We start from the raw sequence: 55,063 nt of genomic DNA, 5'->3' as shown, positions 1-55,063 counted from the left end.
GTCCCTGGCCCGGGCGCGACGGGACCTGCGTGAAGGAATGCGCGGGGCGTCGATTGCGTACTCCGCTGGATTTCTTGCCCGATCCAATGGCGGCAGCGCGCCTTGGCAGATGGAGACGGGCCGGCGGGTTAGAGTCTTTTGCAAAGGCTCCAAGCAGCATGGCCCCCAGACACCACGACACGGCCGCCGAGGGCAGGCCGCCACAGCACGCGATGGCGCAGGTCATCGGCGCGCGCACGCCGGGCGCGGGCGACTTCGAAACACCGATCGCGGGCCTGGCCTTCTTCAGGCGCGAATGCCCCGCGCCGCCCGCCGTCTGCATGATCGAGCCGAGCATCGTGCTCGTTGCCCAGGGCGCCAAGCAGATGTGGGTGGGCGGCGAGGCTTATGCCTACGACACCTCGCGGTTCCTCGTCACCTCGCTGAACGTGCCCGCCAATTCGGAGGTGATAGTGGCAAGCCCCGGGCAGCCCTGCCTGGGCCTGGTCCTGAAGCTCGACGTGCGCATACTGGCCGAGCTGATTGCGCAGGGCGGCCTGCCGCCGCCGCGCGATCGCCCGGTCGGCGTGGGGGTGGGCATCGGCGCGGCCACGCCTGCGATCCTGGGGCCGTTCGCGCGCCTGCTCGAACTGCTGGACGAGCCGCATGCCATTCCCGTTCTTGCCCCGCTGATCCAGCGCGAGATCCACTACCGGCTGCTGATGAGCGACCAGGCCGCCCGGCTGCGGCAGATCGCCTCGGTGGACGGACAGGGCTACCGGATCGCGCGGGCCATCGACTGGCTGAAGCTGAACTACGCCTTGCCGCTTCGCATCGACGAACTCGCGGCGCGCGTGCAGATGAGTGCGCCCACCTTCCACCACCACTTTCGCCAGCTCACCGCGATGAGCCCGCTGCAGTACCAGAAATGGCTGCGGCTGAACGAAGCGAAACGCTTGATGCTGAGCGAACACTTCGATGCAGCGGGCGCGGCGTTCAGGGTCGGCTATGAAAGTCCCTCGCAGTTCAGCCGCGAGTACAGCCGGCTGTTCGGTGCGCCGCCCAAGCGGGACATCGAGGTGCTGCGCGGGGCGGCCAGGGGCACCGATATGCCCAGGCACGCGCTGGCGAACCCGGCATAGGAACTTCCGTTCTCAGGAGCTTTCGAGCTCAGCGGATCGGGCAAGAAAACAAGCGGAATGCCCTACCAATCCCCGCGCGGCGCCAGAAAAATAAGGAGCCGAAGACACGATGAAACTGTTCGCAGGTGCATGGCATCCGTTCTCCTATTGCGACCGCCGATGGCGCGTGATATCAGAAAGGGAAACGATGGCCGATCGATGCACCCGAACCTCGAACAACAGGAGCCGACATGGACAGTCCCACGATTCCCTTGATCTCGCGGCGCGACGCGCTCATTGCCGGCGCCGCCACCGCCACTGCCGCGGCGGTTTCTTCTTCGGCACCTGCCGAAGCCGCGGCCCCCAAAGCAGCCGCAACGCCAGGACCCCGCGCGAAGCTCTCGCTGAACGTCAACGGGCAGGTCCACGCGCTCGATCTCGACACGCGCACCACCTTGCTCGATGCACTGCGCGAGCACCTGCACCTGGCCGGCACCAAGAAGGGCTGCGACCATGGCCAGTGCGGCGCCTGCACGGTCATCCTCGATGGCCGGCGCATCAATTCCTGCCTGACGCTCGCGGTCATGCATGACGGCGCGCAGGTCACCACCATCGAGGGCCTGGGCACGCCGCAGAACATGCACCCGCTGCAGGCCGCCTTCGTCAAGCACGACGGCTACCAGTGCGGCTACTGCACGCCCGGGCAGATCTGCTCGGCGGTGGCCGTGCTCGACGAGATCAAGCGCGGCGTGCCGAGCCACGTGAGCGCCGATCTCACCGCGCGTCCGCTGCTGTCGGCCGAGGAATTGCGCGAGCGCATGAGCGGCAACATCTGCCGCTGCGGCGCCTACTCCAACATCGTCGATGCCATCACCGAGGTGGCCGGGAGCCGCACATGAAGCCATTCACCTACGAGAAAGCGCAGTCGCCCGCGCAGGCCGCGGCGGCGGTCGCGCGCCACCCAGGCGCCAAGTTCATTGCGGGCGGCACCAACCTGCTGGACCTGATGAAGCTGCAGATCGAGGCGCCCACGCACCTGGTCGACGTGAACGGCCTGGCGCTGGACAAGATCGAGCCGACACCCGAGGGCGGCCTGCGCATCGGCGCGCTGGTGCGCAACACCGACCTGGCCGCCGACGAGCGCGTGCGCCGCGACTACGGCGTGCTGTCGCGCGCACTGCTGGCCGGCGCCTCCGGCCAGTTGCGCAACAAGGCCACGACGGCGGGCAACCTGCTGCAGCGCACGCGCTGCCCCTACTTCTACGACACCGACCAGCCCTGCAACAAGCGCCAGCCGGGCAGCGGCTGCAGTGCCATCGGCGGCATCACGCGACAGCATGCGGTGGTCGGTACGAGCACGGCCTGCATCGCGACGAATCCAAGCGACATGGCCGTGGCGATGCGCGTGCTCGACGCGGCGGTGGAGACGGTGCGCCCCGACGGCCGCACGCGCGTGATCCCGATCGCCGACTTTCACCGCCTGCCTGGCAACACGCCGCACATCGAGACGGCGTTGGAGCGGGACGAGCTGATCACCGGCGTGACGCTCCCCAAGCCGATCGGCGGCACGCAGATCTACCGCAAGGTGCGCGACCGCGCCTCCTACGCCTTCGCGCTGGTGTCGGTGGCAGCGGTCGTGCAGCGCGACGGCTCGGGGCGCGTGGCGCTGGGCGGGGTGGCGCACAAGCCGTGGCGCGTGGAGGCCGCGGAGGCCGCGATGCCGCAGGGCGCCAAGGCGGTGGCCGCGCGACTGCTGGCCGGCGCGCAGACTACGCACGAGAACGCATTCAAGTTGCCGTTGGCCGAGCGCGCGCTGGCCGCGGCACTGGCGCAAGCAAGGAGCTGAGCAGCATGAAATTCGACACGCCCGCCACGACCAATCCGATCGACCAGCTCAAGATCATCGGCAAGCCGACGGACCGCATCGACGGCCCGATGAAGACCACCGGCACCGCGCGCTACGCCTACGAACGCCACACCGAAGTACCCAACGCCGCCTACGGCTGGGTGGTGGGCGCCGGCATCGCGAAAGGCCGCATCGCCTCGATGGACCTGGACGCCGCGCGCGCCGCACCGGGCGTGCTGGCCATCGTCACGGCGCGCAATGCCGGCAAGCTCGGCAAGGGCGACTTCAACACGGCCAAGCTCCTGGGCGGCCCCGAGATCGACCACTACCACCAGGCGGTCGCACTGGTCGTGGCCAACACCTTCGAGCAGGCGCGCGCCGCGGCGCAGCTGGTGCGCATCGCCTACACGCGTGCGCCGGGCCGCTTCGACCTGGCCGCCGAAAAGGATGCGGCGCAGATGCCCAAGGCCGATCCGTTTTCCGGCGAGCCGCTGACAAAGGCGGGCGACTTCGCGGGCGCGTTCGCCGCGGCCCCCGTGCAGCTCGATGCCACCTACACCACGCCCGACGAGTCGCACGCGATGATGGAGCCGCACGCCTCCATGGCACAGTGGCAGGGCGACAAGCTCACCATCTGGACCTCGAACCAGATGATTGCCTGGGGCGTCGGCGACGTCGCCAAGACGCTCGGCATCCCGAAGGCGAATGTGCGCCTCGTTTCGCCCTTCATCGGCGGCGGCTTTGGCGGCAAGCTGTTCGTGCGCGCCGATGCACTGCTGGCCGCGCTGGGCGCCCGGGCGGCCAAGCGGCCCGTGAAGGTGGCCTTGCAGCGGCCCTTGATGATGAACAACACCACCCACCGGCCCGCCACCATCCAGCGCATCCGCATCGGCGCCGAGAGAGACGGCAAGATCGCCGCCATCGCGCACGAAGGCTGGTCCGGCGACCTGCCGGGCGGACAGCCGGAAACCGCGGTCAACCAGAGCCGGCTGCTGTATGCCGGTGCCAACCGCCTGACGACCACGCGGCTGGCCGTGCTGGACCTGCCCGAGGGCAACGCCATGCGCGCGCCCGGCGAGGCGCCGGGCATGATGGCGCTGGAAATCGCGATGGACGAGATGGCGGAGAAGCTCGCGATCGACCCGGTCGAATTCCGCGTGCGCAACGACACGCAGGTCGATCCGGAGAAGCCGCAGCGTCCGTTTTCGCAGCGCAGGCTGATCGAATGCCTGCGCACGGGCGCCGAGCGCTTCGGCTGGAGCCGGCGCAATGCCACGCCGGGACAGCAGCGCGACGGTCGCTGGCTCGTGGGAATGGGGATGGCCGCGGCGTTCCGCAACAACCTCCTGATGAAGTCGGCCGCGCGCGTGCGGCTGGACAACCGGGGCATGGTCACGGTGGAAACCGACATGACCGACATCGGCACCGGCACGTACACCATCATTGCGCAGACCGCCGCCGAGACCATGGGCGTGCCGCTGGACCGGGTGCTCGTGCGCCTGGGCGATTCGGCCTATCCCGTGTCGTCCGGCTCGGGCGGGCAGTGGGGCGCCAACAACTCGACTTCGGGCGTCTATGCAGCCTGCATGAAGCTGCGCGAGGCCGTCGCGAGCAAGCTGGGCTTCGGCGCGGTTGACGTGGAATTTGCCGACGGCATGGTGCGCGCCGGCGAGCGTGCGTTGCCGCTGGCCGAAGCGGCGGGCGCCGAAGGTTTGATGGCCGAGGACGGCATCGAGTACGGCGACCTCGACAAGAAGTACCAGCAGTCCACCTTCGGCGCGCATTTCGTGGAGGTGGGCGTCGACGCGGCCACCGGCGAGATCCGCGTGCGGCGCATGCTCGCGGTGTGCGCGGCGGGGCGCATCCTGAACCCCAAGTCGGCGCGCAGCCAGGTGATCGGTGCCATGACGATGGGCGTCGGCGGGGCGCTGATGGAAGAGCTGGCGCTCGACAAGCGGCATGGTTTCTTCGTCAACCACGACCTCGCGGGCTACGAGGTGCCGGTGCATGCCGACATTCCCCACCAGGAGGTGATCTTCCTCGACGAGACCGACCCGATCTCCTCGCCGATGAAGGCTAAGGGCGTCGGGGAACTGGGCATATGCGGCGTCGCGGCCGCGGTGGCCAACGCGGTCTACAACGCGACGGGCGTCCGGGTGCGCAACTATCCGATCACGCTCGACAAGCTGCTGGATCGGTTGCCGCCGGTGGTGTGAGGCGGGGCAGCTGGAGACATGAGGGCTTTCCGATGCCCCTGATCGGCACCGGGGCACCTGGTGAGTTGCAGAATGCGCCTGAAGGTTGCAAAATGGAACCTCAAGGAGTCTCGCATGAGCCAGGCAGTGAAGATCTCGGAAATTGAAATGAAAGCGCTGCGGGATGCGGCGCGACTGAACAGCCGGTCGATTTCGGGACAGGCCGAACACTGGCTTCGCATCGGCCGTGCCATGGAACGCGACCCGCAGGTCGGTTATTCCCGCGTTGAAATGGCCTTGCGCGGCCTCGAGCCGATGTCGCTCGACTCGCTCGCTGAAGCCGAGCAGGATGATTTCATCCAGGGCCTGGCCGATGCACCCGCCACCGTCGTGGAAGAGGACTTCTGGCGCGACCGCCGGCGCCGGGGCGTGGGTGTCGGCCTCGACGACAAGGATCGATTGGTGTTCGGCTCTGCCGCGGTGAAGCGTTGAACGCCGTGTGAGTCGTCCGACGATGATCATGCTTGCCGGACCGAATGGTGCCGGCAAGTCCACTTTCTACGAACTCGTCCTGCGCCCGCGGATCAAGGCTCTGTTCATCAATGCCGACATGATCCAGCGCGAGGAACTCGGCGATCCGTCGATGGCCGCCGCCTACCGGGCGGCCGAGATCGCGGAAAGCCGGCGCCGGCAGGCGCTCGAACGGCGCATCGGCTTCATCTCCGAGTCCACGTTTTCCCATGCGTCGAAACTCGATCTGCTCCGCGATGCCAAAGCCGCGGGATTCCGGGTCGTGGTCTATCACATCAACGTCCGCCGGCCGGAGCTTTCGGTGAGCCGGGTTGCGCAGCGGGTGGACGAAGGCGGGCACGACGTGCCCGAAGACAAGATCCGCGAGCGCTTCGAGCGCAACCAGCCGCTGATCCGCGACGCCGTGCTGCAGGCCGATCACGGCTTCGTCTACGACAACTCCGGGCTGAATGCGCCTGCGCAGCGCGTCATTGCCTTCAGGGAAGGCCGTGTGATCGAGGTCTCTGCGGACCTGCCGGCCTGGGCCGGGGCGCTTTACGGCCGAGAACTCGGGCTTCATTGACGTGCGCCGCTCGTCGACCTTGCATCGACCGGCGCGGTATGGCCGATATTCAACAGATTGAGCTACCCGGTGCGCCTGAGAAGACGACACACCGATCTTGCTTGAGCTGCAAGGGCTGGGAACGCTCTAGAATGAGCAAAATATTGAGCACTTCTCGGCTCTCGGAGATTCGCATGTCTATTTCCGTTCGCGACATTGTTCCGTTTTCAACAGCGCGCACCCACCTTTCGGACCTCGTACTCGAAGTGCAGAACGGCGCGGAAAAAATCATCACGAAGAACGGCGAACCGGCTGTGGCCGTGATCGATGCCAAACGGCTTGACCACTACCACCGGCTGGAGCGTGCACGCATCCACCTGCTGCTGCTCGACGAGGTCGAACGGGGGTTGGCGGATGTGCAGGCCGGCCGCACGGTCGATGCGCTGGAAGGCCTGGCGGAGCTGAAACTGAAGCGCAAGGCGCGTTCCGGCGGCACTGCCGGCTGAAATGGCTGGCCGCGAAGAAGAAGGGGCGGCACTGGCGCGCGTGCAGTACGCGCGCAACTTTGCATCGAACCTCGAAAGCATCGAAGCATTCTGGCTCGACAACGACTTTGCACAAGGCTATGAGCGCCTGCTCGATGCGCTGACCGATGTCGTTGTTCCGAACCTGCAGCGGCACCCTCGCATGGGTCGGCATTTTCTGAAACGGGCCGTCGAATCCGTCGAGGCGAAGCGGCTTCTCGAGCGCATTGGCTTGCAGCTGTCCGCTTTGGGCCCCAATGCCGAGCTGCGCGAATACGTGATGGATGAATACCTGGTCCTGTACCTTGTGTCCGATGGCGATCCAGGTGATGCGGGCATTGTTCAGTTGTTGGCGATCAAGCACCACAGGCAGCTCGGCTTCGATTGGCCAACCCGCTAACCCATCATCGCCGCAGCCGCCTTGATCGCTTCGCGCACGCGCCCATAGGTGCCGCAGCGGCACACGTTCTCGATCGCGTCGATGTCCGCGTCGGTGGGGTTGCGGGTGCGCCGCAGCAGGTCGACCGCCGCCATGATCTGGCCTGGCTGGCAGAAGCCGCATTGCGGCACGTCGAGGTTCATCCAGGCCTGCTGCACCGGATGCAGCGTGTTGCCGTTGGCCAGGCCCTCGATGGTCGTGACCTGCCGGCCGCGCACGTCGGCGACCCGCGTGGAGCAGGTGGTGACCGCCTTGCCGTCCACGTGGCAGGTGCAGGCCTTGCACACGTTGATGCCGCAGCCGTACTTCGGGCCGGTGATGCCGAGCTTGTCGCGCAGCACCCAGAGCAGGGCCATGTCGTCAGGCGCCTCGACGTCGACGTTGCCGCCGTTCACCTTGAAAGATTGCACAGGCATGGCGGGCTCCTCAGTGGGGTACCGGCACGACGACCGGCGTGGGCAGCTTGCCCGGGGGGATGGGGGTGAAATCGACGGGGAAGTTCAGCGGAAAACTCCGCGGCTTCTTGCCGGTGGCGCGCGCATAGGCGTTGGCGATCGCGCCCGAGCTGGCCGACAGGCCCACCTCGCCCAGGCCGCCGATCGCCTCGCCGCTCGTGGGGGGCATGATGATGACCTTCACGTCCTTCGGGTAGTTCTTCATGCGCGCGAAGTGGTACTGCGAGTAGCTGCCTTCCAGCGGCAGGCCGTTCTGGATGTGCAGGCCGGCCGTCAGCACGATGGAGATCGACTCGCACAGGCCGCCCTGCATCTGCGCCTCGATGCCCGAGGGGTTGATGGGGGTGCCGACGTCGATCGCGATGGTGGCGCGGGTCACCTTGAGGTCGGTGGGCACGCGCGCGTCGAGCTCGACGATGCAGGCGGTGAAGGACTTCGACTCCTGGTGCACGCCCACGCCCTGTGCGAAGCCCGCCGGCATGGCCTTGCCCCATTGCGCCGCCTCGGCCACGGCCTTGAGCACCGCGCGTGCGCGCGGCAGGCGCAGGTATTCGAGGCGGAAGGCGACGGGGTCCTTGTGCAGCGCCCTGGCCATCTCGTCGACCAGGATCTCCTCCACCATGCGCGAGGGCTGGATGTGCACCGAGCGGTAGGAGCAGGTGTTGATGTCCATCGCGACCGGCGTCAGCAGCTTGGTGGTGACGCCGAAGTTGTACGGCGAGCTGACCATGGTCTTGAACATGACCTGCTCGATGGCGAAGTTGCCCACCGTCTGCGGAAATCCGTTGGGCAGCGCGATGGCCGCGGCGCCCAGCATCTCGCCGAAACCGTGGCGCGTATCGAGCCGCACGCCCGCGATGCGCTGCTCGAAGGAGATGACCTGGCCCAGCAGCATCGTGGCGCGCGCCCGATGGAACATGGGCGGCCGCACGCGGCCGTGGCGCATGTCGTCGGTGCGGTGGTACATCAGGCGGCAGGGCCGGCCCAGCGCCTTGGAGATCTGTACTGCTTGCAGCGTCGCGTCCCAGAACAGCCGCCGCCCGAAGGAGCCGCCGGAGGGCACCGCATGCACCTTGACCTTGTCCAGCGGCAGGCCCAGGTCGGCGGCCACCGCCTGCTGCGTGACGATCGGGCTCTGCAGGCCGGACCAGATCTCGGCGCGGTCGGCGCGCACGTCGGCAATGGCGCATTCTGTTTCCATCGGGCAGTGCGAGACCGCCGCGAACTCGAACTCGCCCTCGACCGTCAACGCGCCCAGCGGCGGCAGCAGGAAGGGCAGCAGCGCGGATTTGAGCTTCTGCTGGATGCTGGCGTTGGACTCGCCGGCGACCGGGCCCGCGGTCCAGGTGACGTCGAGCGCGTTCACCGCGGCCCAGGCCTGCCCGAAGGTCTCGGCCATCACCGCCACGCCGGGCGGCGTGGGCACGATGCCGTTGGTGGCGGGAATCGGCGCGATGCCCAGCACGCCGGGCATGCCCATCACCGCGGTCGTGTTGTTGATGCGCACGAACTGGCCGTTGATGGTGGGCGGCCGGCACACCATGGTCGGCTTCGCGTCGGGCACGGCCTGGTCGAGCGTGAACTTCTTGCGTCCGGTCACGATGTCCAGCGCGTCCAGCCGCGTCACGCGCTGGCCGACCACCGCGCTGGCGGAGCCCGCGGCCAGCCCGCCGATCAGCGGCATGCCCGCATGCAGCGAGCGCACGCTCGAGGAGCCTCCGGTGAGCTGGTTGTACATCAGCTCCGGGCTGGCGTCGGCGGAGCCCACCTCGATCGCGTTCAGCGGCAGGCCCAGCTTGTCGGCCAGCATCATCGCGGCGGCGGTGGCGATGCCCTGGCCCGACTCGAAGCGCGGCAGCTCCAGCCGGACGCGGCCGTTCGCAAGCTTGCTCACCTTGACCAGCGGCATGGTCGGCAGCGCCGTCACCGTCACCGCATCGCCGATGTCGACCAGGTCGGTCGTGTCGGGCGGGGTCATCGGCAGTATCGCGGCCCGGGCCGACGAAGGGGCCGCGAGGCCGCCGAGCCCCGCGGCGGCCGAGATCAGCGGCGCGGAGGCCGCATATCCCAGCAGGTCGCGCCGGCGCATGCCGGGCGGTTCGTCATGAGAGGGCGCAGGCGTGGGGCCCGCGCCGGATTCGGGATGTTCCATCCTTGTCTCCAGTCTTATGGTTGTGTGGCGAACGGGAGTCAATATGTCATGATCGCCGCGACAAAAATGTCTTTTCAAAGACATTACTTACGGATGTGTTCGCCCGCCTTCCCACGCAGGCCCCGGTGTGCACGGAGGAGCGAGCAAGCAACAGGCGAGCGAGGCAAGCACGTATGTCGTCGAAGGCCATGGAGACCATGCTCCGCGAGAGCTTGTGGGCGCAGACCCTGGCGGCCGAGGAACTCGACCGCGTGGTGCGCGAGTCGTACGAGCGCGAGGTGCCGGCCGGCGGTTTCGTGATGCGCCGCGGCGAGCCCGCGGACCTCTGGCTCGGCGTCATCGAGGGCCTGGTGAAGATGTCGCTCTCGCTGGCCGATGGCCGCGTCTCCACATTCACCGGCGTGACCTCCGGCGGCTGGGCCGGCGAAGGCTCGCTGCTGAAACCCGGCCCCTGGCGCTACGACGGCGTGGCCATGCGTCCGACGCGCGTGGCCTGCGTGCCGCGCCATACCTTCGAACGCCTGGTGTCGACGAACCTCGAGTTCGACCGGTTCCTGCTGTCGCACATCAATGCGCGCCTGAGCCTGTTCATCGGACTCATGGAGTTCGACCGCCTGCTGGGCCCCGACGCGCGCATTGCACGCTGCCTGGCCAGCCTGTTCGACCCGATCCTCTATCCGCAGGCGAGCAGCTTCGTACGCCTGACCCAGGACGAGATCGGCCTCCTGTCCGCGGTCTCGCGCCAGCGCGCCAACCGGGCGCTGCATGCGCTCGAGCGCGCAGGCCTGCTGCGGGTGGAGCACGGCGGCGTGGAGGTGATCGATCTTGAAGGCCTGCGCAACTACCTTGGTGAAGGGAGCTCCTAGCGCAGCCGGCGGTATCCGGGTTTATCCTCGTTTTTTGGTTATGGATCAAAACTACATTGGTTATCTTCAATAACCTTTGTGGCCGACGGTGCCGCCGGCCGAGGAGACCAGCATGGATCACATCGTGTCATCGTCCTGGCGGTCGGCATGGGCCGCGGTGGGTGCGGCCGCATTGCTCGCGGCCTGCGGCGGAGGTGGCGGCGGCGGGAGCGGCGGCTTTGCATTCCTGCCGATCGTTCCGGCCGCGCCGGCGGCACCGCCGCCTGCGCCACCCGCACCGCCGCCCGCGGCCTCGCGGGAGGCGAGGCCCGGCACGCTGCAGTCGTGCAGCGACCTCGCGAGCAAGGCCGCCTTCAATGGCACGGCCTACACCAGCATCACTTCCGTGGCGGCCGGCACCCTCACGGTGGCGGGCGTGGGCACACCCACGCCGGCGCACTGCCTGGTGCAGGGAAAGATGAACGAGCGCAGCAGCAGCGTCGACGGCCGCACCTATGCGATCGGCTTCGAGATGCGCCTGCCGGTCGACTGGAACGGGCGCTTCTTCTACCAGGCCAACGGCGGGCTCGACGGAAGCGTGGTGCCGGCCACGGGCGGCGTCGGGGGCGGGTCGCCCACGACCACGGCGCTGCACATGGGCTTTGCCGTGATCAGCTCCGATGCGGGCCACTCGGGCGCGCAGAACCCGGTCTTCGGCATCGATCCGCAGGCGCGCCTGGACTACGGCTACAACGCCGTCGCGCAGCTCACGCCGATGGCCAAGAACCTGATCGCCAAGGCCTATGGCCGCGCGGCCGACCGCTCCTACTTCGGCGGCTGCTCGAACGGCGGCCGCCATGCGATGGTGGCGGCCGCGCGCTCCGCCAACGATTACGACGGCATCCTGGCCGGCAATCCCGGCTTCAACCTGCCGAAGGCCGCGGTCGCGCAGCTCTACGGCGTGCAGCAGTACGTGCAGGTGACGACCGCCAACACGCCGGCCGGCAAGCCGGACCTGCAGACGGCCTTCACGCAGGCGGAGATGGACACGGTCGCCGGCGCCGTGCGGGCCAAGTGCGACGCGCTCGACGGCGCAACCGATGGCATCGTCGCGAACGTGCAGGCCTGCAAGACGGCCTTCAAGCTGGCCACCGACGTGCCCACCTGCAGCGGCGCGCGCGACGGCAGCTGCCTCACGGCGGCGCAGAAGACCGTGCTCGACAACGTCTTCGGCGGTGCGCGCAACACCGCGGGCGCCGCGCTCTACAACGGCTTTCCGTATGACGCGGGCATCAACGGCGCCGATTGGCGGCAATGGAAGTTCTCCAACTCGCAGAACCTGGACACGGCCGCGGTCGGCTTCGTGTTCAGCTCGCCGCCGCTGGGCACGAGCCGCCCCTCGGGCATCGACTTTGCGCTGGGCTTCAGCATGGACGCCGATGCGCCGGGCATCTTCGCGACCACGGCGCTCTACACCGAGTCGGCCATGTCCTTCATGACGCCGCCGAACCCGGGCAACCTCGCGGTGCTGCGCGACCGCGGCAGCAAGCTCATGGTCTACCACGGCACCAGCGACGCGGTGTTCTCGTCGGACGACACGACGCGCTGGTACGACGAACTGCGCGCGGCCAATGGCGGCGATGCCTCCGGCTTTGCGCGCTTCTTCCCGGTGCCCGGCATGAACCACTGCGGGCGAGGCCCGGCCACGGACCAGTTCGACATGCTGACGCCGCTGGTGGCCTGGGTGGAGAAGGGCAAGGCGCCGGATGCCGTGGTCGCCGCCGCGCGCGGTGCGGGGGCCAACGTGGTCAACACGGAACTGCCCGCCGGCTGGTCGGCCACCCGCACGCGGCCCCTGTGCCCGTACCCGAAGGTGGCGACCTACGTGGGCGGCGATCTCGAATCGGCTGCCAGCTTCGCCTGCAAGTAGGCGGGCCTACACGCGAAGCAACCCGCGAAAGCCCCTGGCCGCGTAGTACGACTGCGCGCCGTTGTGATAGACGAACACCCGGCCATAGCGCCGGTCGCCGAAGAGGGCGCCGCCGAGCGCCCGGATCTCCGGCGGTGCCTGGATCCAGCTCGAGGTCTTGAGGTCGAACTCGCCGAGCGCCTGCAGGTCCCGGTACTGTTCTTCGGTGAGAAGCTCGATGCCCATCGCGGCGGCCATCTCGACCGCGCCGCTCTTTGGCTTGTGTTCCTTGCGGGCGTCGAGCGCTTCGCGGTCGTAGCAGAGGCTGCGGCGGCCGCCGGGGGTCTCCACGGAACAATCGCAGAAGCTGAGGCGGCCGGTCTTCCTGTCCTGGCCGATGAGGTCGGGTTCCCCGCCCGTGGCCTCCATCTCGCGCAGCGACTTCAGCGCGCCGGGATGGGCCTCGAGCCTGGCTTGCACGTCGGCCCAGGCGATGGCCTTGTGCCGGTGCATGTTCTTCTCGAAGCGGGTCTTCAGGGCCTGGAGCAGCGCTTCCCGTTCTTGCGCCTTCATGGTTCTTGAATGAGTGCGTTGGGGTTGGTTGCAGGTCTGCCTTGCGCGTGACAGTTTGCCAGATGACATGCGCGGCCCGCGGGATTAAGCTTTTGCCCCGCGCAGGAAATCGCTTGCGATGGAGGTCTCGCCATGACCAGTCCAGCCCGTTCGTTGCTCCGCACTCCGGCACCGGGGAAAGAGATCGATCTTCCGGCCAGGATGGTGGGCGAGGGGTTCCAGATTGCCGCCCGCTCGCAGAAGACCTACGTCGCCACGGGCGCGCCCGTGGTCTTCTTCGACGTCCTCTCCGACAACGGCGAGCGCATCGGCATGGCCAATGCGATCCTCGAGCCGCGTTCCGAGGCCGTGGCGGGCATCGGGCATGTCTGCGTGACGCTGAGCGAGGCGCACGCTTCCGTGGAGCTGCTGACGCAGGTCGCCGATGTCCTGGTCGACTACGCCCTCGATTCGGGCCTGCGCGAAGTCATGATCGTGGTGCCGCAATCGCATGCAGATTCGGTCGAGGCGTGCTGCAGGCTCGACCCGGTCTCGTCCGGCGCAACGCACCTCGGGCACGGCGTCGAGGGGCAGGTCTACATGTATCGACGGTAGCGGGGCACCTGCGGGATTTCACCAAGGCCCTGCGGCGGCTGGCGCGGCGCATACTTGCCGCAGCGCCGCTCGCCGGCCCCTCCGGGGCTCCGGGCGACTGTCAGGAGGCACGCCTTGCAGCGAACCGACATTGCGAACCCGGCCTATTTCCACAAGGTCGTCGATTGCCAGTACGCCTGCCCGGCGCACACCCCCGTCCCCGAATACATCCGCATGATCGCGCAGCGCCGCTACGGCGACGCCTACATGGTCAACTGGGTGTCCAACGTCTTTCCCGGCATCCTGGGGCGCACCTGCGACCGGCCTTGCGAGCCGGCCTGCCGGCGCGGGCGGGTGGAGGAAAGTAACTCAAAGAATCCTGAGCCGGTGGCGATCTGCCGGCTCAAGCGCGTGGCGGCCGACATGAAGGAGGACGTGCGCGCGCGCATGCCCAAGCCCGCGCCCGGCAACGGCAAGCGCATCGCCTGCGTGGGCGCGGGGCCGGCCTCGCTCACCGTCGCGCGCGACCTGGCGCCGCTGGGCTACGAGGTGACGGTGTTCGACGAGGAGGCCAAGGCCGGCGGCTTCATCCGCACCCAGATCCCGCGCTTTCGGCTGCCGGAGTCGGTGATCGACGAGGAGACCGGCTACATCCTGGACCTGGGCGTCGAGTTCCGCGGCGGCGAGCGCATCGGCTCGATGAAGGCGCTGATGGCCGAGGGGTGGGACGCGATCTTCGTCGGCTGCGGTGCGCCGCGCGGGCGCGACCTGGACATTCCCGGGCGCCGGGAAGCGGCGGCCGCCATCCACATCGGCATCGACTGGCTCAATTCCGTGTCCTTCGGCCACGTGAGCCGCATCGGCCGGCGCGTGATCGTGCTGGGCGGCGGCAACACGGCGATGGACTGCTGCCGCTCGGCCCGGCGCCTGGGCGGCAGCGACGTGAAGGTGATCGTGCGCAGCGGCTTCGACGACATGAAGGCCTCGCCCTGGGAGAAGGAAGACGCGCAGCACGAAGGCATTCCGATCATCGACTTCCATGTGCCCAAGGCCTTTGTCCACGACGAGGGCCGGCTGCTGGGCATGACCTTCGAGCGGGTCCGCGCCGAGTACGACGCGCAGGGCCGCCGCACGCTGGTGCCCACCGGCGAGCCCGATGCCTGGTTCGAATGCGACGAGGTGCTGGTGGCGGTGGGTCAGGAGAACGCCTTTCCGTGGATCGAGCGCGACTGCGGCCTCGCCTTCGACACCTCGGGCCTGCCCGTGCTCGACAAGAACACCTTCCAGTCGACGGTGCCCCATGTGCTGTTCGGCGGCGATGCGGCCTTCGGCCCCAAGAACATCATCACGGCCGTGGCCCACGGCCACGAGGCGGCGGTGTCGATCGACCGGCTGCTGCGCGCCGAGCCGGTGTATGTGCGCCCGGCGCCCATGACCAACCTGGTGTCGCAGAAGATGGGCATCCACGAGTGGAGCTACGACAACGACACCTCCAACGACCTGCGCTACAAGGTGCCGTGGGCCAAGGCCGAGAAGGCGCTGGCCAGCATCGCGGTGGAGGTGGAACTGGGCTTCGACGCCGCCACCGCCTTCAAGGAGGCCGAGCGCTGCCTGAACTGCGATGTGCAGACGGTGTTCACCGAATCCGCCTGCATCGAATGCGATGCCTGCGTGGACATCTGCCCGATGGACTGCATCAGCTTCACCACCAACGGCGACGAGGCGGATCTGCGCCAGCGGCTCAAGGCGCCGGCGCTCAACCTGGCGCAGGACCTGTATGTTTCGGGCGGGCTCAAGACGGGCCGGGTGATGGTCAAGGACGAGGACGTCTGCCTGCACTGCGGCCTGTGCGCCGAGCGTTGCCCCACGGGCGCCTGGGACATGCAGAAGTTCCTGCTGAAGATGACACCTGCGGGGCAGGGGGCCACTGCATGAGCGCCATTCCACAAATTGAGGCGGTCAACGATTTCGTCATCAAGTTCGCCAACGTCAACGGCTCGGGATCGGCCTCGGCCAACGAGCTGTTCGCCAAGGCCATCCTGCGCATGGGCGTGCCGGTGAGCCCGCGCAACATCTTCCCGAGCAACATCCAGGGCCTGCCGACCTGGTACGAGGTGCGCGTGACCGAAGACGGCCACCTGGGCCGGCGCGGCGGCACCGACATGATGGTGGCGATGAACCCGCAGACCTGGGACGCCGACGTGGCCGAGCTGGAGCCCGGCGGCTACCTGTTCTACGACAGCACGCGGCCGCTGCCGCCCTCGAAGTTCCGCAGCGACGTCCGCGTGATCGGCATGCCGCTGACCGAGATCTGCAACGCCGTCTACCAGGACCCGCGGCAGCGCCAGCTGTTCAAGAACATCGTCTACGTGGGCGCGCTGGCCATCCTGCTGGGCATCGATCCGGAAGTGGTCGAGAAGCTGTTCGGCGAGCAGTACAAGGGCAAGGAAAAATTGCTCGCCTCCAACGTGCAGGCGCTGCACCTGGGCTGCGACTTCGCGCGCGAGAACCTCGAGCCGCTGGGCCTCAGGGTGCGGCGCGCCGACCGGGTGGGCGACCGCATCTTCGTGGACGGCAACAGCGCCGCGGCGCTGGGCTGCGTGTACGGCGGCGCCACGGTGGCGGCCTGGTATCCGATCACGCCGTCGTCCTCGGTGGCCGAGGCCTTCCAGAAGTACTGCGCCAAATTCCGCGTGGACCCGGCCACCGGGCAGCACCGCTTTGCCATCGTGCAGGCGGAGGACGAGCTGGCTTCCATCGGCATGGTGGTCGGCGCGGGCTGGAACGGCGCACGCGCCTTCACGGCGACCTCGGGGCCCGGCATCTCGCTGATGGCCGAGTTCATCGGCCTGGCCTACTTTGCCGAGATCCCGGTCACGCTCATCAACGTGCAGCGCGGCGGCCCATCGACGGGCATGCCCACGCGCACGCAGCAGGCCGACATCCTGGCCTGCGCCTATGCCTCGCACGGCGACACCAAGCACGTGCTGCTGTTTCCGGAAGACCCGCACGAGTGCTTCGAGCATGCGGCGGCGGCGCTGGACCTGGCCGACCGGCTGCAGACGCCGGTGTTCCTGATGACGGACCTGGACATCGGCATGAACCAGCGCCTGTGCGCGCCCTTTGCCTGGGACGACAGCCAGGCCTACGACCGCGGCAAGCTCATGAGCGCCGAGGAGCTCGAGGCCGGCCGCGACTTCGGCCGCTACAAGGACGTGGACGGCGACGGCATCCCCTGGCGTACGCTGCCGGGCACGCACCCGAGCAAGGGCAGCTACTTCACCCGCGGCACCACGCGCGATGCCTATGCCCGGTACTCGGAGCGCGGGCCGGACTACATCTACAACATGGAGCGGCTGCTGAAGAAGTTCGCGACCGCGGCCGCGCTGGTGCCGCAGCCGGTGCTGCGCCCGGCCGCCGAAAAGACCGACCTGGGCGTGATCTATTTCGGTTCGACCAGCCCGTCGATGCACGAGGCGCTGCAGGCACTGGAAGCACGCGGCATCCACCTCGATGCGCTGCGGCTGCGCGCCTTTCCGTTTCCGCAGAGCGTGGTGCAGTTCCTCGCGCAGCACCGGCAGGTGTTCGTGGTCGAGCAGAACCGCGATGCGCAGATGCGCAGCCTGCTGGTCAACGAGCTGGACATCGATCCCGCCCGGCTGGTGCGGGTGCTGCATTTCGACGGCACGCCCATCACGGCGCGCTTCATCGTCCAGGCCATCAGCACGCATGTGCAGGAGACGCAAGCCTCTGGCACGAAGGAATCGGCATGACCTACCTCGCCAAGCCCCGGCTGCACCATCCGACGCTGGCCACCAACAAGGTCGGCTACACGCGGCGCGACTACGAGGGCAAGATCTCCACGCTGTGCGCCGGCTGCGGACACGACTCCATCTCCGCCGCCATCATCGAGGCCTGCTGGGAGCTGGACATCGAGCCGCACCGCGTGGCCAAGCTCTCGGGCATCGGCTGCAGCTCCAAGACGCCGGACTACTTCCTGGGCGCCTCGCACGGCTTCAACACGGTGCACGGCCGCATGCCCAGCGTGCTGACCGGCGCCAACCTGGCCAACCGCGACCTGCTGTACCTGGGCGTCTCGGGCGACGGCGATTCGGCGTCCATCGGCCTGGGCCAGTTCGCCCACGCGATGCGGCGCGGCGTGCGCATGGCCTACATCGTGGAGAACAACGGCGTCTACGGCCTGACCAAGGGCCAGTTCTCGGCCACGGCCGACCAGGGCTCCAGGAGCAAGAAGGGCGTGGTCAACAGCGACAGCCCGGTGGACCTGGTGGCCATGGCGCTGCAGCTGGGCGCGAGCTACGTGGGGCGGGGCTTCTCGGGCAACAAGGCGCAGCTGGTGCCGCTCATCAAGGGGGCGATCAGCCACGGCGGCGCCGCCTTCATCGACGTGATCAGCCCCTGCGTCGCCTTCAACAACCACCCGGGCAGCACCAAGAGCTACGACTACGTGCGCGAGCACAACGAGGCGGTCAGCCGCATCGACTTCATCAGCGGGCGGGAAGAGATCACCGTCGACATGGCGCCGGGCGAAGTGATGGACGTGCGCCAGCACGACGGCACCCTGCTGCGCCTGCGCAGCCTGCATCCGGGCTACGACCCCGGCGACCGCCATGCCGCCATGGCCCACATGCAGCGGCACCAGGAGATGGGCGAGGTGGTGACCGGGCTGCTCTTCGTCGATCCGCTGGCCAGCGACCTGCACACGGCGCTCAACACCAGCGACCGGCCGCTCAATGCGCTGGGCCCGGCCGAGCTGTGCCCCGGCGCCGAGGCGCTCGCGCGGCTCAACGCGTCCTTGCGCTGAGCGGCGTCCGGCGGCACCATTGGGTTCCTTTCCGGAGGGCGCACCATGGCCGAGCGCACCGTTTTCCAATCCATCTCGCGCAAGCACGTGATCAGCCTGGGTCCGCAGGCCAGCGCGCGCGACGCCGCGTGCGTGATGACGCGCGCCAACTGCGGCAGCGTGCTCGTGCTGGAACTGCCCGACATCCTGCTGGGCATCCTGACCGAGCGCGACTTGATGACCCGCGTGCTGGCGCGGGGGCTCGACCCCGACCGAACGACGGTGCGCGAGGTCATGACGCCCAACCCGATCTGCGTGCCGCCCGAAACGCCGGTGTCCGACGCCGTGGTGCTGATGCTCGAACGGGGCTTTCGCCACCTGCCGCTGGTGGCGGGAACGAAGATCCTGGGCGTGTTCTCGGTGCGCGACGCGCTGCCGCGGGAGCTCGGCACGGCGGTCAGCCTGACGGAGTTCCGCGAGCAGGTGAACGACGCGCTGGGGTAAGGTGGAGGATGGCGTCCCGTCCGGATCAACCTCCTGCGGTGGTGTCGCCATCGAAAGCCTTCCCCACATGCTGAATCCCCTTCGTTCCGACTGCCAACTTGGACAACGGTTGGCGTCGCAGTACGGCATCGACGCCGTGCAGTCACTCGTGAGCAGGTCGCGCCGCGGCTGCGAGCTGGGCGTCGCCCGGATGCGCTATGAGTTGCCGCATCTGTTCGTGCTCGCGCCTCTCCCGCTCGAGAACGCATTCCTGCTCAGCGTGGAGATCAATCCGGGCGGCAGCCGGCGCATCGTCCGTGACGGCAAATCCCGGCAACTGGGCCTGCAGCAGGAGGGCGCCTTTCACATTGCCGATCTTTCGCAGCACGCCTCGGCCTACGTGAGCAGCCCGTTCCATTCGATGTTCTTCCACCTGCCGCGCGCAACCATCGATGCGTTCACCGAAGAAATGGAGATGCCGCGTGTCGATCGGCTGGACTGCGCCGCCGGCACGCTGGACCCGGTGGTCGCCCATCTGGGCCGGGCCATGCTGCCGGTGCTGATGCATCCGCAGGATGCGAGCCGGCTGTTCGTGGAACACCTGGCGCTGGCACTGAAGGCGCACGTGGTGCATGTCTACGGCGGCGCGGCCGGGCCGGCGCCCGTGCACACCCGAGGCCTCGCGCCGTGGCAAGAGCGCCGCGCCAAGGACTTTCTCGTGGCGCACCTCGCAGGGGACGTATCGCTGGGCGACGCGGCGCGCGAATGTGCGCTGTCGCGCAGCCACTTCAGCAAGGCGTTCAAGCAGACGACGGGGCAGACGCCGCATGCATGGCTTGTAGCGCAGCGCGTGCAAGCGGCGCGTCGGCTGCTGGGGCAGCCGCATCTTCCGATTGCCGAGATTGCCACGGCCTGCGGTTTTTCCGATCAGAGCCACCTGACGCGGGTTTTCACCGCGCACACAGGCACATCTCCGGCGCGGTGGCGGCGCCTGAACGCGGGCTGATTCGCGCGCCGGCCAAGGCCGGTCAGGCCGACCTTGGCAGCAGCGCCGGAACCAGCTGCCGGTTCAGCTGCTTCACCCACCACTGGAGCGCCTTTCCCTTGGCGCCGGTCTTCCATGCGAGCCAGAAGGCCTCGGGTGCGCGCGGCTCTTCGGTCTGCAGCTCGACGAGCGTGCCGCGCTTCAGGTCGCCCTCGATGCAGGCGCGCGGTAAGAATCCGTGTCCCAGGCCCGCGGCCTGGCAGGCGATCTTCGCGGCCATGCTGGGTACGGCGACGTGGTGCTGGCCGGCAAGCAGCCCCACGGTGCGGTCGGAAAGGGTGCGCGCGCTGTCGCTCACCACGATGGCGTTGCACTCCAGCAGGTCGCCGCGCTGCAGCGGCCGGCCCAGGCGCGTGAGCGGATGCGTGGGCGCCACGCAGAAAGCGAAGTCGAGGCTTCCCACCATCACCGCCTGGTAACCCCCGCCGGCCGGCCCTTCGCCCGCGGCCACGACGATGTCGGCGCGTCCTTCGCGCAATGCCTCCCAGCTGCCGGTGAGCGCCTCGCACCCGATGCGCAGCCGCGTGCCGCAGCGCAGCGCCTCGAACGCGCGAATGTCGTCGATCAGCGCCTGTGTGGGAATCAGCGAGTCGTGCACCAGCCGCAGCTCCGATTCGAACCCGGTGGCGATCTGCCGCATGCGCGACTCGAGGTCGCCGGCGGCGCCAAGCAGCCAGCGGCCTTCCTTGAGCATTTCTTCGCCGGCCGCGGTGAGCGTCACGCGCGGGCCGTTGCGCACGAACAGCAGCATGCCCAACTGCTCCTCGAGCTTGCCCACCGCGTACGAGATGGTGGAGGGCACCTTGTTCAGGCGCGCGGCGGCGCCTGCGAATGAGCCGTGGCGAGCGATGGCGTCCACGAGTTCGATGGCTTCGAGACTGAGCTTGAGCACGGCTGGTCCTTGGAAATGAATCATCGAAAAATTCGATGATTGACGGCTAAAAGTTTCGTCAACAGGCCTCGATGAAAGAAAGATGATTCAGCCATGCATCGGGGATTCTTCTCCGAAGCGATTGTGAATCACATCGAACCAAACGACCATCAAGGACCCCAATCATGTTGGAAATTCGCAGCGCCAATGACCGCGGACTTGCAGACTTCGGCTGGCTCAAGTCCCGCCACACCTTCTCTTTCGGCCACTACCACGACCCGGAGCAGGAAGGCTTCTCCGACCTGCTGGTGATCAACGACGACCGCGTGCATCCGGGCCGCGGCTTCGGCACCCATCCACACCGCGACATGGAAATCTTCTCGTACGTGCTCGACGGCGCGCTCGAGCACAAGGACTCGATGGGCACCGGCTCGGTCATCCGCCCGGGCGACGTTCAGATGATGAGCGCCGGTACCGGCGTGCGCCACAGCGAGTTCAATTCCTCCTCCACCGATCCGCTGCACTTCCTGCAGATCTGGATCGTGCCCAACGCCAAGGGCGTAGCGCCCCGCTACCAGCAAGTGCACTTCGCACCCGAGGAAAAGCGCGGCCGGCTGCGGCTGATCGTCTCGCCGGAGGGCGCCGGCGGCTCGCTTGCCGTGCACCAGGACGCCCGCGTCTACGCCGGCCTGTTCGACGGCGATGAAGCCGCCTCGCTCGCGCTCGGCCCCGATCGCCATGCCTATGTGCATGTGGCACGTGGCAGCGTGGAAGTGAACGGCCAGCGGCTGGGCGAGGGCGACGGCGCGCGGGCGCGCGGCGAGCAGCGGCTCGAGCTGGCGCGCGGCGAGGGCGCCGAGGTGCTGGTGTTCGACCTGCGCCCGAAAGAGTTGCCTTCCTTCTGACATTGCGCGTGCGCCCCTTGGCGGCGCGGACGCAAATGTCCAAACGGCCTCACTAATCGACAAGACATGCATCGGCGCTGAAACGACGATGCATGGCAACGCAAGACCCAATTTCTTTCACCAACTCACGGAGAGTCCCATGTCCATCAAAGCCACCCCCACCGCCGGCGCCAAGCTGCTCACCCCCACCGACCACACGCTGGTGATGATCGACTTCCAGTCGCAGATGGCCTTTGCCACGCACTCGATCGACGCGGTGAACCTGCGCAACAACGCGGCCCTCGTGGCCCATGCGGCGGCCGGCTTCAAGGTGTCGACCATCCTCACGACCGTGGCCGAGAAGAGTTTTTCGGGCCCGATGTTCAGCGAGATCACCGACGCCTTCCCGGGCCAGAAGATGCTCGACCGCACCTCGATGAACACCTGGGAAGACGCGGCCGTGATCGAGCGCATCAACGAGATCGGCAAGAAGCGCATCGTGCTCTCGGGCCTGTGGACCGGCGTGTGCATCGTCGGGCCGGCGCTGTCGGCCATCGACCAGGGCTTCGAGGTGTTCGTGATCGCCGACGCCTGCGGCGACGTCTCGGCCGAGGCGCACAACCGCGCGATGGACCGCATGGTGCAGGCCGGCGCGCAGCCGATGACCTCGCTGCAATACCTGCTCGAGCTGCAGCGCGACTGGGCCCGCACGGACACCTATGAAATGACCACCGGCATCGCAAAGAAGTTCGGCGGCGCCTACGGCCTGGGCGTAACCTACGCCAAGACCATGTTCGGCGCGCACGAAGGCTGATCGCCGCGGTGACCAAGATGAAGCCCTATGTCCTGTCGCTCGCGCTCGGCCTGCTGGTCGGCGTGATCTACGCACTGTTCCAGGTGCGTTCGCCGGCGCCGCCGGTCATCGCCCTGGTCGGGCTTCTCGGGATCCTGCTCGGCGAGCAGATCCCGCCGCTCATCAAGAGCGTGATCAAGCCCGAGGCGGCCGCCACCTCGTGGCTGCAGCACCAGGTCAAGCCGCATGTGTTCGGCGAACTGCCGCAGTGCGCCAAGGGCGAGGCCGGCGCCGCGGCCGGAAGGAAGGCATGAGCGATTCATTCGACGAACAGCGCCGGCGCCTTTGCCTCGGTACGCTTGGCGCCGCTCTTGCCGGTACGGCAATGGCCCAATCCAACCCCTCAAGGACACCCGACATGGCAGGCACCACCGCCCCCCACCTGATCCTGCACAACGGCCGCTTCACCACGCTGGACCGCGCCAACCCCGTGGCCGACGCCGTGGCCATCAAGGACGGCCGCTTCACCCGCGTGGGCCGCGCGCAGGACATCCTGCCGCTCGCGGACGGCGGCACCCGCGTGATCGACCTGCAAGGCAGGCGCGTGCTGCCGGGCCTCATCGACAACCACCTGCACATCATCCGCGGCGGCCTCAATTTCAACCTCGAACTGCGCTGGGACGGCGTGCGCAGCCTGGCCGATGCCATGGGCATGCTCAAGCGCCAGGTCGCGATCACGCCCGCGCCGCAGTGGGTGCGCGTGGTGGGCGGCTTCACGGAGCACCAGTTCGCCGAAAAGCGCCTGCCGACCATCGAGGAGCTCAACGCCGTGGCGCCCGACACGCCGGTGTTCCTGCTACACCTGTACGACCGCGCGCTGCTCAACGGCGCCGCGCTGCGCGCCGTCGGCTACACCAAGGACACGCCCGCGCCGCCCGGCGGCGAGATCGTGCGCGACGCAGCCGGCAACCCCACGGGCCTGCTGCTGGCCAAACCCAATGCGTCGATCCTCTATGCGACCCTGGCCAAGGGCCCGAAGCTGCCCTTCGAATACCAGCTCAATTCCACGCGCCACTTCATGCGCGAGCTCAACCGGCTGGGCGTGACCGGTGCCATCGACGCGGGCGGCGGCTTCCAGAATTTTCCCGAGGACTACCAGGTGATCCAGCAGCTGGCCGATGCCGGCCAGCTCACCATCCGCCTGGCCTACAACCTGTTCACGCAGAAGCCCAAGCAGGAGAAGGAAGACTTCCTCCACTGGACCGCCACCTCGAAGTACAAGCAGGGCGACGACTACTTCCGCCACAACGGCGCGGGCGAGATGCTGGTGTTCTCGGCCGCCGACTTCGAGGACTTCCGCCAGCCGCGCCCCGACATGGCGCCCGAGATGGAGGGCGATCTCGAAGAGGTGGTGCGCGTGCTGGTGCAGAACAAGTGGCCGTGGCGCCTGCATGCCACCTACGACGAGACCATCGACCGCGCGCTCGACGTGTTCGAGAAGGTGAACCGCGACACGCCGCTCGCCGGCCTGAACTGGTTCTTCGACCATTGCGAAACCATTTCGGAAAAATCGATCGACCGCATCGCCGCGCTGGGCGGCGGCATCGCGGTGCAGCACCGCATGGCCTACCAGGGCGAATACTTCGTCGAGCGCTACGGCGCCGGCGCGGCCGAGGCCACGCCGCCGGTCAAGCGCATGCTCGAGAAGGGCGTGAAGGTGTCGGCCGGCACCGATGCGACGCGCGTCGCCTCGTACAACCCGTGGGTGTCGCTGTCGTGGCTGGTCACGGGCAAGACGGTGGGCGGCATGCAGCTCTACCCGCAGCGCAACTGCCTGGACCGCGAGGCCGCGCTGCGCATGTGGACCGAGAACGTGACCTGGTTCTCCAACGAGGTCGGCAAGAAGGGCCGCATCGAAGCCGGCATGCTCGCCGACCTCGTGGTGCCCGACCGCGACTTCTTCGCCTGCCCGGAATCGGAGATTGCCGACACCACCGCGCTCCTGACCATGGTCGGCGGCAAGGTGGTCTATGGCGCCGGCCCGTTCGCAGCGCACGACGAAGGCGCGCCGCCGCCGGCCATGCCCGACTGGTCGCCGGTGCGCCGCTTCGGCGGCTACGCCGGCTGGGGCGATGCCGAGGGCGCGCCGCTGCAGAAGGCCATGCGCCACGCGGCCATGTCCTGCGCCTGCGCCAACGACTGCAACGTGCACGGCCACCAGCATGCGACGGCCTGGAGCAGCAAGCTGCCGATCGCCGACCTCAAGAGCTTCTGGGGCGCGCTCGGCTGCGCCTGCTGGGCGGTGTGATGCGCTGGACCATTTCACCCGCCGTGCGCTGGCTCGCCTTGCTGCTGCTGTGCGCGGCCTATCTTCAGGGCGGGCTCAACAAGGCCATGGACTTCAACGCGGCCATCGCCGAGATGAACCACTTCGGCCTCTCGCCCGCAGGGCCCCTGGCCGCCGCGGTGATCGTGCTGGAGCTCGGCGCGGCCGCGTTCATCCTCACGGGCTTTCATCGCTGGCTCGGCGCGCTGGCGCTCGCGGGCTTCACCTTGATGGCGACCTTCGTCGCGCTGCGCTTCTGGGAGATGCCGCAGCCCGAGCGCTTCATGGCGGCCAATTCCTTCTTCGAGCACCTGGGGCTGGTCGGCGGCTTCGTGCTGGTGGCCTGGCACGACCTGAAGGAGCGAGCGAATGGCTGATCTCGCAGGTGCCGCCGATGCCGCGAAGCCGAGCAGCAGCTTCGCACCGCTGCGCCAGCCGGTCTTTGCCGTGCTGTGGGCGGCCACCGTGCTCGGCAACATCGGCAGCTTCATGCGCGACGTGGCGAGCTCCTGGCTCGTGACCGACCTGTCGGCCAGCCCCACGGCGGTGGCGCTGATCCAGACCGCGGCCACGCTGCCGATCTTCCTGCTCGCGATTCCAGCCGGGGTGCTGTCCGACATCCTCGACCGCCGGCGTTTCCTGATCTTCGTGCAGCTAGTGCTGGCGGGCGTGAGCGGCACGCTGCTGGTGCTCTCGCACACCGGCGCGCTCACCGTCGAGTACCTGATCGCGCTGACCTTCGTCGGCGGCATCGGCGCCGCGCTCATGGGGCCGACCTGGCAGTCGATCGTGCCCGAGCTGGTGCCGCGCGCCGACCTCAAGAACGCGGTGGCGCTGAACTCGCTGGGCATCAATATTGCGCGCTCCATCGGGCCGGCCGCGGGCGGCCTGATCCTCGCGAGCTTCGGCGCCGCCCTGACCTATGGCGCCGACGTGCTCAGCTATGTGTTCGTGATCGCGGCGCTGCTGTGGTGGAAGCGTCCGGCGGCCGCCGACAGCGGGCTGTCGGAGAACTTCCTGGGCGCCTTCCGCGCCGGCCTGCGCTACACGCGCGCCAGCCGCGAGCTGCACCGCGTGCTGCTGCGCGCGGCGGTGTTCTTCCTGTTCGCCAGTTCGGTGTGGGCGCTGCTGCCGCTGGTGGCGCGACAGATGCTGGGCGGCAGTGCCGGCTTCTACGGCATCCTGCTGGGCGCCGTGGGTGCGGGCGCCATCGGCGGCGCGCTGGTGATGCCGCGGCTGCGCGCGGGCTTCAATGCCGACGGCATGCTGCTGCTGGCCTCGCTGCTGACCGCCGGCGTGATGGGCAGCCTGGTGTTCGCGCCGCCGCAGTGGCTCGCAGTGTTGTTGCTGCTGGTGCTGGGCCTGGGCTGGATCATCGCGCTCACCACGCTCAATGGCGTGGCGCAGTCGATCCTGCCGAACTGGGTGCGCGGGCGCGGCCTGGCCGTGTACCTCACGGTGTTCAACGGCGCAATGGCGGCCGGCAGCCTGGGCTGGGGCCTGGTGGCGCAGGAGATCGGCGTGCCGTACACGCTGGTGGCGGGCGCTGCCGGGCTGGTGGTCGTGGCCCTGCTGTTCCACCGTGCACGCCTGCCCACCGGCGATTCGGACCTGCAGGCCTCGAACCACTGGCCCGAGCCACTGGTGGCCGAGCCTGTCGCGCACGACCGCGGTCCCGTGATGGTGCAGGTCGAGTACCGCATCCGCAAGGAAGACCGCCCGGCGTTCCTGGACGCGATGAAGCGGCTGTCGCTCGAGCGCCGCCGCGACGGCGCCTACGCATGGGGCGTGACCGAGCACACCAGCGACCCCGAGCGCGTGATGGAGTGGTTCCTGGTCGAGTCCTGGGCCGAGCACCTGCGCCAGCACCACCGCGTGTCGCATGCCGACGCCGACCTGCAGAACGAAGCCGTGCGCTTTCACATCGGGCCCGGCAGGCCCGAGGTCCACCACTTCCTGTCTCTCTGATTTCCTTCTTCTCCCTTTCTTTTCATCAAACTGGAAAAACCATGACCACACTCACCCTGCGCGACGGCACCGAGCTCTACTACAAGGACTGGGGCTCGGGCCAGCCCATCCTCTTCAGCCACGGCTGGCCGCTGAGCGCCGACATGTGGGACGCCCAGATGCTGTTCTTCGCCGAACGCGGCTACCGCGCGATCGCCTTCGACCGGCGCGGCTTCGGCCGCTCCAGCCAGCCGTGGACCGGCTACGACTACGACACCTTCGCCGACGACATCGCGGAGCTGGTCGAGACGCTCGACCTCAAGGACGTGGTGCTCGTGGGCTTCTCGATGGGCGGCGGCGACGTGGCGCGCTACATCGCGCGCAAGGGCAGCGCACGCGTGGCGAAGCTCGCGCTCATCAGCGCCGTGACGCCGCTGTTCATGAAGACGCCCGACCATCCGGTGGGCCCGGATGCCTCGCTCTTCGCCGGCATCCGCGCCGGGCTGGCCGCGGACCGTCCGCAGTTCCTCGACGACTTCAGCACGCTCTTCTACGGCACCAACCGCCCCGGTGCGAAGGTCTCGCAAGGCATCTTCAAGCAGACGCTGCAGATCGCGCTGCAGGCCTCGGCCAAGGCCACCATCGACTGCGTGACCGCGTTCTCCGAAACCGACTTCCGCCCCGACATGGCGAAGATCGACGTGCCCACGCTCGTGATTCACGGCGGCGACGACCAGGTCGTGCCCCTGGAGGCCACGGGCAAGCTCGCGGCCGAGATGATCAAGGGCAGCCAGCTCAAGGTCTATGCCGGTGCGCCGCACGCCACCTGCACCACGCACAAGGACCAGGTGAACGCCGACCTGCTGGCGTTCATCCAGGCCTGAGCGTTCGGCGGACGCGGGCATGCAAGGCGCCTACGGCGATCTCCTGGGGCGGTACTTCGAGCTGCCTTGCGCGCCCGCCCTCGTCATGCTGCCGGCGCCGACGACGCCCTTCGTCGCCACGCGCATCACCTGCCTGCCCGACCAGCTGGGCATGAAGCAGGAGATCCCGCCGCAGGACGCCTTTGCCGTGACCCTGCACCTTGCCGGTGTGAGCCACCACGAGCTCTGGGTGCGGGGCCGGCCTTCGGTGGTGCGCGGCTATGCGCCCGGGGCGATCAGCATCGTCGACCTGCGCGACGAGGTGGCGAGCTACCTGGGCAGTCCGCTGGATGCCCTTCACTTCTACGTGCCGCGCGCGCTGGTGGATGCCGTGACCGATGCGGCGGGCCTGGCGCGCGTGAGCGGCATTGCCTGCATGCCGGGGCTGGTCGATCCAGTGATGGAAAACCTGGGTGCGGCGGTGCTGGCCTTGCTCGAGCGGCCGCAGCGCGCAAGCTCGGCGACGAGCGAGCACCTGGCGATCGCGATCTGTGCGCACCTGGTCCATCGCTTCGGAAGCACGGCCGACGGCGATGCGGCCGCGTCCTTGGCGCCGCGGCATTCGCGGTGCATGCACTGAACGCCACCCCTTTCCATTCGAGACCCTTCTCATGACCACGCCTTCTTCACCCTCCGTCCAAGACAACCCGTCCAAGCACCGTTTCGAATTCGAATCGCAAGGCGAGCGCGCGGTCGCGATCTACAGCCTGGCGGGCGACGTCATCACCTTCATCCACACGCTGGTGCCCGAGGCGCTGCAAGGCCAGGGCGTGGCCCGGCAGCTGGTACTCGCGGGCCTGGCTTCCGCGCGCGAACGGGGCCTGCGCGTCATTCCACAATGCCCGGTGTTCGCGGCCTACATGCGCTCGCATCCCGAGACGCACGACCTGCTGGCCGACGAAGGCCGCGCGCTGCTGGGCCTCTGAGCCGCCGGGCCGGAGCTTCTTCAGTGGTGGGGGCCGGGCGCTTCGGCGGCCTCGCCCTCGTGCGTGGCGCGCTGGAGCAGCACGGCGCAGGCCGCCAGCACCGGCGGAACCACGAAGCACCAGACATTCAGCTGGCTGTAGATGAGCGCGGCGGCGGCGCAGCCCGCGGCGAACACCGCGACGCTGGCGGCCATGCGCCGCAGCCGGGCGCGCGCCACGGCGGCTTCTTCCGGCGCCAGGCCGCGCAGCAGGTCGGCGATGTCGATCATCACCTGCGTGGTCGTGCCGGTCATGAGCGTGGTCGGCGGGGCGCTGCCCAGATGCAGCCGGTGCACGGCGTTCTGGATCGCCATGGCCGACACCAGCGACATGCCGGTGAGCATCGCGAGGCCGCTGTCGCTGTCCTTGAACGGGCCGTAGCAGATGGCAAAGGCCGCGCCCGCCGCCAGCAGCAGCGTCTTGAGCACCAGCATCGTGCGCAGCACCGGCAAGCCCAGGGCGGGCAGCCCGTGGCCGAGCCATCGCGCGAGCACCACCACGGCGCAGAACACCGGCAGCGCCACCAGCTTGGTCAGCGCGCCCGAGGTGCCATGCACCAGCGCCGCGCCGATGGTCACGAAGTTGCCCGTGACATGGGCCGTGAACAGGCCCTGCAGCGCCAGGAAGCCGGCAGTGTCCACGAAGCCGCCGTTGAGGCTCATGAGCAGGGGGAGGGAGGGTTTCATGAAGTGACCTTCGCGTGAGGAGGAGGAAAGAGGCGGGAATGCGCGGCCCATGGTGCGTCATTTCGCACGCACCGTCTTGTCGGCTTGGCGGCTGCTTTGCACATTCGTGCGCACCCGGTGCATTCAAGGCGGGCGACTCTTGTTCAAGACACGGGCGAGCCGGCGCGGTACACATCCCGTCGAGACATCCCGCAGCAAGAATTCCAATGACCCACCCCCACAGCCGACCCCCGACCCTGACCACCGCGGGCGGCGCGCCCGTCGCGGACAGCCAGCACTCGATCACCGCGGGCCCGCGCGGGCCGATCCTGCGGCAGGACTACCAGATGAGCGAGAAGCTGGCCTACCTGGCGCGCGAACGCATTCCGGAACGGGTGCTGCATGCCAAGGGCGCGGCCGCCTTCGGCACGCTGCGCATCACGGGCGACGTCTCGCGCCACACGCGCGCACGGGTGCTGCAGCCGGGGCAGTGCACGCCCGTGCTGGTCCGCTTCTCTGGGCTGACGGGCGAGCAGGGCTGCGCGGACGCCGAGCGCGACCTGCGCGGCTTCGCCATCAAGGCGTACACCGAGGAAGGCAACTGGGACCTGGTCGGCAGCCACCTGCCGGTCGCCTGCATCCGCGATCCGCAGAAATTTCCCGACCTGGTGCGGGCGCTGAAGCGGCATCCGGTGCGGCATGTGCGCTCGCCCACGGCGATCTGGGATTTCTGGTCGCTGTCGCCCGAGAGCCTGCACCAGATCGTGATGCTGTTCTCCGACCGCGGCCTGCCGGCGGGCTTTCGCCACATGCACGGCTATGGCGCGCATGCCTTCGGGCTGGTCAACGCGGCCGGCGAGCGGGTCTGGATCAAGTTCCATCTGCGCACGCTGCAGGGCATCCGGTGCCTGACCAACGGGGAAGCCCGCGAGCTGATCGCCGACGACCGCGAAAGCGCGCAGCGCGATCTGTTCGACGCCATTGAACGAGGCGAGCTCCCGCGCTGGTTGCTGCAGGTCCAGCTGATGAGCGAGGCAGAGGCAGCGCAGCTGCCGTTCAACCCGTTCGACGCGACCAAGGTCTGGCCGCAGCGGGAGTTTCCACTCGTCGACGTCGGCGTCCTCGAGCTCGACACGAACCCCGACAACTACTTCGCACAGGTCGAGCAAGCCACCTTCAATCCCGCCAACATCGTGCCCGGCATCTGCTTCTCGCCCGACAAGCTGCTGCAGGGGCGGCTGCTGGCCTATGCCGACGCGCAGCGCTACCGCGTGGGGACGCACCACGAGGCCCTGCCGGTGAACCGGCCCCGGTCGCCGGTGCACACCTATCACGCCGACGGCGCGATGCGCCTGGACGTTCCCGCCCGCACCGATGCCTACTACGAGCCGAACTCGTTCGGAGGACCACGCCCTGACCGCACGCTGGCCGAGCCGCCGCTGCCCCTGGAAGGCGATGCCACGCGCTTCGATGACCGCCAAGGGCTTGGAGACCATGCACAGGCGGCGGCCCTGTACCGCAGCATGGACGAGGGCCAGAGACAGCGGCTGTTCGAGAACATCGCCAGCTCGATGGCGGGTGTGCCCGAGCTGATCCAGCGGCGCCAGGTCGCGCACTTCCGGCTCGTCGACGCCTCGCTGGGCGAGGGCGTGGCCGGCCGGCTCGGTCTCTAGCGCGGCTGAGGGCGATCCCTAGTTTTCAACCCGCATCCTGCGCCGCCAGATGCCTGGCGGGACCCCGGAATGCCGGGAGAAAACGCGGGTGAAGTGGCTTTGATCGGCAAAGCCGCAGGCCGCGGCAATCTCGGCGAGCGAGGTATCGACGTCCATGAGAAGTGCGCGCGCGTGCTCCAGCCGCTGCGCAATCAGCCATTGATGGGGGGTGTGGCCGGTGGTCTCGCGAAAGGCATGAATGAAATAGCTGCGTGAAAGCCCGCACGCGTCGGCGATCTCGGTGATGGAAATGCGGCCGTCGATCCTGTTGCGCAGCATCTCCTTGGCGCGTGCCTCGTGCGAGCGCGAGAGGATCCGATTCGTTCTCGGCTCGGTCGTGGCTGCGCCGCCGTAGGTTTCGACGAGATAGCTCGTCATGGCAACGCTCAGCTGTTCGACGAACAGCATGCTTGCGCGTGCGGGGTCCTCGAGTGCCGGCGCCAGGGCCTCTGCGAGATTGAGCAGCACCTCGTCCCGCACGCCGGCCACATGGGCGAGGCTGCCGACGCGCTTGCCCGGTTTTTCCTCGATGGCCCGTTCGAGGCTGGCCTGCGATATCTCGAGCAGCACGAAGTCGAAAGGACGCTGGATGTCGGCACGATAACGTTCGGCGAAACCGCGAATGTAGATCGATCCCCTGTCGAAATCGTGGCACGAGGCATGCCGCCCGGCCACGATGCGCCGGCTGTGGCCATCGCGCATCGAGATGCCGAGCAGCACGCCGCGAGCGCTGGGCTCCGTCTCCACCTGGTGAAGTTGATGCGTATCCATCGTCTTGCGAAGGATTGCGACGCCGTTCGCACAGAGGCCCTGATCCCGTTGAAGGTGGCCGGACATGCACCCCAGCGTGTCTTTGGGGACACGACCGAGGCGCTGTGACGGAGAAGCTTCCTGTACCGACGGGGACATATGCCTGCTTTGTGCGAAATTATTCATGCCGTGCGGCAGGCCCGGGTGGGCCTTCAGGGTCGCGTTCTTGAATGGGGAAACCGCTGCGAGGACGCCGCAAAGCGGCCGATGCTACTCCTCGATTGTCCCGCCCGCAGATGGACCGCTCGCCGATCCCGGGGCCGCCTGCGCCAGGTGGCCGCCCACCGTCGAGAGCAGGCTGCGCAGCCAGCGATGCGCGCCCTGGTGCTGTGAGCGCTCGTGCCACAGCTGGTAGAAGCGCATGCGCGGAAATCCTTCGGGGGCCGCCACGCTCACCACCGGCAGGCTGCGCGTGAACTGCTCGGCAAAGTGGCGCGCGGTGGTGAACACGAGGTCGCTCTCGGCCACCAGGTAGGGCGCCATGGCGTAGTAGGGCACGAAGACGCGCGCATCGCGGGTTTGCCGCAGCCCGGCCAGGTGGCTGTCGACCACCGCGCGATGCGACTTGGCAAACGGCGTGGGCACCACGTGGGCGGCTGCCAGGTAGCGCTGCAGCGTCATCGCGCCTGGTGCGGCCAGCGGGTTGCCCGGACTCATCATGCAGACCAGCTCGTCCTCGATCAGCAGCGACAGGTGCATGCGCTCGGGCGGCAGCGGCCAGTTGCCGATCACGATGTCGAGCTCGCCCTGCGCCAGTGCGCGCTCGTAGTCGTAGCCGGGCGTCAGCGGATGGATCAGCAGGCGCGCCTGCGGCGCCTCGGCGCGAAAGCGCGCCACCACCTCGGCCATGAAGCTGGCGGCCAGGTAGTCCGGCGTGGCGATGGTGAAGGTCATGGTGCTGGCACCGGGCTCGAAGCGCTCCGGCCCGGCCAGCATGCGATCGATCTCGCCCAGCACCTCGCGTGCGCTCTCGCGCAACTGCAGCGCCCGCGCGGTGGGCACCATGCCGCCGCGCTCGCGCACCAGGATCGGATCGCCGAAGGCGTCGCGCAGGCGCCGCAGCGCTGCGCTGATGGCCGGCTGCGTCTGGTTCATGCGTACCGCGGCGCGCGAGACGCTGCGCTCAGCCACCAGTGCCGCCAGCACGCGCAGCAGGTGGATGTCGACAAGGTCCTGGCTTCTCGTCATTTGTCTTCTAGGGGTTCGACCGGATGGCGCGCCTTGCTGGGGCACGACCTATCGCGCTGGTTTATGCCGCACATTCCGCGCACCGTGCGCGCGCCGGGGCCATTGTGCCTACAGTGGCCCCGCAGGCGGCGTTCCCTTTTGGCGGAGCGGTCCGCAACGCCCCACATCCAGGACCGAGGAGATACGCATGACATCCACCGCAGCGGCAGCACCCGTTCGGCTTTCCGCCGCCCCGTCCGAACTGGACGGGGTCTACCGCAAGATCATCTGGCGGCTCATCCCCTTCCTGATGCTGCTGTGGGTGCTGGCCTGGATCGACCGGGTCAACATCGGGTTCATCAAGCTGACCATGCTCGACGAGCTCCAATGGAACGAGGCGATGTACGGCCTGGGCGCGGGCATCTTCTTCCTGGGCTACTTCTTCTTCGAGGTGCCCAGCAACCTGCTCCTGCAGCGCATCGGGGCCAAGAAGACCATCATGCGCATCACGATCGGCTGGGGCCTGACCTCGATCGCCACGATGTTCGTGAAGACGCCGGAGATGTTCTATTTCCTGCGCTTCGTGCTGGGGGTGTTCGAGGCCGGCTTCTACCCCGGAATCATCCTCTACCTGACCTACTGGTTCCCCAATGACCGGCGCGCCAAGGCCTTCGGCATGTTCATGTCGGCCTCGGCCTTCGCTGGCGTGATCGGCGGCCCGATGGCCGGCACCATCATGACCGGCATGCATGGCCTGAACGGCTGGTCGGGCTGGCAGTGGGTGCTGCTGCTGGAGGGCATTCCCTCGGTCGTCGCGGGCTTCGTCACCTATTTCTACCTGACCGACCGGCCCGAGCAGGCCCATTGGCTCACGGCACGCGAGCGCCAGCTGGTGCATGAAGACCTGGAGCGCGACGGCCGCTCGCTGGGCCAGCGCGAACACGGCATGCTGGCCTCGCTCAGGAGCGGGCGCATCTGGCTCCTGATCCTGATCTTCTTCTGCATCATCGCCGCCAATTCCTCGCTGACCTTCTACGGCCCCACGCTGGTCAAGGAAGTGGGTTTCACCAGCCCGGTGGCGGTGGGCTGGATCATGGCCGTGGCCTACCTGTGCGGCGCCGCCGGCATGATCTGGAACGGCTTCCACTCCGACAAGCAGCAGGAATCGCGCTGGCACTGCGGCCTGGCCGCTGCACTGGGCGCGGTGTCGCTGCTGGGTGTCGCGCTCTTCCTGGGGCACAGCGCGCTGGCGGTGCTGGTGGGCCTCACCTTGGCCATTGTCGGCACCATGAGCGCCATCCCGGTGTTCTGGCAGATGCCCAACCGCTTCCTGGCCGGCACCGCGGCGGCCGGCGGCGTGGCGCTGATCAACTCCATCGCCAACCTGGCCGGCTTCGGCGCACCCTGGATGCTGGGCCTGATCAAGACCTCCACGGGCAGCCTCTCGTCAGGCCTCTACGTGGTGGCGGCAATCGAGATCTGCGCCACCTTGCTGATCCTGGCTTGCGTGCCCGCCTACCGCAAGCAGCCGGCCGCCGCAGCAGCCGCCCCCGCACGTTGAGAACCAACCGATGACCCTCACCGCCACCCGCCTGAACCTGGCCGCGCTCAACGACATGGACCGCGACGCTTTCGTCGCCGCCGTCGGCCCGGCCTTCGAGAACGCCCCCTGGATCGCGCAGGCCGCCTGGACGCGCAGGCCCTTCGCCAGCATCGATGCGCTGCATGGCGCCATGCTCGACGTGGTTCGCCAAGCGCCCCAGGAGCACCGCCTCGCCTTCCTGCGCGGCCACCCGGAACTGGCCGGCCGCGAGGCCCGGGCCGGCACCATGACGGCCGAGTCCGTCGGCGAGCAGCGCAGCGCAGGCCTCGACGCGCTCAGCCGCGAAGAGCTGGGCGAGATGCAGCGCCTGAACCGCAGCTACCGCGAGCGCCATGGCTTTCCTTTCATCATCGCCGTGCGCCGCAATACCAAGGAGCAGATATTCGAGGCGCTGCGCATGCGTGCGGCGGCGAGCACAGAGGCCGAGCACCGTGCCGCGCTCGAGCAGATCGGCTTCATCACCCGCGGGCGCATCGACGCCCTGGTGGACGGCTGAGGCCTTGTCGCCAGCCCCCCTTCACAACGACAGGAGACAACCATGGCGAATCAAGTCGTATCCCATCCCGCGCGCAGGCAGTTCGCGCTCTCGGGCCTGGCCCTGGGCGCGGCGACGATCGCGTCGCGCGGGGCGCTGGCGCAACAGCCGAATGCCGCGCCGGCCGGCCCTGCCCGGGCCAGCGGTCCCATCGTGCTGCACGGCGTGAGCCCGCGCCTGACGGTGCACGCGCTGGACACCTTCCACGGCGCGGCCGCCACCGGCCTGCGCATCGACTTCTCCCGCCTGGAAGGTGGCAGCTACAAGCTGCTGCGCAGTACCGTCATGAACGCCAACGGCCGCTCCGACGATCCGCTGCTGATCGGCGAGAGCTACCAGGCGGGCGACTACGAGCTGCTGCTGCACGTGGACGACTACTTTGCCGGCAGGAAGGCCGTGCTGCCCATGCCGCCTTTCCTGACGAAGCTGCCGGTGCGCATCCGCGTCGCCAACGTTGCCGAGCGCATCCACCTGCCGATCCAGTTCGGCCCCTGGAGCTACACCTATTCGCGCGGAAGCTGAGCGCATCGCATTCACGACAGAGGACACGACATGACCGGCATCTCGACGCATGTGCTCGACATCACCAACGGCCGGCCCCTGGCGGGCCTGCAGGTGGAGCTCTACGACATGGCGACCCATCCGCCCACGCGGCTGAACAGCACCCGCACCAACGCCGACGGCCGCACCGATGCGCCCGTGCTCGCCGCCAAGGATGCGCGCACCGGCCACTTCGAACTGCGCTTCCACGTCGGCGATCGCTTCAAGGCCGCCGACGGGCTCTCGGACGTGGTGCCCGTGCGCTTTTCCATCTTCGACGCCGCGCAGCACTACCACGTGCCGATGCTGTGCGCACCCTGGTTCTTTTCAATGTATCGCGGCAGCTGATCGCCGCAGGAGTTCCGACCGATGTCTCAGCCCGATCCCAACGCAGAAAAATACATGCTTGACGCCATCCGCCTGGCCATGCGGAACGTGCGCGAGCGCAGGACCTGGCCCTTCGGTGCCGTGCTGGTGCGCGAAGGCAAGGTGCTGGCCCGGGCCGTCAACGAGGTCGACGCCCTGTGCGACCCCACGGCCCACGCCGAGATGCAGGCCGTGCGCATGGCGGCCAAGGCGCAGGGCGGCACGGACCTGTCGGGCAGCGTCGTGTACGCCAGCGGCTACCCGTGTCCCATGTGCCTGACGGCCATGTTCCTGGCCGGCGTGAAGGAGGTCTGCTACGCCTACTCCAACGAGGACGGCGAACCGCACGACCTCTCGGCCGAACGCGGCTACCTGGAGATCGCGCGGCCGATCGAGCTGCGCGAGATGCCCGTGCGATCGCTGCCCGTGCGCGACGAAGGCGAGGACCTGTACGACGCCTGGTCACGCGCGACGCGCTGACATGCTCGCGGCCGCCAAGGCCGAGGCGTTCCCGGGCTCGAGACTCGAGGCCGTGGGAGCTACCATCGCGTCGTCGTTCAAACGGCCGCTTCAAGGAGAGGTCCATGCGTTCCATCGCGAAAGTCACGAGCCAGCTCTTCAAGGTTCCCCTCGCTGAAGTCCTGACGGACGCCAAGCACGGCGCGCACACCCATTTCGAACTGGTGACTGCAACGGTGGTGCTTTCGGATGGCAGCCGGGGCACGGGCTACACCTACACCGGCGGCAAGGGAGGACATGCGATCAAAGCCATGATCGACCACGACCTGGCGCCCGCGATGATCGGCATGGACGCGGCGGATGTCGAAGGCATCCACGATTTCAGCCAGTGGCATGTGCACTATGTCGGCCGCGGCGGCATCGCGTCGTTTGCGATCTCCGCGATCGACATCGCGCTCTGGGACCTCCGCGGCAAGGCCGCAGGCCAGCCGCTCTGGCAACTGGCGGGCGGCGCTGCGGACACCTGCAATGCCTACTGCGGGGGCATCGACCTGGCGTTTCCGCTCGAGAAGCTGCTGGACAACGTGCGCGGCTATCTCGCCAAGGGTGCCGGCGGCGTCAAGATCAAGATCGGCCGCCCGAACCTCGACGAAGACATCGAGCGCATCCGGGCGGTGCGGCAACTGATCGGCGACGGCATGGCCTTGATGGTGGATGCCAACTACGCGATGAACGTGGACCAGGCCATCGCTGCGGCCGAGCGCATCAAGCCCTTCGGTGTCCTGTGGTTCGAGGAGCCGACCATTCCGGACGACTACCGGGGCTATGCGCGCATCGCGGCCGCGACCGGCGTTCCGTTGGCAATGGGCGAGAACCTGCACACGATCCATGAATTCGATCATGCGTTCGAGCAGGCGCGGCTCTCCTTCATCCAGCCGGACGCCTCGAACTGCGGCGGCATCACGGGTTGGCTGAAGGTGGCCGAGCGCTCGCGCCGCCACGGGATCCCGGTGTGCTCGCATGGCATGCAGGAGTTGCATGTGAGCTTGCTGGCGGCGCAGCCGAACGCAGGCTGGCTGGAGATCCACAGTTTTCCGATCGACGAGTACACGATGCGGCCGCTGGTCCTTGAAAACCATCGCGCCGTGGCACCGGACGAGCCGGGCGTCGGGGTGGACTTCGACTGGGCGAAACTTGCGCCGTACCTGGTTGATCCGTCCCGGGGCTCTTCGTGAAAACTGCGGCGAGGCCGCGTACCAGCGCCACCCTCAGCTGCGGTACGGACGAATGTGATCCAGTTCGGATTCGATGACCCCGCGCACGACTTCCTTGAAGGCTGACACAAGCCGGGAATGAGGCGCATCGGGCGCGAGCAGGAGCGCAAGGCGCACGGTGATGGCAGGCTTGAAGGGCCGCACCTCGAAATCGAGATTGCGCTGCTCATCGAGCGCCGCCAGCGGATTGATCACGCTCACGCCCAGGCCCGCAGCGACCAGCGAGCAGACGGAGGCGCCCAGGTCGGACTCCAGCACCGTCCGGGTCTTGACGCCTGCGGCGGCCAATACCTGGTCGATGCGTTCCCTCGGGCCGCTGCCCAGCGGGAACGAGATGAAGGCTTCGCCGTCCAGGTCCGAGGCACGAACCTGCCTGGCCCGCGCCAGGCGATGTTCCCTGGGAAGCAGCGCGACGCAATCCATGCCCAGCAGCGTTTCGACACACATGCCGGGCGGATCATCGCCATACAGGATGGCGAGGCCCAGGTCGCACAGGCCCGAGCTCACCCAGGTGTCGACGGTCGCGGCCGCGCCGGAGTGGATCGTGACGAGCGTCTCGGTGTGCTCGCGCTTGAACCGGACGACCGCCTGGCTGAGGACGCCTCCGGCAATTCGCGCCATGGCGGCCACCGCCAGGCGGTCGCCGCCGAACGTCCGGATGTTCGATGCCGCGGACTCCAGGCCCTGCAGTCCGGCGAATGCCTTCTCGACTTCCTGGAAGAAGCGTTTGCCTTCGAGCGAAGGCGCCAGGCGCGTGCCGCTGCGTTCGAAAAGCGCAAACCCGATGATCGCTTCCAGCTGCGAAACAAGGCGGCTCACCTGGGGCTGCGAGGTGTGAAGCCGCCGCGAGGCTTCGGTCATCGACCCCGTCTGCACGACCACCCGGAAGGCCTCGATGTGCTTCAAGGTCATGCGTCGGCTGCTCATATCAATATTGTATGGTGCGCTGTTGAGTACGCATTTGCAGTATTGGTCGCCCAAAAGAATACTTGCGTCCATGCCTGACAGAACCCTGCACTTTGCCGACGCCGGACTGCCGCGCAGTCCATGCGCGGCTGGCGCCGTGGTGGACCTGCGCAGCGACACCGTGACGCTGCCGACCCCGTCGATGTACGCCCGCATGCAAACAGCCGCGCTGGGAGACGACGGCCTGGACGGCGACCCGACCGTGCGCGCGCTCGAGGCACTGGCGGCCAGCATGCTGGGCAAGGAATCTGCTCTGTATGTACCGACCGCCACGATGGGCAACCTCCTGGCCGTGCTGTCGCAGGCGGAGCGCCGGTCGCAGGTCGTGCTCGAGGAGTTCGCACACATGTTCGTTTCCGAGCGCGGCGGCGCCGTGTTCAGCGGCGTGACCTATACCGGCATTCCGGGCGTGGCTGGCGCAATGGACCTGGAGAGCCTGGCGCTGGTGCTGAAGTCGTCCGGCGAATTGCGCACGGATCTGGTCTGCATGGAAACGACGCACGGCAACGCGGGAGGAGCGGTGCTGCCGCTGGACCACATGCAGGCGGTCTGGAAGGCATCCAGCGAGGCCGGAGTGCGCGTCCACCTCGATGGCGCCCGGCTCTTCAATGCCGCCGTGGCGCTGAACGTCGATCCAGCCGCGATCGCGTGCTGCGCCGACACGGTGACCCTCTGCCTTTCCAAGGGCCTGAGCGCGCCTGCAGGTGCGGTGCTCGCCGGCCCGTCCGCCACCATGGCCAGCGCCAGACGGCTGCGCAAGATGCTCGGGGGCACGCAGCGCCAGATCGGCGTGGTTGCCGCCGCGGGACTGGACGCCCTGGAAACCATGCCCGGCCGGCTCGCGCAAGACCATGCTTTGGCGTCGTGCCTGAGCGAGGCATTGCGCGCCGTGTTGCCCGGCTCCGTCGGTATCAGCACGCCGCCCACCAACATCGTCTTCGTCGACGTGCCCGAGGCCGCAGCCGACAGTCTCGCCTGGGCGGAGGCACTCAAGGAATGCGATGTCCTGGTCCGCCCGTGGGGTCCGCGCCGGATCCGGCTCGTGACGCACCGCCATATCGACGCGGCCTGCGTGGATGCCGCCGCCACCGGATTCCGGCGTGCCGCGCAATCGCTGCTTGCCTGAATGCGTTCTCGCAAGGACGCGCCTCCCTTCGAACACATCGCGTACTACCAGGAGCCTTGACCATGCCTTCCATCGGCCGCCGGGACTTTGTCGCCTCTGCCTTCCTGATGGCCGCCGGCCTGGGGAGCGGCCGCGCATTTGCCAGCGGCTTTCCCAGCCGGCCCATCCGCCTGATCGTGCCGTACGGGCCCGGAGGCGGTTCCGATTTTGTCGCGCGCCTGATTGCCCAGAAACTGACCGAAACGGCGGGGTGGAATGTCGTCGTGGACAACAAGGCCGGGGCCTCGGGGCTGATCGGCACCGATGCCGCGGCCAAGAGCGCCGCGGACGGCTACACCTTGTTCCTTGCGGACGCCGCGCACGCCACCAATGCCGCGGTACAGCCCAAATTGCCCTTTGATCCGATCAAGGATTTCTCGCCGCTCACGCTCGTGGGCTCTTCGCCGCAACTGCTGGTGGCGCATCCGTCGCTTCCGGCCAACTCCCTGCGCGAACTGATCGCGCTGCCGCGTGCCCGAGTGCGCGAATACGGCGTCGGAACACCAGGGCAGGGGTCCGCGCCCCACCTGCTGTGCGAGACGCTCAAGCGCAAGACGGGCATGGAGCTGGTGCACGTGCCCTACAAGGGCGGCAGCGCCGCCTTGACCGATGCCGTCGGCGGGCAGGTTGCCATGGTGATCAATTCCGTGCCGGCTTGCATGCCGCACATCGAAGCGAAGAGGCTCAAGGTTCTTGCCATTGCCAGCGCGACGCGGCATCCGAAATTGCCGGACGTGCAGACCTTCTCCGAAAGCGTGCCGGGCATGGTGGGAGGCGCCTGGTATGGCGTGATGGCACCTGCCGGGGTGCCCGCGGATCTGCTGCAGCAGCTGAACGCGGCCGTCGACAAGGTGCTGGAACTGCCGGAAGTCAAGGCCCGGCTGGAAAGCTCGTTCGTGGATTCCATGCCCCGCGGGCCGCAGGCGTTCTCCAAGTACCTGAGCGAAGAAATCGCGCGCTGGAAATCGGTCGTGAAAGAGACGGGGGTCACGGTCAACAGCTGAGGCTCTTCGGGTGTTGCTTTGCTGCCCAAGGCGGCGGCAAGTGCATGGTGCTGTCAGCTTGCTGACATGCCAGCCTGCAGGTTCGGGGCCTGTGTTAGCACTTGACCTTAACTAAATTCGGTACTAGATCTACTCTTCAGGCACTCGAAGATCGCCATGCCGACCATCTCCAACATCAAGTCGATCTCATACCTGAAAAGCCATGCCGCTCAAATCTCCGAGGATCTGGAGATGAACGGCACGCCCTTCTTCATCACCCAGAATGGCGAGGCCTGCATGGTGATTGAAAGCGTCAAGCAGTTTCAGGAAAAAGAATCGCTGATCGCCGCCTTGAAGATCATTGCCTTGGGTGAGAAAGAGCGCATGAAGGGCAAAGGTATTTCCGCTGCCGAATCCCGTGCGCAACTGGCCGCAGCTCGCCAACGCCGCAAGTAGTGGCTATCTTCATTCTTCGCGATACCCAGGAGGACACTTTCGTCTATGCCGTTGCGGGACATCGGCAAGACTATCCAACGCTCTTGATGAAGCGCCTTCTGAGGATTTGAAGGGAATGGATTCGAGCTGCCTCCCGCGCAGCGATCATCAACAAGCCATGGCGATCACTGGCCTCTCGACTCCGAACTGGTCGCCGATAAAGAACCAGCTGGTCACCGGCCCTCTGCATGCGCATCACGACAAGGCCAAGCGCGACTTGCTGGAGCGCAGGGCAAATCGAGGCCTGTAGACTTCGCCGCCATGTTTCGTCTGCGGTTGTCGTTCGCCTTTGCGGTTCTTGTTGCACTGGTGTGCTGCCAGGCCGCCTTTGTCTACTGGGGCTCCAATCGCGTCAACGAATACGCCGCACACAGCCGGCTGACGAGCGACATTCTTTCCGAGCTCCTCGAGATTTCAGCCAACAAGCAAAGGCTGCGCGTGTGGGCCTCGCAGCGGCTCATGAATGCGGAGGCGACCTCGGCGGTGCGGGACCAGCTGCTCGAGCGGATGCGGACCGGCGCTGCGCGGCTGGACGCCATGTCCCGCCTGCACCTGGACTCGTGGCGGAAGCTGTCCTCGCGGGAGGACATCGCCGTGCCGCAAGAGGTTCTCCAGCTGGTCGAGATCAGCAAGCTGCTGGACGGCAACATCCTCGAGGTGCAGGCGCAGCTTCAGGACTTGCAGCCGCTGTCGCCCGGCGCGGAATTCCCGAATGTCTGGCGGCAGGTGGCGCAGGTCTTCGACATGACCCAGGGCCGCGACCTTCGCGAGCTGCTCAACGGTGCCATCGAAGGACAGCGCAAGGCGGTTCCCATTGCCCGTGCCGCAACCGAGCGGGGCCTGGACCGGCTGCGGCAGCAGGCGATTGCGATGGCGATCATCGCCCTTGTCGCAGCGGTGCTGTGGGCGCTGCATCTGCGCGGTCGCCTCAAGCGCCCCCTGGAGCTGCTGCTGCAAGGCACGCGGGCCCTGCAGTCCGGTTCGCTCGAGCACCGCATCGACCTTGCATCGGGCGACGAATTCGAAGTGGTGGCGCGCCATTTCAACCAGATGGCCGCGGAACTTCAGCAGCATCGCCAGCAGGCCGACGAAGCCCGCCGGCGCCTGGAAGACGCGGTCCAGGACCGGACGCGGGAATTGCAGTCGGCGCACGACACGCTCCAGCTCCTGGACCATCGGCGGCGGCAGCTCTTCGTCGACCTCAGCCATGAGCTGCGGACACCGGCGACGGCGATTCGCGGAGAGGCGGAGATCACGCTTCGCGGCGGCGACAAGCCGGCCGAGGAGTACCGCCATGCCCTGAAACGCATCGTCGGCACCGTTCAGCAGTTGACCAAGGTGATTGGCGATCTGCTCCTGATCGCGCGGGCCGAAGCCGACCAGCTGGTGATCCAGCCGTCCCCCTTGGATCTCTCGATGCTGCTGAGCGAGGTCGTGGAACAGGGCGAGGCCCTGGCGGCGCTGCATGGGGCCGCGCTGACCTGCGAGCCCGTGGTGGAAACGGTCATGGTTCGCGCAGACGGCGACCGGCTGCGCCAGGCGGTGATGATCGTCTTGGACAACGCCATCCGCTATTCCCGTCCAGACGGCAAGGTGCGTCTGGGCTGCCACGTTGCCGCAGACGAAGTCGCCATCGTGGTCCGCGACCACGGCATCGGCATCGGCGAAGACGAGTTGCCCCGGGTGTTCGAGCGCTTCGTCCGCGGCCAGCGGGCACGCGCGCACCGGGCGGATGGCAGCGGCATCGGCCTTTCCATCGCGCAGGCCATCGTCAAGGCTCATCGCGGGCACATCGAGATCCAGAGCTGGCCCGAGGAAGGGACTGAAGTTCGCATCGTTCTTGCACGCCTGCCGATCCACGAATTCGAGGCCAGTGCCCTGCAGCCATGAACAGAAGCATCCTGATTGTCGAAGACGATCCCCGTGTCGCCGATTTCCTGGTCCGCGGGCTGAAGGCGGAAGGCTTTGCGGTGACGCATGCCCGCACCGGTCCGCAGGGGCTGGAGCTGGCGCGCCGCGGAGACCTCGCGCTTTTGATCCTCGATCTGATGCTGCCGGGCATCAACGGCCTGGAGCTGTGCCAGACCTTCCGCGCCGAGGGCGGCCAGACGCCGGTGCTGATGCTGACCGCCATGAGCACGACCGAAGACAAGGTGAACGGCCTGCGCCTCGGCGCCGACGACTACCTGACCAAGCCCTTCGACTTCGAGGAACTGCTCGCGCGCATCGAGGCGCTGCTGCGCCGCGGCCGGGACCTCAGGCCGCGGGTCACGACCTTGCGGGTGGCCAACCTGGTGCTGGACCGCGAACGCATGCGCGTGGAGCGCGCGGGGCAGCCGATCACGCTGACGGCCAAGGAACTGGCATTTCTCGAGCTGCTCATGAGCGCACCCGGGCGGGTGTACAGCCGCGAACGCATCCTGGCCAATGTCTGGGGCACGCACGAGGATCCGCTCACCAATATCGTGGATGTCTACGTGCGGCGACTTCGCATGAAGATCGACGGCGACCACGCGGTGCAGCTGCTGCAGACCGTGCGCGGCCTCGGATACCGCATCAGCGAGACGGCGGGCTAGCCAGGCCGTTCATTCGGCGTTCATCTTGTGTTCGACACACGTTCATCGCCGCCGCGATGGATGTTCATTCGCCCCTCGAACAATGAGTCCTGTGTTTAACCACTTGCATGAATGGACTCTTCGATGATCCCGCGTTTTTCCAAGCTTCTTCCCGCTGCCGCTGTGTTGGCGCTTTGCATGTCGACCTCCGTGTTGGCACAGACGGCCGCGAGCGCAAGTTGTGTTCCCGCCAGCGAACGCCAGATCGAGGCACTGTTCGATCGCTGGAATGCCTCCCTCGCCACGCAGGATCCCGACAAGGTGGTGGCCAACTACGCTCCTGACGGCGTGCTGCTGGCCACGGTGTCGAACCAGCCGCGCACCAGTCCGGCCGAAATCCGCGACTACTTCGTCAAGTTCCTCAAGGGGGCGCCGCAAGGCAAGATCGATTCGCGCACGATCCGGGTCGGCTGCAATGTCGCGCAGGACATCGGCACCTACACCTTCAAGTTCAAGGACGGCAAGGCGGTGCACGCCCGCTACACCTATGTGTACGAATGGCTCAACGGCCAGTGGCTGATTGCGCACCATCACTCGTCGGCAATGCCCGAGAGCATTGCGGCGAAGTAAAAAGGGGGGCGCCCACGGTGGGGCGCGCGTCGTCGCTGCCGTGCTAAGCAGGCGCCGCGCCCTGGGTCGCCGTATAGACGGCATACAACGACTGGCTGGCCGCCATGAACAGGCGGTTGCGCTTGGGACCACCGAAGCAGATGTTGCCGCAGACCTCCGGCAGCCGGATGCGACCGATCAGCCGGCCTTGCGGCGTCCATACCGTGACGCCGTTGTAGCCCACGCTGCGGCCGGCGTTGCTGGAGCACCAGAGGTTGCCGTCGACGTCGGCACGCACGCCGTCGGGGCCGCACTTCACGCCATCGATCGTGAAGTTGCCAAAGAGCTTGCCGTTGTGGAGCTTGTTGTCGGTACCGACGTCGAACACGTACATGTCGCCCTTGCCGCCGGCGACGGTGTCGCCCGGCCCCTGCCCGGTGCTGACGACATAGAGCTTCTTGAAGTCGGGCGAGAAGCACAGGCCGTTCGGGTCCGGCACCAGGTCTTCGCCGGCGACCTGCGTGAGCGTTCCGCTCTTGTCGAGGCGGTAGACCGCAGTCGGCAGTTCGCGCTTGTAGAAGCCGATCTCCGGCGGCTGCCCGAGCCTGGGGTTCAGCCGGCCGGCCTTGTTCGCGGGTCCGCCCGCGGCATCGACCGTGCCCTCGTAGAGCTGGGCGCCGTAGGGCGGGTCGGTGAACCAGTAGCTGCCGTCGGGATGCGGGACGACGTCGTTGGGCGAATTGAGCCGCTTGCCGTTGAAGCTCGACGCGAGGACGGTCACCGAGCCGTCGAGCTCGTAGCGCACCACGCGCCGCGTCAGATGCTCGCAGGACAGCTGCCTTCCCTGGTGGTCGAAGGAGTTGCCGTTGCTGTTGTTGGACGGCGAGCGGAAAACGCTGACGTGGCCGTCGTCCTCGCTCCATCGCAGTTGGCAATTGTTCGGGATGTCGCTCCAGACCAGAAAGCGGCCGACCGAATTCCATGCCGGTCCTTCGGACCACAACGCGCCGGTCCACAGCCGCTGGATCGAGGCGTTGGGCTGGCGCAGGCCATCGAACACCGGATCGACGGTGAGCACGTCGGGATCGGTGAAGTAGGTGGTGGGAGCCCCGCGCGCACTGAAGTCGCGCGGCGGCTGGGTGATGGTGCTCGGCGGCGCCGCCGGTCCGCCCGCGGCGGCCTGTGCATGCGCCCATCGTGGCAGGACGATGGAGGCGCCTACCGCGGCGCCCACGCCGCGAAGAAGCCGGCGGCGTAGTACCGAACTATTCACTACGAAATCGATTTTTTCCTGTGCCACAACCCACTCCATGAAACCGATGGAAGAAGCGTTGGAGAACGCGAGTTCGCAAAGCCGGTCGCATGCTACGCGCTTCTCTGGCGCCGTACTAGATTGCGTCACTGCAGGCGGTGCTGGTCGTCCGAACTGCGCGTTGAGCAGCGTCTTGAATCGACTAGCGGAGCAATTTCCGTCCAGGACTTGACCCACATGCAGGTCCTTGTCGACTTGCCAGAGTTGAGGCCCAGAGGCACTTTCAGAGGCGGGCGAGTTCCGCCACGGCGGCGGCGAAAGCCTGGGGCGCCTCCTGGGGCAGGTTGTGCCCGATCCCGCCGCTGACCACGCGATGTTCGTACCTGCCCGAGAACTTCCCGGCGTAGGCGCTCGCCTCAGGATGCGGTGCACCGTTGGCATCGCCTTCGAAAGTGATCGTGGGGACGGTGATGACCGGGGCCTTGGCGAGCCGGTTCTCCAGGTCGTCGTACTTCGATTCGCCTTCGGCCAGGCCGAGCCGCCAGCGGTAGTTGTGGATCACGACGGCGACATGGTCCGGGTTCTCCAGGGCAGCAGCGCTGCGGTCGAAGGTGGCATCGTCGAAGGCCCATCTGGGAGAAGCGATCTGCCAGATCAGTTTCGAGAAGTCGTGCCGGTTCTTCTCGTAGCCGGCACGGCCGCGCTCGGTGGCGAAGTAGTACTGGTACCACCACTGCAGTTCGGCTTTCGGTGGCAAAGGAGCCTTGCCCGACTCCCTGTTGCCGATCAGATAACCGCTGACGGAGACAAGGGCCTTGACGCGCTCCGGCCACAAGGCTGCGAGGATGCAGGCCGTCCGAGCGCCCCAATCGCAGCCGCCGACAGTGGCCTGCTGGATCTTCAGCGCATCCATCAACGCAATGATGTCAACGGCCAGCACCGCCTGTTGACCGTTGCGAGGCGTCTCGCTGGAAATGAATTGCGTCGTGCCATAGCCGCGCACATACGGGACGATGACTCTGTACCCCTGCGAGGCCAGGATCGGCGCAACCTCGGCATAGGTATGGATGTCGTAGGGCCAGCCATGCAAAAGCAGGATCGGTGCGCCGTTCGCAGGCCCCAGTTCCGCATAGCCGATGTTCAGCACGCCGGCCTCGATGCTCTTGAGTGGCTCGAGGCGCTTGAGCGGCCTCGACGCGGCGCGCGTCTGTGCGAAAGCTGGAACGCCTGCCGCGAACTGGGAGGTAACGACACCGATGGCCGCTTTCTCCAGAAATGAGCGGCGGGGCAATTTGTTTGGATCGGACATCGGGAAATCCTGGTGGGTGAAGAAGGGTTCTCCCCTGGATCGGGAGTGCGGTGTTGCGCAAGCTCAACGCGTGCGGCGGTCCGCGCGCACCAGTTCGAGCACCGCGTCCGCAAACGCCCCTGGCGCCTCTTGCGGCAGGTTGTGTCCCGCCCCCGGTATCACGCGGTGTGTGCGTGGCCCGGTGAACTTCGCCGCCTGGGCCGAACCGTCGGTCGGGCCATGGGCGCTGTCGTCGGAGCCGTCCAGTGTCACCGTCCGCACCGGTATCGCGGGCAGCGATGCAAGCCTGCGATCGATCTCGGCATAGGCGGGGTCTCCCTTGACTGCGCCGAATCGGTGGCGGAACGAATGGATGGAGACATCGACGTGGTCGGGGTTGTCGAACGATCCGGCGGTGCGCGCAAAGGTCGCGTCGTCGAAGCGCCAGGTCGGGGACCACTGCTTCCAGAAGAACCGGTTCATCTCGCGGCGGTACTTTGTGTAGCCGGCGCGCCCTCTCTCGGTCTGGAAGTAGAACTGCCACCAGAGCGGAATCTCGCTTTCGGGCAGCGCCGGAACCAATGCCGCGGACGGTTCCGTGAAGGCATAGCCGTTGCCCGACACCAAGCCCGCGCAGCGCTCGGGCCAGAGGGCGGCCACGGCGCTGGCCGCCTTGCCGCCCCAGTCGTATCCCGCCAGCACCGCACGCGGCAACGCCAATGCATCGAGCAGCGCCAGCAGGTCCGCGCCGAATGCCGCGAATTCGCCCGAACGCAGCGTGCCTGCATTCAGGAAGCGCGTGGGGCCGAAGCCGCGCAGATAGGGAACGATCACGCGGCAACCCGCGGACGCGAGGAGGGGGGCGACCTCCGCGTACGCCTCGATGTCATACGGGAAACCGTGAAGCAGCACCACCGCGGGGCCGTCTGCCGGGCCTGCTTCGCAGTAGGCGATGTTCAGGACGCCGGCATCGACGTTCTTCAAGCGGCCCAGTGCGAGGGCGGGGAATCCGATGCCCTTCGCGAATGCCACGCTGCCGCCCAGCGCCAGGCCCAGTCCAGCGATGCCCGCACCCGCCACCGCGCCGCGCAGCAGTCCGCGCCGCACGAAGTCCATGCGGTCGTCCATGCGGGTCGGGGTTACTGAATCCGTCATCTGAATCTTTCCGTGCGTGTGTGAGGATCTTGATAGCCGCTTCGATCGTAGGTTTGAGCAGGGAGGGCTACTAGCCACGTGCGGGGCTGCACCGTGTTGAGCGACGGACATCAATCGGTTCGATGGCGTGATCCGAGCCGCTGGTCGCGACCGCAAGACAGCCTTGGCCGGTATGTACTTTCCAGCGCCAAGGTTTGTCGTGCGCAGGACTGCCGACAGCGCAGCGATGCCCTAACATCGCCTCCCGCCGCCGATCCAGCAAGCCCTCGAGTACAAGAACCATGAAGAAGCTCATCGCCGCCGCCATCACACTCGCCACGGCGTTCGTCACGTCGCTCGCGGCACATGGGCAGGATGCCCCGCTGGATCCCGACACGGGCCTGCCGTTGTCGCCGCCTTTCGATTTCCCCGAGCGGGGACCGGCCGCACCATTCTGGGCGAAGCGCCTCACCGGTTACTTCAAGACATCCGACGGAATCAGGCTGCGCTACAGCGTGCTCCTGCCGAAGGCATCGGGCAGGTTCCCCGTCATCTTGAGCATCAACGGGTACGACGCCGGCTCGATCGGAGGAACGCCCTATCTCCAGTACAAGACATCGATGTCCATCGAACTCGACAGGCGGCTTGTCGACGCCGGCTATGCGGTGATGGGCGTCAACGCCGCGGGCAGCGGATGCTCCGCAGGCCCGCTGGAGTACACGCGGCCACAGCTCGGAAGACACGGCGCCGAGGCCGTCGAGTTCGCGGCGTCGCAAGCGTGGTCCAACGCCAAGGTCGGCATGGTCAACTGGTCGTACGGTGGTTCTTCCCAACTGGCGACGGCGCAGCACCGGCCGCCGCACCTTCGGGCCATCGTGCCCGGCATGGTGTTGACGGACTTCCGCGACGCCTTGATGCCCGGCGGCGTGCCGGCGCCCGGCTTCATCACGCCGCTGCGCGGCTCCATGCGCGCCTACTGGGAGAAGGTGGTCGCGCAGACGGCAAGGGAAGAGGGCGATGCCGCCTGCCTGGCGCAGATCCCGAAGAACCTCGCGGCCGAAGACACGAACTCCGTGATGCACCTGTTCCTGTCGCATCCCTTGCGGGACGAGCGCATGAAGAGCTTCGACCTGGCGCCGCATGCCGACCGCGTGCAGGTTCCCGTGCTGTCGCTCGAAGCGTTCCAGGACCAGGCCATCACGCCGCGCAGCGGCTACTACCAGTCCCGGCTCGATCCCGCCAGGCTGTGGTCGGTGCAGACCAACGGCCGGCACGACATGTACCTGGCCGCGGATTTCCAGGCGATGGCCGTGCGTTTTCTCGACCGCTTCGTCAAGGGAGAGAACAACGGATTCGAGCGTGACACACCACGCACCACCGTATGGATGGAAAGCTCCGAAGCAGGCGGCAACGCACTGGAGCGGCGCGTTTCCGCCAGGGCCCGCTGGGTGGTGCAAAGAGGCTCGATCCGCAGCGATGACCTGGCCGTCAAGGCGTTCCACCTGGGTGCGGGCCAGACCCTCGCCGATGCCCCTGGCTCCGGCGCTGCCGATAGCTTCGACTACCCGGGCGCCGGTGTGGCCGTCAACGACATTGCGGGAAGGAGCTTCTGGGGCCCGCTGCCTGGCGACTGGAAGACCACGGGCGTGGCCTACACATCGCCGCCATTGGATGAGGACATGATGGTCTACGGACCGGGCAGCGCCGACCTCTGGGTCACGGCCGGCGCCGGCGACGCCGACCTGCAGGTCACCGTCACGGAACTCCGGCCGGACGGGCAGGAGATCTATGTCCAGCGCGGCTGGCTGCGCTTGTCGAACCGCGCCCTGGACACGGCGCGCTCGACCCCGCTGTTGCCCGTTCGGCTCGAACGGCCGGAGCAGCCGATGCCGCTGCTGCCGGGCCGGCCGGTCCTCGCCCGCGTCGAGATCCACAAGATGGGCCACTACTTTCGCGCCGGCTCGCGGCTGCGGATCTGGATCGACACGCCCGCACAGACCGGTGGCCTGGTGTTCGACACCTTCACGCAGAAGCAGCGCGTCCATGTGCTGCACAACGCCAGGTACGACTCCGTGGTGCGGCTCGGCGTGCTGAAGGACGTGAAGGGACCTGCAGGCTATCCGGCGTGCGGCGAGACGATCCTGCAGCCGTGCCGGCCGGACCCGCTGGCCATTCGCTGAGCACGGACAGATGTCCATGCCCTACAACCCGGCGCTCGACGGCGTTCGCGCGCTGTCCATCCTCGCGGTCGTGCTGTTTCACTGCGAAGTCCCCGGTGCGCGCGGCGGCTTTATCGGGCTGGACGTTTTTTTCGTTCTTTCCGGCTATCTCATCACTTCGCTGCTGACGGCGGAATACCGTCATGGCGGCATCGAGATCGGCCGCTTCTATGCGCGCCGGGCGTTGCGCTTGTATCCGACGCTGCTGCTCATGGTTGCGGTCTACGTGGGGCTGGCCCCCATCCTCTGGCCGGCGGACGATCGCTGGCTGTCCGCCGTGCTCGCCGCACTCTACGTCTACGACTATGCGCTGGCCTTCCGGGAGCTGGCCTACACCATCGGCCACACATGGTCCCTCGGCGTGGAAGAAAAGTTCTACCTGCTGTGGCCTCTCGTGCTGCCGCTCTTTCTGCGAACGCGGCGTCCGGTCGGATGGCTGGTGTCGGCATTTTTGGCAGTGACTGCATGGCGGTATTTCGTGGCCATGAACTGGACCTGGCAGCAGGCGTATTTCCGTTTCGACACGCGAATGAGCGGCATCCTGCTCGGGGCCATTGCGGCACTGGCCCATTTCAAGGTGTCGAAGCACGCGCTCGCCATGGCTTGCATGGCGCTGCTGGTCCTGATCGCCCTGCCTTCGCTGCCGACGAGCGACCAGGTCCAGGCGGTCACGCTGCGCATCACATCGGCGGAGTTGTCGGCCTTCGTGCTGATCTGCTTTGCCGCAGAACATGGGCGAGCGGCATTCCTCGCGTCGCGGCCCATGGCCTACATCGGCAGGCTGTCCTATGGCATCTATCTCTGGCACTTCCCCTTGGCTTTGCTGCTGCGCAGTACGCAGCCGTTGTGGATCACGCTGAGCGCGACCCTTGCGTTCTCGTTCACGATGGCGGCGATCTGCCTGCATCTGGTGGACACGCCTCTGAAGAGATGGCGCCAGAAGGCATGGCCCTTCAGGCCAGCGCCATGCCACCGTCGACCTTCAGGTTGACGCCCGTGACGAACACGCTGTCGTCGCTCGCCAGGAACAGCGCCGCTTGCGCCAGGTCATTCGGCTGGCCCAGGCGACCCAACGGGATCGCTGCCGCCATGCGCTGGTCGAAATCAGGCCGTGCGGATTCCGTGATGCCCAGCTTTGCGAGGATCGGCGTGTCGACCGGGCCGGGGCTCAGCACGTTGACCCGGATGCGGCGGTCCTTGAGCTCGAGTGCCCAGTTGCGTGCAAAGGCCTCGATGGCGGCCTTGCTGCCGGCGTAGACCGCGTGGTTGTCCATCACCTTGCTGCCGGCGATCGAGCTCGTGAGGATGATCGAGCCGCCGTCGCGCATGAACGGCAGTGCCTTGGTCACGCCGAAGAACACCGCGCGTGTATTGGTGGCGAACTGCGCGTCGTAGTTGTCCACGGTCACGGCAGAGGACGGCTCGAGAATCGCCGTTCCCGCATTCGCCACATAGATGTCGATGGCGCCGAACCGTGCCTTCACCGCGGCGAGCAGGCGGTCGTGCATTGCAAGGTCGGCCACGTCGCCGACGAAGCCCATCGCGTCCGGACCGATGCGCGCCAATGCCGTGTCCACGGCGTCCTGGCGGCGTCCTACGACGACGACGCGGGCGCCTTCCGCCGCGAAAGCCTGGGCGCACGCCAGGCCGATGCCGCTGTTGCCTCCGGTGATCACCGCCACTTTGCCAGAGAGCTTTTGCATGATGCTTTTCCTTGTTCAACGAAGAGAGTAGCCTTCAATCTAGGTTGTTCACCTGCACTTCAGTAGTGGGCAAGAATGAAAACACTTGTGCCCCGGAGTCTTCAATGAATGTTCTCGACCAGGCGCCCGGATTGGTGGCCTTTGCCAGCGCCGTGGAGGCCGGCTCGTTCAGTGCGGCCGCGCGGACGCTGGGGACGTCGCCCTCGGCGGTCTCCAAGAGTGTGGCGCGGCTGGAGCAGCGCTTCGGCGTGCGGCTCTTCCAGCGCTCCACGCGGATGCTGTCGCTCACGCAGGAGGGCGCTGCGTACTACGAGCGCATCGCGCCGCTGCTGCGCGCGCTCGACCAGGCCGGCGACGCGATGCGGCCCGCCGGCATTGCGCAGGGCGTGCTGCGCATCACGGCGCCCGGAGACCTCGGGCGCATCCTGCTGGAGCCGGTGATCGGCAGGTTCCTGCCCAGGCACCCGGAGCTGAAGCTCGAGATGAGCCTTGCCGACCGCCATGTCGACCTGATCCGCGAGGGCTACGACATCGCCATTCGCGCGGGGCAGGTGGCCGACTCCGACCTCACGGCGCGGCGCCTTGCCGACCTGCCGCTCGTGCTGGTGGCGTCGCCCGTGTATCTGGCGCGCCGCGGCACGCCCGATTCGATCGAGGCCCTGCACAGCCACGCGCACGTGCGCTACATGCTGGGCGGCAAGGCGTTTCCGATCCGCTTTGCCGATGGCAGCGTGTTGAACCCGGCCGGCGTATTCGACACGGACAACAGCGTCGCGCTGCGCATCGCGGCACTTGGCGACCTGGGCATCGTGCAGATCCTGCGCCTGTTCGTGCAGGACGACATCGACGCCGGCCGGCTGGTGCCCGTGCTGCCGTCGCAGCCGTTGCCGCTCGTGACCGTCTCGGCCCTGCATGCCTTCGGGCGCCAGGCGCCGGCGCGTGCGCGGCTTTTCATCGAGTTCCTTGCGGCGGAACTCGAAGGGTTGTCCTGAGGCAGGGGCGCCTTAGAGACCCAGCGCCCTTGCCACGCCCGCCCCATAGGCCGCATCGGCCTTGGCGCAGTTGCCGATGTGGCGGCGCTTGATGAACCCGGGCGCATCGCCCATGGCGCGCGCCGTGTTGTCGAACAGCACCTGCTGCTGCGCCGGCGTCATCAGGCGGAACAGGTCGCCGGGCTGCTTGTAGTAGTCGGCATCGTCCTCGCGGAAATTCCAGAAGTCCGCATCGCCGCGCAGCTTGAGCGGCGGCTCGCGGTAGCCGGGCTGCTCCTGCCACTGGCCGAAGCTGTTGGGCTCGTAGTGCGGCGCGGCGCCGTAGTTGCCGTCCACCCGGATCGCGCCGTCGCGGTGGTTGCTGTGCACCGGGCAGCGCGCGGCGTTCACCGGGATCTGGTGGTGGTTCACGCCCAGGCGGTAGCGCTGCGCATCCGAATAGGCGAAGAGGCGCGCCTGCAGCATCTTGTCGGGCGACACGCCGATGCCGGGCACCAGGTTGCTGGGCGCGAACGCGCTCTGCTCCACGTCGGCGAAGAAGTTCGCGGGATTGCGGTTCAGCTCCATCACGCCCACCTCGATCAGCGGGTAGTCCTTCTTGGGCCAGACCTTGGTCAGGTCGAAGGGGTGGTAGGGCACCTTCTCTGCATCGGCTTCGGGCATCACCTGCACGGAGAGCGTCCACCTGGGGAAGTCGCCGCCCTCGATGGCTTCGAACAGGTCGCGCTGGTGGCTCTCGCGGTCGCCGCCGACCAGGGCCGCGGCCTCGGCATCGGTGAGGTTCTTGATGCCCTGCTGCGTCCGGAAGTGGAACTTGACCCAGAAGCGCTCGTCCTGCGCATTGACGAAGCTGTAGGTGTGCGAGCCGAAGCCGTGCATGTGGCGGTAGCTGGCCGGGATGCCGCGGTCGCTCATCACGATGGTGACCTGGTGCAGCGCCTCGGGCAGCAGCGTCCAGAAGTCCCAGTTGTTGGTGGCGCTGCGCAGGTTGGTGCGGGGGTCGCGCTTGACGGCCTTGTTCAGGTCCGGAAACTTGCGCGGGTCGCGCAGGAAGAACACGGGCGTGTTGTTGCCCACCAGGTCCCAGTTGCCTTCTTCCGTATAGAACTTGAGCGCGAAGCCGCGGATGTCGCGTTCGGCATCGGCCGCGCCGCGCTCGCCGGCCACCGTGGTGAAGCGCGCGAACATCTCGGTCTTCTTGCCCACGGCGCTGAAGAGCTTGGCGCGGGTGTACTGCGTGATGTCGTGCGTGACGGTGAAGCTGCCGAAGGCGCCGGAGCCCTTGGCGTGCATGCGGCGCTCCGGGATGACCTCGCGGTTGAAGTTGGCGAGCTTTTCGAGCAGCCACACGTCCTGCATCAGCAGCGGGCCGCGCGCGCCGGCCGTGAGGCTGTTCTGGTTGTCGGGCACGGGGGCGCCGAAGGCGGTGGTCAGGGAGGTTTTGCGCGGGGTGTCGGATGAATCGCTCATGGAGGGGCTTTCTCAACGCAGGGAAGGGGAGCGCCGATGGAGCGCGGCGCCGGTCTGTGAGTTCCTAGGCGGCGACTGCAACGATGCTCGTGATGCCGTTGCGGGCCATCTTCGCATAGGGACAAAATCTTTCCGTGCTGCGCACCAGTTCTTCGGCCACGCATTTCTCGACGTCGGGCAAATGGATCCGCACATCGGCGGTGAGCACGAAGAGTCCGTCGACGGGGTCGCGCCCGAAAACGACGGACGCCTCCACGGTGGCGTCATGAACCGGAATCTTCTTCTTCGCGGCCAGCAGGTTCAACGCCCCATGGAAGCATGCGGCATAGGCCGCCGCGAACAGCTGCTCCGGGTTGGTGCCGCCACCGCCGCCTCCC

General features: G+C 67.5%; 55 protein-coding genes (1 of these 55 running past the window's edge). 41 read left to right on the top strand and 14 right to left on the bottom strand.

What is annotated here, in order from left to right:
* Positions 1-158: 158 nt before the first annotated feature.
* The 8 genes from VPA02S_RS16445 to VPA02S_RS16410 all read left to right on the top strand — a co-directional run bounded on the left by VPA02S_RS16445 (position 159) and on the right by VPA02S_RS16410 (position 7,137).
* Entirely contained in the window at positions 159-1,121 is a 963-nt protein-coding gene (locus VPA02S_RS16445) for an AraC family transcriptional regulator (RefSeq protein ID WP_018907155.1), read from the top strand.
* Between the two features lie 230 nt (positions 1,122-1,351).
* Entirely contained in the window at positions 1,352-1,999 is a 648-nt protein-coding gene (gene paoA / locus VPA02S_RS16440) for an aldehyde dehydrogenase iron-sulfur subunit PaoA (protein WP_018907154.1), read from the top strand.
* Positions 1,996-2,946, top strand: coding sequence for an FAD binding domain-containing protein (locus VPA02S_RS16435; RefSeq protein WP_018907153.1), 951 nt, complete (start codon positions 1,996-1,998; stop codon positions 2,944-2,946). The genes paoA and VPA02S_RS16435 overlap by 4 nt, the downstream gene beginning before the upstream one ends.
* Before the next feature lie 5 nt (positions 2,947-2,951).
* Complete coding sequence (paoC, locus tag VPA02S_RS16430; protein WP_062364806.1) at positions 2,952-5,162, top strand: aldehyde oxidoreductase molybdenum-binding subunit PaoC; 2,211 nt, start codon at positions 2,952-2,954, stop codon at positions 5,160-5,162.
* A 114-nt stretch (positions 5,163-5,276) separates the two neighbouring features.
* The gene (locus VPA02S_RS16425) at positions 5,277-5,633 is read left to right on the top strand and encodes a TA system antitoxin ParD family protein (protein ID WP_018907151.1); all 357 of its coding nucleotides are present in this window, start codon (positions 5,277-5,279) and stop codon (positions 5,631-5,633) included.
* A 7-nt stretch (positions 5,634-5,640) separates the two neighbouring features.
* Positions 5,641-6,234 (top strand): ATPase, encoded by a 594-nt coding sequence (locus VPA02S_RS16420; protein WP_259347612.1) that lies wholly within the window; start codon positions 5,641-5,643, stop codon positions 6,232-6,234.
* Between the two features lie 173 nt (positions 6,235-6,407).
* Positions 6,408-6,719, top strand: coding sequence for a type II toxin-antitoxin system Phd/YefM family antitoxin (locus tag VPA02S_RS16415; RefSeq protein ID WP_018907149.1), 312 nt, complete (start codon positions 6,408-6,410; stop codon positions 6,717-6,719).
* Position 6,720: 1 nt separating this feature from the next.
* The gene (locus VPA02S_RS16410; protein ID WP_062364805.1) at positions 6,721-7,137 is read left to right on the top strand and encodes a type II toxin-antitoxin system RelE/ParE family toxin; all 417 of its coding nucleotides are present in this window, start codon (positions 6,721-6,723) and stop codon (positions 7,135-7,137) included.
* Here VPA02S_RS16410 and VPA02S_RS16405 read toward each other — a convergent pair.
* Positions 7,134-7,592: a (2Fe-2S)-binding protein gene (locus VPA02S_RS16405; protein WP_062364804.1), complete on the bottom strand. Its 459-nt coding sequence runs from the start codon at positions 7,590-7,592 to the stop codon at positions 7,134-7,136. The two genes, VPA02S_RS16410 and VPA02S_RS16405, sit on opposite strands and share 4 nt — an antisense overlap.
* A gap of 10 nt (positions 7,593-7,602) precedes the next feature.
* Positions 7,603-9,783 (bottom strand): xanthine dehydrogenase family protein molybdopterin-binding subunit, encoded by a 2,181-nt coding sequence (locus tag VPA02S_RS16400; protein ID WP_062364803.1) that lies wholly within the window; start codon positions 9,781-9,783, stop codon positions 7,603-7,605.
* A 173-nt stretch (positions 9,784-9,956) separates the two neighbouring features.
* Between VPA02S_RS16400 and VPA02S_RS16395 the strand changes: the two genes are divergently transcribed.
* Positions 9,957-10,649, top strand: coding sequence for a Crp/Fnr family transcriptional regulator (locus tag VPA02S_RS16395; RefSeq protein WP_081247562.1), 693 nt, complete (start codon positions 9,957-9,959; stop codon positions 10,647-10,649).
* A 112-nt stretch (positions 10,650-10,761) separates the two neighbouring features.
* On the top strand, positions 10,762-12,558 hold the full coding sequence (locus VPA02S_RS16390) for a tannase/feruloyl esterase family alpha/beta hydrolase (RefSeq protein ID WP_062365378.1): 1,797 nt from the start codon (positions 10,762-10,764) through the stop codon (positions 12,556-12,558).
* 6 nt (positions 12,559-12,564) lie between these two features.
* Here the strand turns inward: VPA02S_RS16390 and VPA02S_RS16385 are convergent, their stop codons facing one another.
* On the bottom strand, positions 12,565-13,110 hold the full coding sequence (locus VPA02S_RS16385) for a DUF4256 domain-containing protein (RefSeq protein WP_062364802.1): 546 nt from the start codon (positions 13,108-13,110) through the stop codon (positions 12,565-12,567).
* A 132-nt stretch (positions 13,111-13,242) separates the two neighbouring features.
* On the opposite strand from VPA02S_RS16385, the gene VPA02S_RS16380 reads away from it, so the two are divergent.
* From VPA02S_RS16380 to VPA02S_RS16355, 6 genes are all read left to right on the top strand, one after another.
* Positions 13,243-13,704, top strand: a complete 462-nt coding sequence (locus tag VPA02S_RS16380; protein WP_062364801.1) for a hypothetical protein — start codon at positions 13,243-13,245, stop codon at positions 13,702-13,704.
* 114 nt (positions 13,705-13,818) lie between these two features.
* Positions 13,819-15,618 (top strand): FAD-dependent oxidoreductase, encoded by a 1,800-nt coding sequence (locus VPA02S_RS16375; protein WP_062364800.1) that lies wholly within the window; start codon positions 13,819-13,821, stop codon positions 15,616-15,618.
* On the top strand, positions 15,615-17,456 hold the full coding sequence (locus VPA02S_RS16370; protein WP_062364799.1) for a 2-oxoacid:acceptor oxidoreductase subunit alpha: 1,842 nt from the start codon (positions 15,615-15,617) through the stop codon (positions 17,454-17,456). Before VPA02S_RS16375 ends, VPA02S_RS16370 begins: the two co-directional genes overlap by 4 nt.
* The gene (locus VPA02S_RS16365) at positions 17,453-18,508 is read left to right on the top strand and encodes a 2-oxoacid:ferredoxin oxidoreductase subunit beta (RefSeq protein ID WP_018907134.1); all 1,056 of its coding nucleotides are present in this window, start codon (positions 17,453-17,455) and stop codon (positions 18,506-18,508) included. The genes VPA02S_RS16370 and VPA02S_RS16365 overlap by 4 nt, the downstream gene beginning before the upstream one ends.
* Positions 18,509-18,553: 45 nt before the next feature.
* On the top strand, positions 18,554-18,991 hold the full coding sequence (locus VPA02S_RS16360) for a CBS domain-containing protein (protein WP_015865532.1): 438 nt from the start codon (positions 18,554-18,556) through the stop codon (positions 18,989-18,991).
* Position 18,992: 1 nt separating this feature from the next.
* The gene (locus VPA02S_RS16355; RefSeq protein WP_230537980.1) at positions 18,993-19,976 is read left to right on the top strand and encodes an AraC family transcriptional regulator; all 984 of its coding nucleotides are present in this window, start codon (positions 18,993-18,995) and stop codon (positions 19,974-19,976) included.
* A 22-nt stretch (positions 19,977-19,998) separates the two neighbouring features.
* On the opposite strand, the gene VPA02S_RS16350 is transcribed toward VPA02S_RS16355, so the two are convergent.
* A complete protein-coding gene (locus tag VPA02S_RS16350) occupies positions 19,999-20,907 on the bottom strand; it encodes a LysR family transcriptional regulator (RefSeq protein WP_018907132.1) in 909 nt (302 codons plus the stop codon).
* A gap of 164 nt (positions 20,908-21,071) precedes the next feature.
* On the opposite strand from VPA02S_RS16350, the gene VPA02S_RS16345 reads away from it, so the two are divergent.
* The 9 genes from VPA02S_RS16345 to VPA02S_RS16305 all read left to right on the top strand — a co-directional run bounded on the left by VPA02S_RS16345 (position 21,072) and on the right by VPA02S_RS16305 (position 28,685).
* Positions 21,072-21,791, top strand: a complete 720-nt coding sequence (locus tag VPA02S_RS16345; protein WP_062364798.1) for a pirin family protein — start codon at positions 21,072-21,074, stop codon at positions 21,789-21,791.
* 139 nt (positions 21,792-21,930) lie between these two features.
* The gene (locus tag VPA02S_RS16340) at positions 21,931-22,584 is read left to right on the top strand and encodes a hydrolase (protein ID WP_015865528.1); all 654 of its coding nucleotides are present in this window, start codon (positions 21,931-21,933) and stop codon (positions 22,582-22,584) included.
* Positions 22,585-22,601: 17 nt separating this feature from the next.
* A complete protein-coding gene (locus VPA02S_RS16335; protein WP_015865527.1) occupies positions 22,602-22,877 on the top strand; it encodes a DUF1427 family protein in 276 nt (91 codons plus the stop codon).
* Between the two features lie 104 nt (positions 22,878-22,981).
* Positions 22,982-24,871: an amidohydrolase gene (locus tag VPA02S_RS16330; protein ID WP_062364797.1), complete on the top strand. Its 1,890-nt coding sequence runs from the start codon at positions 22,982-22,984 to the stop codon at positions 24,869-24,871.
* Positions 24,871-25,266, top strand: coding sequence for a DoxX family protein (locus VPA02S_RS16325; protein WP_015865525.1), 396 nt, complete (start codon positions 24,871-24,873; stop codon positions 25,264-25,266). The genes VPA02S_RS16330 and VPA02S_RS16325 overlap by 1 nt, the downstream gene beginning before the upstream one ends.
* The gene (locus VPA02S_RS16320; protein WP_062364796.1) at positions 25,259-26,857 is read left to right on the top strand and encodes an MFS transporter; all 1,599 of its coding nucleotides are present in this window, start codon (positions 25,259-25,261) and stop codon (positions 26,855-26,857) included. The genes VPA02S_RS16325 and VPA02S_RS16320 overlap by 8 nt, the downstream gene beginning before the upstream one ends.
* A 41-nt stretch (positions 26,858-26,898) precedes the next feature.
* On the top strand, positions 26,899-27,720 hold the full coding sequence (locus tag VPA02S_RS16315) for an alpha/beta fold hydrolase (RefSeq protein WP_028253947.1): 822 nt from the start codon (positions 26,899-26,901) through the stop codon (positions 27,718-27,720).
* Between the two features lie 19 nt (positions 27,721-27,739).
* Positions 27,740-28,339, top strand: a complete 600-nt coding sequence (locus VPA02S_RS16310) for a hypothetical protein (RefSeq protein ID WP_028253948.1) — start codon at positions 27,740-27,742, stop codon at positions 28,337-28,339.
* A 31-nt stretch (positions 28,340-28,370) separates the two neighbouring features.
* A complete protein-coding gene (locus VPA02S_RS16305; RefSeq protein WP_062364795.1) occupies positions 28,371-28,685 on the top strand; it encodes a GNAT family N-acetyltransferase in 315 nt (104 codons plus the stop codon).
* 20 nt (positions 28,686-28,705) lie between these two features.
* On the opposite strand, the gene VPA02S_RS16300 is transcribed toward VPA02S_RS16305, so the two are convergent.
* Entirely contained in the window at positions 28,706-29,410 is a 705-nt protein-coding gene (locus VPA02S_RS16300) for a YoaK family protein (RefSeq protein WP_018907124.1), read from the bottom strand.
* Between the two features lie 206 nt (positions 29,411-29,616).
* Here VPA02S_RS16300 and VPA02S_RS16295 point away from each other — a divergent pair, with 206 nt between their 5' ends.
* Complete coding sequence (locus VPA02S_RS16295; protein ID WP_028253949.1) at positions 29,617-31,062, top strand: catalase; 1,446 nt, start codon at positions 29,617-29,619, stop codon at positions 31,060-31,062.
* Between the two features lie 18 nt (positions 31,063-31,080).
* Here VPA02S_RS16295 and VPA02S_RS16290 read toward each other — a convergent pair whose 3' ends face one another.
* Together VPA02S_RS16290 and VPA02S_RS16285 are read right to left on the bottom strand one after the other, a co-directional pair.
* Complete coding sequence (locus VPA02S_RS16290) at positions 31,081-31,938, bottom strand: helix-turn-helix transcriptional regulator (RefSeq protein ID WP_081247560.1); 858 nt, start codon at positions 31,936-31,938, stop codon at positions 31,081-31,083.
* Between the two features lie 183 nt (positions 31,939-32,121).
* The gene (locus VPA02S_RS16285) at positions 32,122-33,099 is read right to left on the bottom strand and encodes a LysR substrate-binding domain-containing protein (protein ID WP_015865518.1); all 978 of its coding nucleotides are present in this window, start codon (positions 33,097-33,099) and stop codon (positions 32,122-32,124) included.
* 187 nt (positions 33,100-33,286) lie between these two features.
* Between VPA02S_RS16285 and VPA02S_RS16280 the strand changes: the two genes are divergently transcribed.
* From VPA02S_RS16280 to VPA02S_RS16255, 6 genes are all read left to right on the top strand, one after another.
* A complete protein-coding gene (locus VPA02S_RS16280) occupies positions 33,287-34,639 on the top strand; it encodes an MFS transporter (RefSeq protein ID WP_015865517.1) in 1,353 nt (450 codons plus the stop codon).
* 10 nt (positions 34,640-34,649) lie between these two features.
* On the top strand, positions 34,650-35,177 hold the full coding sequence (gene uraD / locus VPA02S_RS16275) for a 2-oxo-4-hydroxy-4-carboxy-5-ureidoimidazoline decarboxylase (RefSeq protein ID WP_062364794.1): 528 nt from the start codon (positions 34,650-34,652) through the stop codon (positions 35,175-35,177).
* Positions 35,178-35,219: 42 nt separating this feature from the next.
* Positions 35,220-35,738, top strand: a complete 519-nt coding sequence (locus VPA02S_RS16270) for a hydroxyisourate hydrolase (RefSeq protein WP_062364793.1) — start codon at positions 35,220-35,222, stop codon at positions 35,736-35,738.
* 30 nt (positions 35,739-35,768) lie between these two features.
* On the top strand, positions 35,769-36,104 hold the full coding sequence (gene uraH / locus VPA02S_RS16265; protein ID WP_062364792.1) for a hydroxyisourate hydrolase: 336 nt from the start codon (positions 35,769-35,771) through the stop codon (positions 36,102-36,104).
* A gap of 21 nt (positions 36,105-36,125) precedes the next feature.
* Positions 36,126-36,602 (top strand): nucleoside deaminase, encoded by a 477-nt coding sequence (locus VPA02S_RS16260; RefSeq protein WP_015865513.1) that lies wholly within the window; start codon positions 36,126-36,128, stop codon positions 36,600-36,602.
* A gap of 104 nt (positions 36,603-36,706) precedes the next feature.
* Entirely contained in the window at positions 36,707-37,816 is a 1,110-nt protein-coding gene (locus VPA02S_RS16255) for a mandelate racemase/muconate lactonizing enzyme family protein (protein ID WP_015865512.1), read from the top strand.
* 33 nt (positions 37,817-37,849) lie between these two features.
* Here the strand turns inward: VPA02S_RS16255 and VPA02S_RS16250 are convergent, their stop codons facing one another.
* Positions 37,850-38,767: a LysR substrate-binding domain-containing protein gene (locus VPA02S_RS16250; RefSeq protein WP_020610574.1), complete on the bottom strand. Its 918-nt coding sequence runs from the start codon at positions 38,765-38,767 to the stop codon at positions 37,850-37,852.
* Positions 38,768-38,852: 85 nt separating this feature from the next.
* Between VPA02S_RS16250 and VPA02S_RS16245 the strand changes: the two genes are divergently transcribed.
* From VPA02S_RS16245 to VPA02S_RS16220, 6 genes are all read left to right on the top strand, one after another.
* On the top strand, positions 38,853-39,947 hold the full coding sequence (locus tag VPA02S_RS16245; protein ID WP_028253951.1) for a threonine aldolase family protein: 1,095 nt from the start codon (positions 38,853-38,855) through the stop codon (positions 39,945-39,947).
* Between the two features lie 62 nt (positions 39,948-40,009).
* Entirely contained in the window at positions 40,010-40,990 is a 981-nt protein-coding gene (locus VPA02S_RS16240; protein WP_062364791.1) for a tripartite tricarboxylate transporter substrate binding protein, read from the top strand.
* 156 nt (positions 40,991-41,146) lie between these two features.
* On the top strand, positions 41,147-41,425 hold the full coding sequence (locus VPA02S_RS16235; protein ID WP_015865508.1) for a type II toxin-antitoxin system Phd/YefM family antitoxin: 279 nt from the start codon (positions 41,147-41,149) through the stop codon (positions 41,423-41,425).
* A gap of 300 nt (positions 41,426-41,725) precedes the next feature.
* Positions 41,726-43,354: a sensor histidine kinase gene (locus VPA02S_RS16230; protein ID WP_015865506.1), complete on the top strand. Its 1,629-nt coding sequence runs from the start codon at positions 41,726-41,728 to the stop codon at positions 43,352-43,354.
* Positions 43,351-44,040 carry a response regulator transcription factor gene (locus tag VPA02S_RS16225; RefSeq protein ID WP_062364790.1) on the top strand — a complete coding sequence of 230 codons (690 nt, stop codon included), beginning with the start codon at positions 43,351-43,353 and terminating at the stop codon, positions 44,038-44,040. The genes VPA02S_RS16230 and VPA02S_RS16225 overlap by 4 nt, the downstream gene beginning before the upstream one ends.
* Before the next feature lie 111 nt (positions 44,041-44,151).
* Entirely contained in the window at positions 44,152-44,649 is a 498-nt protein-coding gene (locus tag VPA02S_RS16220; protein WP_018904436.1) for an SgcJ/EcaC family oxidoreductase, read from the top strand.
* A gap of 43 nt (positions 44,650-44,692) precedes the next feature.
* On the opposite strand, the gene VPA02S_RS16215 is transcribed toward VPA02S_RS16220, so the two are convergent.
* From VPA02S_RS16215 to VPA02S_RS16205, 3 genes are all read right to left on the bottom strand, one after another.
* The gene (locus VPA02S_RS16215) at positions 44,693-45,901 is read right to left on the bottom strand and encodes an SMP-30/gluconolactonase/LRE family protein (protein WP_370880695.1); all 1,209 of its coding nucleotides are present in this window, start codon (positions 45,899-45,901) and stop codon (positions 44,693-44,695) included.
* Positions 45,902-46,163: 262 nt separating this feature from the next.
* Positions 46,164-47,189 carry an alpha/beta fold hydrolase gene (locus tag VPA02S_RS16210; RefSeq protein ID WP_062364789.1) on the bottom strand — a complete coding sequence of 342 codons (1,026 nt, stop codon included), beginning with the start codon at positions 47,187-47,189 and terminating at the stop codon, positions 46,164-46,166.
* A gap of 63 nt (positions 47,190-47,252) precedes the next feature.
* Positions 47,253-48,296, bottom strand: coding sequence for an alpha/beta fold hydrolase (locus VPA02S_RS16205; RefSeq protein WP_244883538.1), 1,044 nt, complete (start codon positions 48,294-48,296; stop codon positions 47,253-47,255).
* Between the two features lie 308 nt (positions 48,297-48,604).
* On the opposite strand from VPA02S_RS16205, the gene VPA02S_RS16200 reads away from it, so the two are divergent.
* Positions 48,605-50,482, top strand: coding sequence for a CocE/NonD family hydrolase (locus VPA02S_RS16200; protein ID WP_062364788.1), 1,878 nt, complete (start codon positions 48,605-48,607; stop codon positions 50,480-50,482).
* Between the two features lie 16 nt (positions 50,483-50,498).
* A complete protein-coding gene (locus VPA02S_RS16195; RefSeq protein WP_230537781.1) occupies positions 50,499-51,512 on the top strand; it encodes an acyltransferase family protein in 1,014 nt (337 codons plus the stop codon).
* Here the strand turns inward: VPA02S_RS16195 and VPA02S_RS16190 are convergent.
* The gene (locus tag VPA02S_RS16190) at positions 51,475-52,224 is read right to left on the bottom strand and encodes an SDR family NAD(P)-dependent oxidoreductase (RefSeq protein WP_015865498.1); all 750 of its coding nucleotides are present in this window, start codon (positions 52,222-52,224) and stop codon (positions 51,475-51,477) included. The genes VPA02S_RS16195 and VPA02S_RS16190 overlap by 38 nt on opposite strands.
* A 104-nt stretch (positions 52,225-52,328) precedes the next feature.
* On the opposite strand from VPA02S_RS16190, the gene VPA02S_RS16185 reads away from it, so the two are divergent.
* On the top strand, positions 52,329-53,216 hold the full coding sequence (locus VPA02S_RS16185; protein WP_018904431.1) for a LysR family transcriptional regulator: 888 nt from the start codon (positions 52,329-52,331) through the stop codon (positions 53,214-53,216).
* A gap of 12 nt (positions 53,217-53,228) precedes the next feature.
* On the opposite strand, the gene VPA02S_RS16180 is transcribed toward VPA02S_RS16185, so the two are convergent.
* Positions 53,229-54,686 (bottom strand): catalase, encoded by a 1,458-nt coding sequence (locus VPA02S_RS16180; protein ID WP_062364787.1) that lies wholly within the window; start codon positions 54,684-54,686, stop codon positions 53,229-53,231.
* A gap of 64 nt (positions 54,687-54,750) precedes the next feature.
* A protein-coding gene (locus VPA02S_RS16175) for an Ohr family peroxiredoxin (RefSeq protein ID WP_062364786.1) crosses the window boundary here: on the bottom strand, positions 54,751-55,063 show its 3' portion. Its footprint extends 233 nt past the window's final position; only the last 313 of its 546 coding nucleotides appear in the window; its start codon lies off the right edge, out of view — the gene reads right to left on this strand; it ends in the stop codon at positions 54,751-54,753.

It is taken from the genome of Variovorax paradoxus NBRC 15149 (genome assembly GCF_001591365.1).
Taxonomy (GTDB): domain Bacteria; phylum Pseudomonadota; class Gammaproteobacteria; order Burkholderiales; family Burkholderiaceae_C; genus Variovorax; species Variovorax paradoxus.
This window is presented reverse-complemented; position numbering and strand designations above follow the sequence as displayed.

Bases quoted from the DNA above. Each gene is read 5' to 3' on its own strand.
- VPA02S_RS16445 (WP_018907155.1), top strand. From the start codon at position 159: ATGGCCCCCAGACACCACGACACGGCCGCCGAGGGCAGGCCGCCACAG.
- paoA (WP_018907154.1), top strand. From the start codon at position 1,352: ATGGACAGTCCCACGATTCCCTTGATCTCGCGGCGCGACGCGCTCATT.
- VPA02S_RS16435 (WP_018907153.1), top strand. From the start codon at position 1,996: ATGAAGCCATTCACCTACGAGAAAGCGCAGTCGCCCGCGCAGGCCGCG.
- paoC (WP_062364806.1), top strand. From the start codon at position 2,952: ATGAAATTCGACACGCCCGCCACGACCAATCCGATCGACCAGCTCAAG.
- VPA02S_RS16425 (WP_018907151.1), top strand. From the start codon at position 5,277: ATGAGCCAGGCAGTGAAGATCTCGGAAATTGAAATGAAAGCGCTGCGG.
- VPA02S_RS16415 (WP_018907149.1), top strand. From the start codon at position 6,408: ATGTCTATTTCCGTTCGCGACATTGTTCCGTTTTCAACAGCGCGCACC.
- VPA02S_RS16410 (WP_062364805.1), top strand. From the start codon at position 6,721: ATGGCTGGCCGCGAAGAAGAAGGGGCGGCACTGGCGCGCGTGCAGTAC.
- VPA02S_RS16405 (WP_062364804.1), bottom strand. From the start codon at position 7,592: ATGCCTGTGCAATCTTTCAAGGTGAACGGCGGCAACGTCGACGTCGAG.
- VPA02S_RS16400 (WP_062364803.1), bottom strand. From the start codon at position 9,783: ATGGAACATCCCGAATCCGGCGCGGGCCCCACGCCTGCGCCCTCTCAT.
- VPA02S_RS16395 (WP_081247562.1), top strand. From the start codon at position 9,957: ATGTCGTCGAAGGCCATGGAGACCATGCTCCGCGAGAGCTTGTGGGCG.
- VPA02S_RS16390 (WP_062365378.1), top strand. From the start codon at position 10,762: ATGGATCACATCGTGTCATCGTCCTGGCGGTCGGCATGGGCCGCGGTG.
- VPA02S_RS16385 (WP_062364802.1), bottom strand. From the start codon at position 13,110: ATGAAGGCGCAAGAACGGGAAGCGCTGCTCCAGGCCCTGAAGACCCGC.
- VPA02S_RS16380 (WP_062364801.1), top strand. From the start codon at position 13,243: ATGACCAGTCCAGCCCGTTCGTTGCTCCGCACTCCGGCACCGGGGAAA.
- VPA02S_RS16370 (WP_062364799.1), top strand. From the start codon at position 15,615: ATGAGCGCCATTCCACAAATTGAGGCGGTCAACGATTTCGTCATCAAG.
- VPA02S_RS16365 (WP_018907134.1), top strand. From the start codon at position 17,453: ATGACCTACCTCGCCAAGCCCCGGCTGCACCATCCGACGCTGGCCACC.
- VPA02S_RS16360 (WP_015865532.1), top strand. From the start codon at position 18,554: ATGGCCGAGCGCACCGTTTTCCAATCCATCTCGCGCAAGCACGTGATC.
- VPA02S_RS16345 (WP_062364798.1), top strand. From the start codon at position 21,072: ATGTTGGAAATTCGCAGCGCCAATGACCGCGGACTTGCAGACTTCGGC.
- VPA02S_RS16340 (WP_015865528.1), top strand. From the start codon at position 21,931: ATGTCCATCAAAGCCACCCCCACCGCCGGCGCCAAGCTGCTCACCCCC.
- VPA02S_RS16335 (WP_015865527.1), top strand. From the start codon at position 22,602: ATGAAGCCCTATGTCCTGTCGCTCGCGCTCGGCCTGCTGGTCGGCGTG.
- VPA02S_RS16330 (WP_062364797.1), top strand. From the start codon at position 22,982: ATGGCAGGCACCACCGCCCCCCACCTGATCCTGCACAACGGCCGCTTC.
- VPA02S_RS16325 (WP_015865525.1), top strand. From the start codon at position 24,871: ATGCGCTGGACCATTTCACCCGCCGTGCGCTGGCTCGCCTTGCTGCTG.
- VPA02S_RS16320 (WP_062364796.1), top strand. From the start codon at position 25,259: ATGGCTGATCTCGCAGGTGCCGCCGATGCCGCGAAGCCGAGCAGCAGC.
- VPA02S_RS16315 (WP_028253947.1), top strand. From the start codon at position 26,899: ATGACCACACTCACCCTGCGCGACGGCACCGAGCTCTACTACAAGGAC.
- VPA02S_RS16310 (WP_028253948.1), top strand. From the start codon at position 27,740: ATGCAAGGCGCCTACGGCGATCTCCTGGGGCGGTACTTCGAGCTGCCT.
- VPA02S_RS16305 (WP_062364795.1), top strand. From the start codon at position 28,371: ATGACCACGCCTTCTTCACCCTCCGTCCAAGACAACCCGTCCAAGCAC.
- VPA02S_RS16300 (WP_018907124.1), bottom strand. From the start codon at position 29,410: ATGAAACCCTCCCTCCCCCTGCTCATGAGCCTCAACGGCGGCTTCGTG.
- VPA02S_RS16295 (WP_028253949.1), top strand. From the start codon at position 29,617: ATGACCCACCCCCACAGCCGACCCCCGACCCTGACCACCGCGGGCGGC.
- VPA02S_RS16290 (WP_081247560.1), bottom strand. From the start codon at position 31,938: ATGTCCGGCCACCTTCAACGGGATCAGGGCCTCTGTGCGAACGGCGTC.
- VPA02S_RS16285 (WP_015865518.1), bottom strand. From the start codon at position 33,099: ATGACGAGAAGCCAGGACCTTGTCGACATCCACCTGCTGCGCGTGCTG.
- VPA02S_RS16280 (WP_015865517.1), top strand. From the start codon at position 33,287: ATGACATCCACCGCAGCGGCAGCACCCGTTCGGCTTTCCGCCGCCCCG.
- uraD (WP_062364794.1), top strand. From the start codon at position 34,650: ATGACCCTCACCGCCACCCGCCTGAACCTGGCCGCGCTCAACGACATG.
- VPA02S_RS16270 (WP_062364793.1), top strand. From the start codon at position 35,220: ATGGCGAATCAAGTCGTATCCCATCCCGCGCGCAGGCAGTTCGCGCTC.
- uraH (WP_062364792.1), top strand. From the start codon at position 35,769: ATGACCGGCATCTCGACGCATGTGCTCGACATCACCAACGGCCGGCCC.
- VPA02S_RS16260 (WP_015865513.1), top strand. From the start codon at position 36,126: ATGTCTCAGCCCGATCCCAACGCAGAAAAATACATGCTTGACGCCATC.
- VPA02S_RS16255 (WP_015865512.1), top strand. From the start codon at position 36,707: ATGCGTTCCATCGCGAAAGTCACGAGCCAGCTCTTCAAGGTTCCCCTC.
- VPA02S_RS16250 (WP_020610574.1), bottom strand. From the start codon at position 38,767: ATGACCTTGAAGCACATCGAGGCCTTCCGGGTGGTCGTGCAGACGGGG.
- VPA02S_RS16245 (WP_028253951.1), top strand. From the start codon at position 38,853: ATGCCTGACAGAACCCTGCACTTTGCCGACGCCGGACTGCCGCGCAGT.
- VPA02S_RS16240 (WP_062364791.1), top strand. From the start codon at position 40,010: ATGCCTTCCATCGGCCGCCGGGACTTTGTCGCCTCTGCCTTCCTGATG.
- VPA02S_RS16235 (WP_015865508.1), top strand. From the start codon at position 41,147: ATGCCGACCATCTCCAACATCAAGTCGATCTCATACCTGAAAAGCCAT.
- VPA02S_RS16230 (WP_015865506.1), top strand. From the start codon at position 41,726: ATGTTTCGTCTGCGGTTGTCGTTCGCCTTTGCGGTTCTTGTTGCACTG.
- VPA02S_RS16225 (WP_062364790.1), top strand. From the start codon at position 43,351: ATGAACAGAAGCATCCTGATTGTCGAAGACGATCCCCGTGTCGCCGAT.
- VPA02S_RS16220 (WP_018904436.1), top strand. From the start codon at position 44,152: ATGGACTCTTCGATGATCCCGCGTTTTTCCAAGCTTCTTCCCGCTGCC.
- VPA02S_RS16210 (WP_062364789.1), bottom strand. From the start codon at position 47,189: ATGTCCGATCCAAACAAATTGCCCCGCCGCTCATTTCTGGAGAAAGCG.
- VPA02S_RS16205 (WP_244883538.1), bottom strand. From the start codon at position 48,296: ATGGACGACCGCATGGACTTCGTGCGGCGCGGACTGCTGCGCGGCGCG.
- VPA02S_RS16200 (WP_062364788.1), top strand. From the start codon at position 48,605: ATGAAGAAGCTCATCGCCGCCGCCATCACACTCGCCACGGCGTTCGTC.
- VPA02S_RS16195 (WP_230537781.1), top strand. From the start codon at position 50,499: ATGCCCTACAACCCGGCGCTCGACGGCGTTCGCGCGCTGTCCATCCTC.
- VPA02S_RS16190 (WP_015865498.1), bottom strand. From the start codon at position 52,224: ATGCAAAAGCTCTCTGGCAAAGTGGCGGTGATCACCGGAGGCAACAGC.
- VPA02S_RS16185 (WP_018904431.1), top strand. From the start codon at position 52,329: ATGAATGTTCTCGACCAGGCGCCCGGATTGGTGGCCTTTGCCAGCGCC.
- VPA02S_RS16180 (WP_062364787.1), bottom strand. From the start codon at position 54,686: ATGAGCGATTCATCCGACACCCCGCGCAAAACCTCCCTGACCACCGCC.